This is a genomic window from Flavobacterium limi (assembly GCF_010645075.1).
Taxonomy (GTDB): Bacteria; Bacteroidota; Bacteroidia; order Flavobacteriales; family Flavobacteriaceae; genus Flavobacterium; species Flavobacterium limi.
Map to the genome: position 1 here is coordinate 403,699 of NZ_JAADZV010000001.1, position 57,671 is coordinate 461,369.

The following is a 57,671-nucleotide window of genomic DNA, read 5'->3' on the forward strand; positions in this document are numbered from 1 at the left end:
ATTTGTTTTTGGAAATTTTAATTTTCTTTGCCTTTAGTACCTTCGTGGTATTTGGTATTAAGGGTTTTTTTGAGATGTACTCTCAAAAAATATCAAATGTTATTATATTCCTCTCAGGGGTATTTTTAATATTTGTAATTTTTATTTTATGTTATCAAATATTGTTTCTGGAGTAGGTCATTGCTCTTATCATTGGATTTAAATAAAAACATCCTCAAGCAATTGAGGATGTTTTTTTTATTTTTTAATGTATGTTTCGTAGGTATAATCATAAAGATGGGTGTCATCTTTAAAGTTTTCTTCAGATTCTACCAATTGCCATTCCCTTTCATTGATTTTAGGAAAAAAAGCATCGGCTTCAAAAGTATGGTGTACTCGTGTTATTTCAATAATATCAGCATATTGTAGTCCCAGAGTGTAAATTTCCCCACCTCCTATAATATATGAATCTTCATTTTCAGGACAAATTGCAATCGCTTTTTCAATACTGTCAACCACTATACATCCCCCGGGATTATAATTTTCCTGTCGGGAAATTACAATATGTGTTCTGTTTGGTAGCGGTTTTGGAAAACTTTCAAAAGTTTTTCTTCCCATTATGATATGGTGATTGGTAGTAAGGGATTTAAATCTTTTAAAATCATTTGGGAGATGCCAGACTAATTTGTTTTTTTTCCCCAGGGCATTATTTTCGGCAACAGCCGCTATCATTATAAGCATAGTGTATTAAAACTAAATTTTATTTTCAGGATTGTCATTGATAGAGGATTCTAATTGATTGATTCTCTTTTGTTGGAGTGCGACCAGTCGGTCTATCTGTTCTCTTTCCCATTTTTTATTCATAAATCTATCCGTTATATAGATTTTTATAAAGTGCAAAATAAAGATAAAAAACCATAAAGTAATGATCCAAGTGCACCAATTTTGTTCCGTTCCAATACTAAAACCAAAAAAACGATTAGCAACAAATAAAAATAAACTTCCTAACAAAAAAAGTACAAAATGAAAATATAATGCCTTTTTCTGTCTGATTCTTTTACGAGCGTACTCATATTGTTCATGCACTTCTTTTTCCATAATTTATTCAAAATAAGATTATAAAGTTATAATTTATTTTGAAAACTCACTATTTTGAATAAATAATATTTGGTTCAAAATGGTCTCCCAATCCGAATTATTGAATTAAAAAGCGTAAAATTACTGATAGTGCAAAAATTATGTCTCTGATTGCTATAATCGTAAATCATATGGTAATGTCTTGTTTACTCAAATGAATTTGCGAACTTTGATGATATAAACCTAAAAATGAAACAGTTATGTCTTTAAAAAAGCAATTTGTAAAAACGAAACCAGTTTGTAAAGTAACATTTGCAATTGAAGCAAAAGATGCTAATTCTGCCGCTGTAGTTGGAGATTTTAATAACTGGAATATAGAAGAAGGGAGTCTGAGCAAATTAAAAAATGGAACGTTTAAAGCTACCTATGAATTAGTTAAAGATGCAATTTATGAGTTTAAGTATGTAGTTGACGGACTGTATATTAATGACCCGGAAGCAGATGCCTATAAATGGAATGATTTTGCAGGAAGTGAAAATAGTGTTTTAGTAGTATAAAAAAATCCGCTTGAAATTAAAGCGGATTTTTGTTTTTTATACAGCAACACTACCTTTTATAGCAGGATGTGGATCATAATCTACAAGTGTAAAATCATTATAATCAAAATCAAAGATATTTTTTATCTCTGGATTTAAAATCATTTTTGGTAAAGGTTTTGGCTCTCGTGTTAATTGTAGCTCTAATTGCTCAAAATGATTGTTATAAATGTGTGCATCACCAAAAGTGTGAACGAATTCGCCATATTCTAAATCACATACCTGAGCAATCATCATGGTTAATAATGCATAAGAAGCAATATTAAAAGGAACGCCTAAAAAGATATCAGCACTTCGCTGGTACAATTGACAAGATAGTTTCCCTTTTGTTTCTCCTTTTTCAGTATCGGGACTCGAAACATAAAATTGAAAAAAAGCATGGCATGGAGGTAAAGCAGCTTTGTTATTGGCTACATTCTCTTCAAATGACTTTTTAACATCCGGCAATACTGAAGGATTCCAGGCAGAAACCAGCATTCTGCGGCTATTCGGATTTGTTTTTAATTCTGTAATCAATTCAGTAATCTGATCGATTTCTTCACTATTCCAATTACGCCACTGATGTCCGTAAACGGGACCTAAATCTCCATTAGAATCAGCCCATTCGTCCCATATTTTTACTCCGTTTTCCTGAAGATATTTGATGTTAGTGTCGCCTTTTAAAAACCAAAGTAATTCGTAAATGATAGATTTTAAATGTAGCTTTTTGGTTGTAACCATTGGGAAACCTTCACTTAAATCAAAACGCATCTGATAGCCGAAGACACTTTTAGTTCCGGTTCCGGTTCGGTCACCTTTTTGATTTCCGTTTTCTAAAACGTGTTTTACTAAATCTAAGTATTGTTTCATATTTTGTAATCTGTAATAATCTGAGATCTAAAGTCTGAAATTTGCAATTGCAAAAAATTATCTTCTTGAGATTTCATCTCTAATTTTGGCTGCTTTTTCATAATCTTCCTGAGAAACTGCCTGATCTAAAAGTTCGTTTAGCTCTTGTAAACTATGTTTGGCATAAACATCTCCGGATTGGTTCGTTTCTTCTTCCCGGCCAAAAGTTTCAGGATTAGAAAGTACATCATCAAGTTCCTGAGATCCGGGGTCGGTTTCAGCAGCATTAGACTTCAGGTAAATCCCGGCTTTATCTAAAATGTTTTTATAGGTAAAAATCGGAGCACTGAATCGTAATGCTAAAGCAATTGCATCAGATGTTCTGGCATCTATAATTTCTTCGATTTTATCTCTTTCGCAAATTAGGCTCGAATAAAAAACGCCATCAACAAGTTTGTGAATAATTACTTGCTTTACAACGATATCAAATCTTTCTGCAAAATTTTTGAATAAATCATGTGTTAACGGACGGGGTGGTTTAATTTCTTTTTCTAAAGCAATAGCTATCGATTGAGCTTCAAAAGCACCAATGACAATAGGTAATTTTCTTTCACCATCAACTTCATTCAAAATTAAGGCATAAGCGCCATTTTGAGTTTGACTGTATGATATTCCCTTTATGGATAATTTTACTAGACTCATATATGTTTGTAAAAAAGGCACTTAAAGCCTCTATTTAATACTTTTTTTGACTGGAAAATAAATGTGCAATTTTAATCAAAAAATATGGAACAAAAAAGCCACCTAAACAAAGATACGATTATCTTATTTTTAGGCAGCTATATTTTTGAATAGATTTTAAATTAAGAATGTTGTGCTTTGAAAGCTTTCAGTTTTTCTGTTAATTGAGGTACAATTTCAAATGCATCTCCAACAATTCCATAATCGGCAACTTTAAAGAATGGGGCTTCAGGATCACTGTTGATAACCACTTTTACTTTTGATGAGTTGATACCTGCAATGTGTTGAATCGCTCCTGAAATTCCTACAGCAATATATAAGTTTGTTGCAACCGGCTTTCCTGTTTGGCCTACGTGTTCTCCGTGAGGTCTCCATCCTAAATCAGAAACAGGCTTAGAACATGCTGTTGCTGCTCCTAAAACTGAAGCTAAATCTTCAATTAATCCCCAGTTTTCCGGGCCTTTTAATCCTCGACCTCCGGAAACTACAATATCAGCATCGGCTATTGATACTTTTCCGCTTACTTTTTCTACAGAATCTACTTTTACTCCAAAGTCATTGTCGCCAATCGTTGGATTGAAATCTTCTTCAGTTCCGGCTCCGGCACTTTCGAAAATTCCGTAAGAGTTTTTAGCCAATCCAAGAACTTTTACATCAGTGCTAATTTCTGTAATATTGAAAGCTTTGTTTGAGAAAGCATTTCTTTTTACCTGAAAAGGTGATGTGCTTACTGGAAGTCCAACCACGTTTGAAGCGAAACCAGCTTCTAAAGCTACTGCCACAAGTGGAGAGAGGTAAATGCTGTCTGTTGTAGAAGAAAGTAAAATTACTTTTGCTCCTTCTTTTTGAGCAGCTTGTTTGATAACATCAGCGTAAGCTTTTGCTGTAAAACCTGCTAACTTATCATTGTTTACTTTTAAGACTTTGTCAACACCGTATTTTGCCAACTCGCTGACATCACTGATGTTTACAGTTACAGCTGTTACGGTTGTTCCTAATGATTCGGCTACTTTCTTAGCATATGAAGCTAATTCAAAAGCAACTTTTTTAAATTTTCCTTCTGCAGATTCTGCGTATATTAATAATGACATAATTTTATGTTTAAAAAGTTTAGAGTTTTTCAGGCTTCAGGTTCTTTAACTGAAAAAACTGCGACTAATACTAATTGCTAGATTACTTTTGCTTCGTTGTGTAATAAATTGATTAACTCATCTAAATTATCTGCAGCAACTAATTTTACTGCTGATTTAGGAGCTGGTTTTTCAAATTTTACCGCTTTTGTATTTGCAGGCGCATCAACTGGCTCAAGAATTGTTAATGCTTTTGTTCTTGCGGTCATGATTCCTCTCATGTTAGGTATACGCAAGTCTTTTTCTTCAACAAGGCCTTTTTGTCCTCCAATAATTAAAGGAAGAGTAGTGCTTACTGTTTCTTTTCCCCCATCAATTTCGCGAACAGCTTTTACATTGTTTCCTTCAACAGTAATAGCAGTACAAGAATTTAAGAAGTTAGAACCTAAAATTCCGGCAATCATTCCAGGGACCATTCCACCGTTATAATCCAAAGATTCTTTTCCGGCAATCACTAAGTCATATCCGCCATTTTTAATTACTTCAGCCAATTGTTTTGCAACAAAAAAGCCATCAGTTGGATTTGCATTTACACGAATTGCTTCGTTTGCGCCAATTGCCAAAGCTTTACGCAAAGTTGGTTCAGTATCCGGACCTCCCACGTTTACAACAGTTACATTTGCTCCTTGCTGTTCCTGAAACCAGATAGCACGGGTTAAACCAAATTCATCATTAGGGTTAATTACATATTGTACACCGTTGGTGTCAAATTCTGAATCACCATTGGAGAAGTTGATTTTTGAAGTAGTATCAGGCACATGGCTGATGCAAACTAATATTTTCATAAAGTATATATTTTGAATTTATAATATGCTTCTACAAATTTAGGATTTAATTTGGAATAATTATACTATGCATGCATAATATTTTAAAAACTATTACGATTTCGAATATTTGCTTGTTTGAAATGCTTACATCCAAAAAACTGGAATCAAAATTTGATTTATAATATTGATTGTTAGCGTTGCTGTTTTTTTTTAAACTGTATAATACTTAATGATAGTTAATTAATATTGTTTGATATTATAAACATTAAAAAGATTTTACTTATTTTAGAATAAAACAGGAAAAATGGAGTTTTTATAAAATATTTTTTAGTGAAGAAAATCGACAGTCTGTCTATTTTGTAAATATCACAATAAATTTTAAAAAGTTAAAAGTGATGGAAGAAGGGAAAGTTACTGTTATTTTAAATTCAATTTATGCTTTTAAGTTATTTAAAATATTTATTTTTGCTCATCAGAAAAAAAGAATATAACATACAACTATGAGAACAATACAATTTAGAGAGGCCATTTGCGAAGCGATGAGTGAAGAAATGCGTCGCGATGAATCCATATATTTAATGGGCGAAGAGGTTGCAGAATACAACGGAGCTTACAAAGCTTCAAAAGGAATGCTTGCTGAGTTTGGCGAAAAAAGAGTAATCGATACTCCAATTGCTGAGCTTGGGTTTACAGGAATTGCAGTAGGATCTGCGATGAACGGTAACCGACCAATTGTAGAATATATGACTTTCAACTTCTGTTTAGTTGGTATTGATCAGATTATAAACAACGCTGCTAAAATGCGTCAGATGACAGGAGGACAATTTAATGTGCCTATCGTTTTCCGCGGACCAACTGCTTCTGCAGGTCAATTAGGGGCAACTCACTCACAGGCTTTAGAAAACTGGTTTGCTAATACTCCGGGTCTTAAAGTTATCGTTCCTTCAACCCCTTATGATGCTAAAGGACTTTTAAAATCTGCAATTCGTGATAATGATCCAGTAATTTTTATGGAATCTGAGCAAATGTATGGTGATAAAGGAGAAGTGCCTGACGGAGAATATGTAATTCCAATTGGAGTAGCTGATGTGAAACGTGAAGGTACAGATGTAACAATCGTTTCTTTCGGAAAAATCATTAAAGAAGCTTTTATTGCGGCTGATGAATTAGCTAAAGAAGGGATTTCTTGTGAGATCATCGATTTAAGAACTGTTCGTCCGATGGATAATGAGGCGATTTTAAAATCGGTTAAAAAGACAAACCGTTTGGTAATTCTTGAAGAAGCGTGGCCATTCGCAAGTATTTCATCTGAAATAACCTATATTGTACAGGAACAGGCTTTTGATTTTCTTGATGCGCCAATTCAGCGTATTACAACTGCTGATGCTCCTGCACCTTATTCACCTGTTTTACTGAAAGACTGGTTGCCGAATGCTGGTGATGTAGTGAAAGCAGTAAAAAAAGTAATGTACAAATAATAATACATACATACTCATAAAAACTTCATCATTCATTAGTTAATTGATGAAGTTTTTTTTTGCCGGAATATGAAAAGAATAATTTTACTCAGCCTGTTTTTTGTATTTGCTTTAGCAAACCATGTTTTTGCGCAAACTAAAGTGAGTGGAATTGTTTTGGACAAATCCAATCAGCCTGTTCCGTTTGCAAATGTAGTTTTTAAGGGGTCAAATACAGGGATAGTTTCTAATGAAGACGGACGTTTTTATTTAGAATCACCAAATACTTATACCGCTTTGTTAGTTACTTCTGCAGGATTTTCAGATAAGGAAGTGCTTTTGGAAAAAGCAGTAAATTATGATTTCAAAATTGTTTTAAGCGAACCTGAAGCACTTAATGAAGTTGTTATATTTACTGGTAAAACATCAAAAAAGAACAATCCCGCATTAGATATTTTGAGAAAAATTTGGGAGAGGAAACGTAAAAACGGTCTTTATCAATTCAATCAATATCAGATGCAAAAGTACGAAAAGGTCGAATTCGATATGAATACGATTGACAGTGCTTTTATGAAAAATAAACTCTTCAAAGGAATGGAGTTTGTTTTCAATCATGTGGATACTTCGGATGTTACGGGTAAAACCTATCTGCCAATCTTTATTAATGAATCGGTTTATGATGTTTATGGAGATAATAAACTTAAGAAAGTAAAGGAAAACATTACGGGAAACAAAATGTCCGGATTCAATGGGAATCAGCAGATTTTATCTTTCGTAAAAGATCTTTATTCAGACTATAATATTTACGACAATCATTTAAAGTTTTTTGACAAGAGTTTTACAAGCCCGCTTTCAAAAACCGGAATTGATGTGTATAACTATGTATTAAAAGACAGTGCTTTTATAGACAAAAAATGGTGTTATAATATCGTTTTCTATCCAAGACGTAAGAACGAATTAACCTTTAAGGGAGATTTTTGGGTCAACGATTCAACTTTTGCCATCAAAAAAATTAATATGGCCGTTACCAAAAGTGCCAATATTAACTGGGTGAAAGATATTTATATTGAACAGGAATTTGAAGTAGAGAATGACTCGGTTTTCCTTTTAACCCGTGATTATATGATGTCTGATTTTGCTTTAAACAAAAAAGAAAAATCAAAAGGGGTTTATGGAAAAAGAACTACGCTTTACAGAAATCATAAATTCAACATTCAGAAACCTGATAAGTTTTATAAAGAAGAGGTCAATTTTATAGACAATGCTGTTTATCAAAGACCGGATGAATTTTGGGAAGAAAATCGTTTTGAAAAATTAAACAAAGACGAACAGGGAATTTATAAAATGCTCGACACCCTGCAGACTGTCAAGAAATTTAAGCAGCTTTATAATTTGGTTTCGATTTTAGGAAGTGGCTATGTCGAATTTAAAAATTTCGATTACGGTCCTATTTTTTCTACTTTCGGTTATAATGAAGTCGAAGGTTTACGTTTAAGAGTTGGGGGAAGAACGTATTTTGGGCCAAATGACCCATGGAGAATCCAGGCTTATACCGCATACGGTTTTGACGATAATAAATTCAAATACGGAGTCTCAGGTAAATGGATGCTGGACAAGAAAAACCGATTAATAATTTCCGGAGGTAACAGGCGCGATATTGAACAGATCGGAGCGAGTTTAACCACTACAAATGATGTTTTAGGGCGAAGTTTTGCATCTTCAGCCTTGTTTACAACCGGAAGCAATGGAAAACTTACTAATATTAATTTGAGTAACGTTTCTATTGAAATGGAAGCCAAGAAGAATTTCATAGTTTCAGCAGGTTTTTCATATAGAACGTTAGAATCGGCATCCCCTACATTTAGTTTAGACTATTATAAAACTTTGCCATCTGTTTCAAATCCGACTGGTGTGGTTGAAAGTAAAGTGACACAAACTGAGGCTAACATTCAGTTCGAGTTTATGCCAAATCGTAAGACCATTGGTTATGGAGTAGAGCGGGATCTTGTTGACAGCCCGTTTAGTCATTTCTTCGTTAACTTTAGTTATGGTTTAAAAGGAGTTCTTAACAGCGATTTTGCTTATGAAAAAATACAGTTATTTTACAGGCAGCCCATTATCATAGGGCCGTTAGGAAGAACAAATATCACGCTTGAAACAGGAAAGACTTTTGGTACAATTCCTTTAGGATTAATGAGTGTTATTCCGGGTAACCAAACATATTTTACGATTGAGAATACTTTTAGCAACCTAAATTTCTATGAATTTGTAACCGACCAATATACTACATTGCAGTGGAATCATGATTTTGGAGGAAGAATATTTGCCAGAATTCCATTTATGAGAAAACTGAATTGGAGGGAATTTATAGGTGTCAGAGCTGTTCATGGAACAATTTCTGATGAAAACAGAGCGATAAATGCTTCAGGACTTCCGTATAATGCCCCTGAAAAAGTATATTGGGAATACAATGCCGGAATTGGAAACATCTTCAAAGTTTTCAGAATTGATTTTTCATGGAGAGGAAATTATTTGAATATGCCAGATGCCGCAAAATTTGCAGTAAAAGGATCTTTCGGATTCTATTTCTAAAATATAATTTAAAATTTACAGACGCTAAATTGCAAGGAATTTAAACTTAGCAATTTGGCGTTTTTGCACATAATCAATTATTTTATTTATTTTTAGAAGCTCATCCTGCTATCCGCTATATCTTTTGCTTTTTAAAGAAAAAAGCAAAAGGATGCCGCTTCAAACGAAGTTCACTGAACTCTGATTAAAATAAAAGTTAAGTGAAGTAATCAGGGCTAAAAATCTCCGTTATGCAAGAAGCCATCGATTTTCTTTCATCCAAGAATCCAATATTTCGGGAAATCGTTGAAAAGTACGGATTACCATCAATCCCAAAACGGCCACAGGATTTCGAAACTTTGGTATTGTTAATTTTGGAGCAACAGGTTTCTATAGATTCGGCGAAAGCTACATTTTTGAAAATCAAGAATTATACAATTTGCAATCCCGAGAACATGTCGGTTCTGACGGACGAAGAATTTAGCAGCCTCGGAGTAAGCCGCCAGAAAACAAAATACATTAAAATTTTAGCAGAAGCGATTTTAAATAAAGAACTGGATATAGAAAGTCTGGCTTTAAAGTCGGCAAAACAAGTCCGTGAAGAACTCATTCGATTAAAAGGTATTGGAAACTGGACCATAGATATCTATTTGATGTTCTGTCTTCAGGAGCCTGATTTGATTCCGCTTGGCGATATTGCAGTCGTAAATACTATCAAAGAATTATTGAATATTCACGATAAGAAAGAAATGGAAATTCATGCAGAACAATGGAGTCCGTACCGGTCTTATGCCGACCTATTTGCTTTGGCATTATTACTTAAATAAGAGAAATCGTAAGATTACATATTAACTAGCTGTTATATAAAAGGAAAGTATATTAAATAATGAATAAAGGATATAGATTAATGTATTTTTTTCATTGTAAAAAAGGATTCTTTGGGTTACTTTTGCAACCGAATTATAGATATAATAAAAAAAGAAAATGACCGCAGACAAACTAACAACTTTCGATGTATTGATCGAAATACCAAGAGGAAGCAGAAATAAATATGAGTACGATTTTGAAATCAAAAGAATGCGTTTCGACAGAATGTTATTCTCTTCAATGATGTACCCTGCAGATTACGGATTTATCCCTGAAACTTTAGCTTTAGACGGTGACCCTCTTGATGTATTGGTTTTAGTAAACGAACCAACTTTCCCTGGATGTGTTATGGAAGTTAAACCAATTGGTGTTTTCCACATGGCAGATGATAAAGGACCAGATGAAAAAATTATCTGTGTACCAGTTTCAGATCCAATTTGGAATAAATTAAACGATTTAAGTGATATTAATGTTCACTTAGTAAAAGAAATTGAGCACTTCTTCCAAGTTTACAAAGACCTTGAAAACAAAAAAGTTGATGTAGAAGGATGGGGAGATGTAAACGAAGCATTCGCTATTATTAAAGAATGTACAGATCGTTTTAATCAGATTGAAAACAAACCAGAAGGATTATTTAGTATTAAATAATTTCAGGCATCATATTTTGTAAAAAAAGCAATACTCCGTTAAGAGTATTGCTTTTTTGTTTAAATTCGTTTAGTTAGTTCGTTGACTATTAACCAAAAACCAATAAAATATGAATGCATTTATGATTTACCTGCCTATTGCAATGGCAGTTTTAGGATTACTTTTCATGGGAATAAAAAGGAGTTGGGTTTTAAAACAAGATGCCGGCGATGGTAAGATGAAAGAGATCTCCGATTACATTTACGAAGGAGCTCTGGCCTTCTTAAAAGCAGAATATAAGCTACTAACCATTTTCGTAATTATTGCCAGTTTAGTTTTGGCAGGGATTACTTTTATTCCGGGAGTAAAAACACATTTATTGATCGTAATAGCATTTATTTTCGGGGCCTTATTTTCAGCTTATGCTGGAAATATCGGGATGAGGATTGCAACCAAAACAAACGTTAGAACTACTCAGGCGGCTAGGACAAGCTTACCTCAGGCATTAAAAGTTTCTTTTGGAGGCGGAACCGTAATGGGCTTAGGAGTAGCAGGTTTGGCAGTTCTGGGTTTGACGGCTTTCTTTATAATTTTCTTTAATCTGTTTTCAGACGGAGTCTGGAAAGATACCGAAACGATGACAGTTGTTCTGGAAACATTAGCAGGATTTTCTCTTGGAGCTGAATCAATCGCATTGTTTGCCAGAGTTGGCGGTGGAATTTATACAAAAGCTGCCGATGTGGGAGCTGATTTAGTTGGTAAAGTTGAAGCAGGAATCCCGGAAGATGATCCTCGTAATCCGGCAACAATTGCAGATAACGTTGGAGATAATGTGGGGGACGTGGCTGGTATGGGAGCTGATTTATTTGGCTCGTATGTAGCAACAGTATTAGCTGCCATGGTTCTCGGAAACTACGTAATAAAAGATATGGGCGGAAGTATCAATGATGCTTTTGGCGGAATAGGACCAATTTTACTTCCAATGGCAATTGCCGGTTTTGGGATCTTATTTTCAATAATAGGAACTTTTTTAGTGAAAATATCAGATGATAATGCAAAAGAAGCGCAAGTTCAGAAAGCCTTAAATATAGGTAACTGGGTTTCTATCGTTTTAACAGCTGGAGCTTGTTATTTTTTAGTAAAATATATGCTGCCTGAAGTAATGACAATGGAATTTTTTGGAGAAGGTGCTTATCAGATTTCCTCCATGCGGGTTTTTTATGCGACATTAGTTGGATTGGTGGTTGGAGGAGCAATTTCTTCGGTAACCGAATATTATACAGGATTAGGAACAAAACCAGTTTTGGCAATTGTTCAGAAATCTTCAACAGGAGCAGGAACAAACGTTATCGCTGGTTTGGCGACTGGAATGGTTTCTACTTTTCCAACCGTATTATTGTTTGCTGTTGCGATTTGGATTTCTTATGCTTTGGCAGGGTTTTACGGTGTGGCTTTAGCAGCATCTGCAATGATGGCAACAACAGCGATGCAATTAGCAATTGATGCTTTTGGACCAATCTCAGACAACGCCGGAGGAATTGCCGAGATGAGCGAATTACCTAAAGAAGTTCGTACCAGAACTGATATTTTAGATTCAGTTGGAAATACAACTGCAGCAACCGGAAAAGGTTTTGCCATTGCTTCTGCAGCCTTAACTTCATTAGCCTTATTTGCAGCTTACGTAACTTTTACCGGAATTGACGGAATCAATATTTTTAAAGCACCGGTTTTAGCGATGCTTTTTGTTGGTGGAATGATTCCGGTAGTTTTCTCTGCATTAGCTATGAATTCTGTTGGAAAAGCGGCTATGGATATGGTGTACGAAGTTCGTCGTCAGTTTAAGGAAATTCCGGGAATTATGGAAGGAACCGGAAAACCGGAATACGGAAAATGTGTGGAAATTTCGACAAAAGCCGCTTTGCGCGAAATGATGCTGCCCGGAATATTAACAATTGGTTTCCCGATTGCAATTGTACTTTTAGGAAAATTAGTTTATGCAGATAACAATCAGTTAATTGCTGAAATGCTGGGAGGATACATGGCCGGAGTTACAGTTTCAGGAGTGTTGTGGGCCGTTTTTCAAAACAATGCCGGAGGTGCCTGGGATAATGCCAAAAAATCTTTTGAAGCCGGAGTGATGATCAATGGTGAAATGACTTATAAAGGTTCTGATGCCCATAAAGCTGCAGTAACCGGAGATACGGTTGGAGATCCATTTAAGGACACTTCAGGGCCTTCGATGAATATTTTAATTAAACTAACTTGTTTAATTGGATTGGTAATCGCACCAATTTTGGGTGATGGTCATGCTCCATCAGATATTGCCGGAAAAGCTTCTTGTTGTGCAAAAACTGAAATGCATGCAGGAATCTCTAAATGTGGAGACATGTCCGGAATGACCAAAGAAGAATGTATTAAAATGTGCAAAGAAAAAGGATGCTCTGCAGAAGAAACAGCTAAATGTCTGGCTCATTTTGATACTGATAAAAACAGAGTTGAGGTTAACCTTGCAACTACAAATGGCGTTACGGTAGGAACTGTAACCAAAACCGAAAATGGCAAAACAACTACAGAAGTTTTTGAAGGTACGGAAGCAGAAGTAAAAGCTAAAGTAGAAGCTGCGAAATAAATTCTTATTAGTTACAAAAAATGCCTCCAATTTTTTGGAGGCATTTTTATATTTAAAGTTGTTCTTTAATTGCAATTAATTCCGTTTCTATATTCAGATCAATAAAATCAGATTTGAGCATACATTTCAAAAGTCTTTTCAAAAAACTATTAGGTAATTTTTCCTTTAAAATAAGATTGTTTTCATTGTATTTAAGAAAAGAAGAAAGGCTCTCTTTTCGAACATTATTTCTGAAAAATATAAAGGTGTCTTTATTAAAACTAAATTTATTTTTACCTAGCTCGATTCCCTTTTGAATAAAAAAATATGGAATATTTCCCACTACTGAACATCCAAAATTATCAGAGGGCAAATTCAATTTGTTTTGAGATGTAGTTAAGGTATGAATGATATAAGCAAATTCATTATTTCGATTTATCACAATCAAAAATTTGTCTTTACTGTCATTTCCATCCTGAAATTGATAATCTTCAATTAATACTAAATGACCTTGCTGTAAAATTTCTTCAAGCATATTTATTTAGCTTATACTTTCCTGAAAAGATAAAGCTTCAAATGAGGATTTTGCGGCCATTTGCAAAATAGGATTGTTTTCTAATAAATCATTGAATTCAATAGAATGGTTTGTGATTTTTCCTATTTGTTTGAAGTGATCTTTTAAATTATGTTCAGAAACCATTTTGTGCCAAAGGGAGCCTTCTTCATGAAGGAAATTAATTAATTCTGTAGCATTCCAATTTCCATATTTGAAAACAATAGTTTCTAATAGATTTAATTCATATCTGTTAAAGATGGTTTTGTTAAAACTGCCATTAGGTTTTAAGTAAACTTCCTCTGTGTTTCTATCAGAATTGAATTTTTTTTCCAAATGAATAGATTGTAGTAGTGATAACTCTTTGCCTTGGTAACAAAAAACCTCCTGATGTTTGATTTCATTATAGACATCTATAGCAACAGGTCCATTTTCCCAAACTTTATAGTCAAGCCAAGTAACAGGAGTACCTGTTTCCTTGATGGAAGTTTCGTCCAGAATATAAAGCAGTTTCAACGTTTTGGTCATAGATAAGTAGTCTATCTGTGATGCAAAATAGTTTAAAACATTCCCGATTTTGTCGTTATTTATTCGTCTAAACATAAGTAAATATAAAGAAATATTTCAATATTCTTTCTTAAAGGACTGCAAATGTACGGTTTATTTGCTGATTTTCATTCAAAAAAATTTTACAGCAAAAATTTTTAAAAATCATTCTAACCAGATTTGAGAATTTAAATATAAAAATGCCTCAATTACATAAAAAAGCGTAACTGAGGTATTTTCTATTTTAAATCTTATTTTACTCTATTAACTCAAAACCAGATTTTAGCTTAATATCTGCTGATGAAGCCCCAATCATAACTTCGAAATCTCCCGGTTCAGTATTCCATTCTAATTTATTATTGTAGAAAGAAAGTTTTTCTTTGTCAATTGTAAACTCAATAGTTTTAGATTCTCCGGCATTTAATTTTACTTTCTGGAAATCTCTTAATTCTAAAACGGGTCTGACCACCGAACCAAATTTGTCTTTTATATATAATTGAACGACTTCTTCTCCAGTCACTTTTCCGACATTAGATAATTGAAATGATACTTTAATGTTTTCGTTGCTTTTTATTTTTGCTGAAGATAATTTCAAACCTGAATAATCAAATTTTGTATAGCTCAACCCGTAACCGAAAGCGAATTTAGGTGAATTTTTTAAATCGATATAAGAAGAAACATATCCTTTCGCATCTTCATCCGGAGCTGGTCTTCCTGTACTGAAATGATTGTAATAAATAGGGATTTGTCCTATTTCTCTAGGGAAAGTCATAGGCAGTTTGCCAGATGGATTATAATCACCAAATAGAACATCAGCAATTGCATTTCCAGCTTCGGTTCCTAACCACCATGTATATACAATCGCAGAAACATTATCTGCTGTCCAGTTAAAAATAAGCGGTCTTCCGGCATTTACCAAAACTACAACCGGCTTTCCTGTTGCCTGAATTGCTTTTACTAAATCTTCCTGAACTCCCGGTAAATGCAAATCGCTTCTGCTTTTTGCTTCTCCGCTCATATCATGTCTTTCACCAATACTTAAAATTACGACATCTGCCTGTTTTGCTTTTGCAACTGCTTCTGCAAAACCATCTTTATTATCTCCGGTAACTTCACAACCTTTTGCATAAAGTAATTTTGTATTCCTGCCTACTTTATTTTGCATACCGTCCCATTGCGAAACCACCCATTTACTGTAATCTACGTCTGGTAATTCTACCGACCAGAATCCCATATTAGCTTTATATTCTTTTACCATTGGACCAATGAAGGCAATAGTTTTTAAGTTTTTAGAAAGTGGTAATATCTGGTTATCATTCTTTAATAATACGATACTTTTTTCAGCTACTTCAAGAGCTGCTTTTCTGTTTTCAGGATTATTAAGTACTTTTTCAGCTCTTTTTTCATCTGAATATTTGTATGGATTTTCAAATAATCCTAATTCAAATTTCTTGCGCAAAATACGTTTTACGGCGTCATCGATTACATCAACAGAAACTTTTCCTTCTTTTACCAATTCTGCTAAATTATAACGGTAGGCATTACTTTCCATATCCATATCACTTCCTGCGGTAATGGCAGAATAGGCAGCGGCTTTAAGATCTTTAGAATAACCGTGAGCAACCATTTCGCCAATAGAACCCCAGTCTGAAACTACAAAGCCCTGAAAGTTCCATTTTCCTTTTAAGATATCTCTTTGTAATTGTACATTTCCTGTTGCCGGTACTCCGTTTAGGTCATTAAATGAGTTCATGAAAGTTGCTGCACCGGCATCTAAAGCGGCTTTAAAAGGAGGAAGGTAAGTTTCCCAAAGCATTCTTTCACTCATGTCAACAGAGTTATAATCTCTTCCACCAGTAGCGGCTCCATATGCTGCAAAGTGTTTCACACAAGCCATAACCGAATTTAAATCACCTAGTTTATTTCCCTGAAATCCTTTTACTCTTGCATACGCAATTTTAGATCCCAGATAAGTATCTTCTCCAGCACCTTCCATTACTCTTCCCCAACGCGGGTCACGGCCAATGTCTACCATTGGTGCAAATGTCCAGTGAATCCCGCTTGCCGCAGCTTCTGTTGCCGCAACTCTTGCTGCTAATTCAATAGCTGCTAAATCCCAGCTTGCCGCTTCTGCCAGCGGAATTGGAAATGTGGTTTTATATCCGTGAATAACGTCCTGACCAAATAACAACGGAATTTTAAGACGTGACTGCATTGCCAGCTCCTGATATTGTCTGGTATATTTTGTCCCGATAATATTCAGCATCGAACCAATTAAACCTTGTTTAATTTCGTTTTGCTTGTTTGGATTAATTGTAATTGGTCCCGTTGCCTGATTATCTCCTGTGTATTGATTAAGCTGACCTATTTTTTCTTCCAGTGTCATTTTTTTCAATAAATCATTTACCTTTTGATCTATTGTCTGTTGCTGGGCCACCGCAAAAAACGAAACCATCAACAGGGTCATTGTTGTTATTTTTTTCATGAAATAAATTGTTTTATTCTTTGACTGTCTTTGTATATAATTATTTGTTTTAAGTTTTGAGATTAATTGTTTGTTCTAAATTTTATTCTGATAATTAAGTAAATAGCAATTTTAATTAACTTCTATATAAACTGGCAAATGATCTGAAGGATATTTTAAATCTTTTGAATCACTTAAAACGGCATGTTTTTGAATTGTTAATCCGCTATTTTTAGAAATAAATATGTAATCTATGAGCAATGTAACCGGTTCATTCTGTTTAAAACCATTGAATGTTCCGTAAGGCCCGAAAGGTTTTTCTTTTGAAACGTCTTTGGTGTCATCCATTTCTTTTTTTACTTCTGCAATCTGATTTGTATTGGGTTCTGAGTTAAAATCACCCATCAGAAATGCGGCGTAATTTTTAGAATTTATTTCTTTCATTTTAGAAAGAATTAGCTGCACTCCTTTTACTCTGGCTTCATTACCCACATGATCCAGATGTGTATTAAAAACCCAGAATAATTTCTTTGTTTTTAAGTCTTTAAAAAGGGCATACGTACAAATTCTGTTGCATGCAGCATCCCAGCCTTTTGATACTTTATTTGGTGTTTCTGAAAGCCAAAATGTATTTATCTGTTCTGCTTTAAAGCGTTCTTTTTTATAATAAATAGTACAAGCTTCTCCTGTTTCATTCTCTTCTCTTCCTATTCCAAACCTGCTGTATTCAGGCAAAGCCGAAGCAATATCAACAACCTGACCAGGGGTTGCCTCCTGAACTCCTAAGATGTCAGGACTGTAAAACTGAATTTGAGACGTAAAATAATCTTTTCGGTTTGACCATGCATTTTCTCCGTCTGAAGCAACGTCTAAACGTATATTATAGCTCATCATTTTTAAACTCTGAGTATAAAATGAAGAGCTCGCAAAAAGCATCAATAACAAAACAACGATGTTTATTTTTTTCATATTAAAAAATTTTATTCTCCAAAACTACCATTTTAAAGCTCTGTAAATAAAAGCTCATCTTTTAAAAAACGTTAATCATATGTTTTACACTTACTTTGTAGATTCTATTTTACTTTCAACCTTGTTTTGACTTTTGAATCTTGAGCGGTCTGATTTTAGAATTGGCATTAACCATAATAATTTGTGTCATTGTGTTTTATGATTAATTAAGTGAGGGCTAATTTATTAGCCCTCCTTACTAAACAAAATAATCAATAAACTAAAGTTTGTATTGCGTGTGCAGGAATTTTTACGACTGTTTTTTCAGTTGCGACAATTAAATTATAAGTGATTTCATTATCCGTGTGATTCATTACTACAGTTGTCATGTTTCCATTTTTATTTAAGAAAGAAGTACTGGACAAATAACTTCTGCTTACAGATGTGCTTACCCTAACAGCATTGGGGCGAATAAACTTAGAAAAATGACCAATATAATAATAAGATGGCGTATAAATTAATTCACCAGTTGTGGTATCGGCATGAATAGGGGCGAAGCAAAAATTGCCAACATGGTTTGGTCCTCCAAACTGATCTAAAAGAATATTCCAATCGGTCCAGGCAACAGTTCCGTTATTAAAATCATTAATCATAGAGGTTCCATATCTTTCAGCATTTGGCCAAAACTGATATTTAGCAGCATCGAATCTTTCGACACAGCCTTCTGTAAATATTAATTTTTTATCCGGATACGCTTCATGAACCCTCGCTACATTTTCAAACATAGGCTGAGCTCCGGTCCAGGTTTCATACCAGTGGAAACCCATTCCCCAAACATATTTTGATGCTTCCGGATCTGAAAAAATTACATTTGCTCTTTGTACCATCAAATCGCGGTTATGATCCCAGGCAATAATTTTTACATTTCCTAAACCTTCTTTTTTTAATGTTGGTCCAAGAAAGTTTTTCAGAAAATCTCTCTCATCTTCGGCAGTGTACAGGCAGGATTCCCACGTTTGTGTTGCCATAGGCTCATTTTGTACGGAGGTTGCCCAAATTGGAATTCCTTCTTTTTCATATGCTTTGATAAATTTGGCATACATATTAGCCCAGGGCTGGTAAAATTCAGGTAATAATTTTCCGCCTTTAAGTACACTTTTATTGGTTTTCATAAAAGCGTTTGGCGACCATGGCGTTGCATAGGTGGGTATTTTTCCTCCGGCAGCTTTTATGGCTTGTTTGATTAAAGGAATTCTAAATTCTTTATCGTGTTCAATTGAAAAAGTCTTTAATTCGGTATCGCCTTCCTGAATATAAGAATAGCTTCCACTGCTAAAATCAGAACTTTGTATCGTTGTTCTTAGCAATGAATAGCCTATACCTTTTTGAGTATCATAATAAGCATTTAGGAATTCAGTTTGTTTTTCTTTGGATAGTTTTGCAAATATTTCGGCACTTGCATCAGTAATGGCACCTCCAATTCCAATAAAAGTCTGAAATTTTTTGGAAGGTTCTACAAAAACTGAAATTTCAGTTTCTACAGGCTGTTTAGAAGGTGAGAATTTTAAATTATCTGTAGGGGTTAACCTTAATTTTGTATTATCAGCAGTGGTGTACACTGTGATCGTTTTATTATTTGTTGTAAATTCTTTTGTCTGCTTTGGTTTTTTCTGCTGTGGATAAACAGAAAAAGATAAACATAAACAAGTAATAATAAAGCCAATTTTTTTCATTGTATATGTTTTAAATAATTTAAGACTTAGGCATAAATATTTTTTTTGAATTCTTTAAAATGATTTAAAAAACAGCCCATAATCAAAAAAGAATATGGGCTATTCTAACAACCAAACTTAACTTAACTTAACCTGAAATGATTCACGATTTGAGTGAATCCATTTTCATATTTTTAAAGAAATCAGTGCTTTTAGAGCACTGATATTTCATGTTTTTAACTACCCCAACCTGGATTTGGTGTCATCTTACTATTGTTAAGAATCTCTGCAGAAGGTATTGGATATAAGCTATGCTTATCAACAAAATTACCGTTCTTCTTAAATCCTTGGTTTTTAAGGACTGTTGCTGCATCACCCCAACGAATTAAATCAAGGAATCTGAATCCTTCAAATGCTAATTCTAATCTTCTTTCAGTTTTAATTGCGTCCAGAGTAACAGTTTTGACAGGTAAATCTACCCTGTCACGAACTTTAGTAAAATACTTCTGTGCGTCTGTAGTGTTTCCTGCTAAAAGATTTGCTTCTGCTGCCATTAATAAAACATCAGCAAACCTGATCAGTCTAATGTTTGTTCCGTAGTTTAATTCAGCAACACCCGGGCTTGCAACTGTTTCAGACTTTAAAGAACCATATTTAAGTCTGAAATAACCTTCCATTCCCCAAACCGGTGGTGCTTCAGTCCAATCCAGATCCTTATCTACTATCCAGTCTCCGCCATATTTTGTTCTAAGATCGGCAACTGACAATATTGAAGCATTTTTTCTAATAACATCACCTTCTGCATCAAATGCCTGAGCCATTTTAGCGGTTGGATAGTTAAAGCCCCAACCAGGCAGAAGTCCTGAAGTTCCTGTTGTATAATAATCTCCTCTAGGTCCCATTAATTGCCAGTTTATATTGTTTTCCATGGAGCGGTTTCCTCCCCATTGAAAATTACCCCAATCATACCCAGTAATATTATAACCAACTTCAAACAAAGATTCTAAACCGTATTCAGATTCTTTTAAAAATAATTTTGAATAATCAGGAGCAAGGTCATATTCAGTTGAAGTTATTACATCATCAAATGCATCAGCAGCTTCAGGATACATTTTTTGGTATAAATAAGCTTTACCTTTTATAGCCTGAGCAGTTCCTTTTGACATTCTAAAACGCATTGCAACAGGATACTCACTTTTTTTAGGCAGATTTGGAATAGCCTCATCTAAATCTTTGTGAATTTGCGCATAGATTTGTTCCGGAGTCGATTTTTCAAGCGCAAATTCAGATGCGCCCGGAAGTGCCAGTCTTAATGGAACTCCTCCCCACATAGAAACTAATTCAAAATAAAAAAATGCTCTTAAAGCTTTGGCTTCAGCTATCATTTGAATTTTTGCAGGCGAATCCCCTTGAGCAATATTAATGATAGCATTAGCTCTCATGATACCAAAATACATGGTTTTAAAAGAATGTTCAATTGGTTTGTTTTCAGCTGTATATGAAAAATCGTCTAATTGCTGGTAAGAAGGCTGATCACCATCTGAACCACCACCTGCGTGTGTTTCGTCTGCAGGGAATGATTTTACAACATACATAGAATTCCAGTCGGTAGTATATGCCCATTGCAGCACATCATAGCATGCAAATACACCTTCCTGAAGTTCTTCTTCGGTTTTGAAATAATCATCAGCAGCCAAAACACCATAAACCGGCTTGTCTAAGAAATCGTCTGCACAGGAAACCAGCATAATAGCTAATCCTGCAAATAAGGATATTTTATATAATAATTTTTTCATCGTTATTAATTTTTTGTATTCGTCTTTGAATTAAAATGATACTGATAATCCTGTCATGATTCTGCTTGCATTTGGATACAAACCTCTGTCAATACCTTGTGAGTTATTTGAAAAACTTCCTACTTCCGGATCAATTCCTTTGTATTTTGTAAATGTGAAGAAATCATCCAATGAAACATACAGTCTCAGGTTACTCACTTTTATCTGGCTTAATAATTCTGATTTAAAGTTATATCCTAATTGAATTTGTTTAATTTTTACATAAGAAGCATCCTGAACCATTAAATCACTTGTGTAAATGATAGGATCACTATAAGATGCTTTTGGAAAGCTATTAGTACTTCCTTCCCCTGTCCATCTGTCAGTATAAAAGAATGAAGGACGGTTAGAAGCCGGGTTATCAACTCTCGCTAATGCCAGGAAGTTTTCTCCTCCAAATGCACCTTGTGCAAAAATCTTAAGATCAAATCCTTTGTATTCAAAATCTATAGTAGATGAAATTATTACATCATGATGAGGATCTCCAATATAGGTTTTATCCTGATCTGTAATATCACCATCACCATTCGTATCAACAACTACAGGCGCACCCGGAGTTGGGTTCCATGTGGTAACATTTCCTAAAGCTGTTTTATAAGCGTCAATTTGTGCCTGATTTTGGAATATACCATCTGTTTTATATCCTCTGAAATACCAAACCGGTTTTCCTAATTCGAAAGAAGTTACAGTTCCTAATACAGGAAGATTCGCTCCGTCAACTCTTGTAAGTAATGGGTTTAAATACGTAACTTCATTTTTAATTGTAGTCAGGTTTAAGTTGATCCCGTAGTTAAATTTACGTCCGGATTCTCTCCATCCGGCTTCAATTTCAAATCCTTTGTTTGTTACATCACCGGCATTGGCATATGGAGCTGCGTAACCAGTTGACAAAGGTGGGGATGAAGGAGTTAATAAATCTTTTGTGACTTTTTTATAATAGTCAAAACCAAATGTTAATTTGTTTTCGAAAGCTCTTACATCAAATCCTAAATCGGTTTGCTCGGTTGTTTCCCAGGTAATGTCTTCGTTAGGTAATGCTTTAAGTTCACCTACAGTATGATAATTGCCTAATGCATCCGGGTATTTTAAACCATCTTTGGTAATGAATGCCTGCCATTGGCCTGCAGCAATATTAGATGTAGAACCATTTTGACCCCATGATGCTCTTAATTTTAAATGATTTACAGTTTCAGTTCCCCAAAATGATTCATTAGAGATGATCCATCCCGCAGATACTGCAGGGAAATACCCGGCACGTTTATCCGGTGCAAAAAGGGAAGAGTTATCATTTCTCAAAGAAGCCTGAAATAAATATTTATTATCATATGAATAAGTAAGACGTCCAAAATAAGAATTCATAGATGATGGCGTTATGTTACCGGATATAGTTCCCGTTACAGGAGTTTCTCCAACAGGCGCCCATTGATCACCTTCCTTAATCATACCAGATGCACGCGTATTCAAATAACGATATTCAGTGTCCTGAGCAGACATACCTATCATAGCAGAGAATTCATGCTTACCGATTGTTTTGGTGTAAGTTGCGAAGTTTTCAAACAACCATGTTTTGAAAATTCCCTGATTGTAAGTTTTAGAATTTGTAGTGTTTTCTTTAGTTGAGTTCCACCAGGCTTTTTGTGACCAGTCATCATAATTGTTGAATGCCTGCTCAATACCGTAACGTGTTGTAAAAACAAATCCTTCAAAAGGCTTGATATTGGCATATACATTACCAATAATTTTAGTTTCCTGGCTTAAACCATGGTCAATTGCAATTTGTCCAATTGGATTTGCTATTTCTCCATCAATATATTCCGAGATACCATAGTACTCTCCGTTTTTATTCTTGATCAGTACTTTTCCTGACGCCAATGCATCCTGAACATGCTGTGGCAACGCTGTTCCGTTTGGATAAAAAACAGGAGTTAAGGGATCCATTAACATTGCATGGTTCATGATACCATTAAAACTGTCATCCTCAGTAAAAGCTTTACGTTTGTTTACTGAAAGTGAGAAATTCTCTCCAAGTTCTAAATATCTGCTTACCTTGTGATTGGAGTTTAATCTAACGGTTGTACGCTTAAAATTGGTTTTATCTCCTCCAAAAATACCATCCTGACTGAAAAAATTACCTGAAAGTAAAAAAGTTGAAACTTCATTTCCTCCTGCTAATTGAAGTGTGTGGTGGTGCATTGGTGCTGCATCTTCAGCTGCTTCATCAAGCCAGTCTGTTCCTTTTTTACCTTCCCAGTCTGCTACATTTGGTCTGTTGCCCGGAGGTTTTGTTTCGTCAATCCATTTAACGTACTGATCAGCACTCATCATTTCTAATTTTGTTCTCAAAGACTGAAAACCAAATTGATTGCTGTAAGTAACTTTCATAGATCCTGCTTTTCCTTTTTTAGTCGTAATCATTACTACTCCATTACCTCCATCAGCTCCATAAATAGCCGCTGACGCAGCATCTTTTAAGATTTCTATCTTTTCAATGTCATTAGAGTCAAGGAAATCGATATTCCCTGTTCGCATTCCGTCAACCACATAAATAGGGTCAGAGTTACCGTTGGATCCTGCTCCACGAATACGAACTTTAGCTCCCGCTCCGGGCGCTCCTGATTGTGCCATAACAGTTACACCGGCAGCTTGTCCTTGTAATACTTGTGTAGACAAACCAACAGACAACGTGGCGATTTGTTCTGCTTTTATTGAAGAAATTGCACCGGTTACAACACTTTTCTTTTGCGTTCCGTATCCTACTACTACAACTTCATTTAAGGTTTGTGATTCAGGTTTTAATCTGATTTCAATTTTAGTTCTTCCATTTACAGCCTCCTGTACTGTGTTATATCCGACAAAGCTTATTGTTAATGTACCGTTAGATGGAGCACTGATTTGAAATTTTCCATCGAAGTCTGAAGCTGTTGCTTTGTTAGTGCCTTTAATTAATACTGTTGCCCCAGGGACGGGCATTCCACTTTCATCATTTACTGTTCCGTTTACCGTAACATCTTGTGCTATTGCAATAATTGAAAACAATAATGATGAAAAACAAAAAAGAAGTAATTTTGTTAATTTCATTTTTCTAAAAATTTTGGTTAATTAATTAGTAATTTGATGCAATGATAAAAGTTAAATGTTAAATAACCGTAATTTCTGATCATTACAAAAACACATCAAACTTCCAATTAATACTTTACAAAAACACATCATAATTTTTTTAAATTTTTGATTTTCAAATAATTAAAAAAATAATTGTATTGTTATAATAATGTTAATTATTCTAAAAAAACACTACATTTATTATAATGCAATTAATTCTTTCACTTATAGTTTTCATTTTGATTGCCAGTTTTAAATAAATGTAAAAATCACAATTAAATATATTATTGTAAAAAACGTTGCGATAGATATGAAATTCACAAACGGCATTTTCTGTATACTTCTATTTCTATTTACCATGGGTATTTTTTGTCAGGTAAAAAGTATAGGAACACCGAATGTTAAGAATTACAAACGGACAGAATACAAGGGAGGTACTCAAAACTGGAGTATAGATCAGGATAAAAAAGGCAATATTTATTTTGCAAATAACAGTGGGTTAATTCAATTTGACGGTTCTACATGGCGTAAATATTCTTTGCCAAATAATACTGCGATAAGAAGTTTGAAAATTGATGAATCCGGAAGAATTTTTGTAGGCGGAAATAATGAATTCGGATATTTTAAAGCGGGTGAAAAAGGAGAGTTAAAATATTATTCCCTTTCAAAGTTAATTAGCATCAAAGATGGAAAGGATATAAATTTAATCTGGAGGATTCATATTTTTAAACAAGAAGTAATTTTTCAATCTTTTACAAAAGCACTATTTTATAAAAATAACAAAATTAGGGTACTGAATGCGCCAAAAAAGTTCCAGTTTTCTTTTGTAGTAAGGAATCGTCTTTACTTTCAGGATAAGGAATTGGGAATTTTAGAATATAAAGTTCAAAAATTATATCCTTTAAAAGCAACGAAGGTCCTAAATGATAAAGAAATTTGGGCCATGTTTCCATTAGCAAACGATAAGATTCTTTTGGCAACTCTTGAAAAAGGACTTTTTATATATGATTTTAATAGTGTAAAGGAATGGAATACACACGCAAATGACTTTATAAAAAAGAATACTTCTCTCGGGGGGGCGATCATAAAAAATAAGTTTATTGTTCTAAATTCGGTTTTAAATGGTATAATAATTTGTGATTTGGACGGCAAAATAATTCAGCATTTAAATCGCCAAAAGGGACTTCAAAATAATACAATACTAACTTCCTTTGTTGATAACAAAAATAATCTTTGGCTGGGCCTGGATAATGGAATAACATTTATAAATGAAAATTCCCCTTTTACGTATTTTGATTATAGTTATAATATAGGTACAGTTTACGCATCTGTTTTGCATCAGAATAATTTGTATGTGGCAACAAACCAGGGATTGTTTTATCATTCATGGAATACTTCTTTTGCGGATGAACCTTTTAACAGAGTCGAGGGTACAATTGCCCAGGCATGGAATATTCAGGTTATAAATAATGTACTGTTATGTTCAAGTAATAGCGGAGCTTTAGTTATAGAGAATAATAAAGTTTCAAAAATACTGGACACTAAAGGATATTTTGGATTCAAACCAATAACCAAACATCCTGAGTATGCAATCGGAGAAAATTATAATGGTTTCTCAATTTTTAAAATTACATCGAATAAAGCGGAGTTTGTAAATCAGGTTCAGGGTTTTGATGAAACAACCAGTACTTTCGAAGTCGAATTAGACAATGATTATGTTTGGCTAAAGAAAAATCCATATTTATATCAGATGGAACTTTCTGATGACCTGAAAAAATTTGAGTCCATAAAAAAACATACTCAAATATCGGCAGTAAATAAGGGAATTGAAAGTCTGCAATTAATCAATAATAAAATTTACTTTCAGACAAAAAATCATTTTTACAGATTTTCTACAGATCAGAATGATTTTTTTGAAGACAGAAAGATGAGCAGTCTTTTTAAAAATATCCCGGTGATTAATACTGTAATTCAGGATTCTAAAGGAAATTTGTGGTATTCATTTCATCAGTCTATAGGGGTTTTAGAAAAAAAAGATAATGAAAAATTCGTTAGAAAAGAGACAGCATTCTCTAATTTAACGGGTAATCTGGTTAATAACTATATATCGATAAACAGAATAGACTCCAAAAATATTTTTATTGGATTAACCGATGGATTAACTCACTATGATGCTACAATTCCGAATACATTTATAACAAAACCGACTGCTTTTATAGCGAGTTTTTCTTTTCCTTCGGATACTATTATAACTGGTAATCTGAAAACAATTGACAAACTGTTTAATTTATCTTACAGTGACAATCATGTTAAGTTTACATTTTCATCCCCTGTATTTGAAAATCAGGAAAATGTTACTTATTCCTATAAATTAGAACCTTTCGAAGATACCTGGCGCAGTTGGTCTCCCATTTCAATTAAGGAATATACCAATTTAAGGGAAGGTAATTATACAATGAAATTAAGAACCAGAAACAGCTTTGGTGTACTTTCAGAAATTGATCAGGTTAAATTTACCATTTCGCCTCCGTGGTACAGACATTTTTTAGCTTATCTGATCTATCTGCTGCTAATTGCTGTAGGGATATATGTAATTTCGAACAGGATTAAACTAAAAATCAGAAAAAATAAATATTACGAAACTATCGAGCAAAGACGCTTATATCTTGAAAAAGAATCTAAAATAAGACAAGAGCAGCATGAGCTAGAAAAAGAAATTGAAAAATTAAAAAACGATAAGCTTCAGATTAAGATCCTGGCGAAAGACAAAGAGCTTGTGAACAATTCTTTGCAGGTGGTAAAAAAGAACAAAACTTTGAATACCATAATAAGCAAACTGAAAGACATTGATACTAATATATTGGACGATTCAACAAAATCGGAATTTAATAAGCTCCATAAAAGCATTATAAAAGAGGTAAATACAGATAAAAGCTGGAAAGATTTAGAAAAACATATTAAAAATGTACATTTTGATTTTCTAAAAAGATTAAAAGAAAAGTACCCAACAATTTCGCCAAGGGAATTGGATTTATCGACCTATTTACTGATGAACATGTCAACTAAAGAAATTGCAGAAATTATGAATATATCCAATGGAGGAGTTGAACTGGCAAGATACCGATTAAGGAAAAAACTAGGCTTAAATAAAAAAGAAAATCTAATCGGGTTTTTAATGGGTATATAAAAAGGAATGCCTCATGACGAAAAGTGATGAGGCCTTTTTTATTCTGTTACTTCGTGGTATTTTGTAAGCAAGTCAGGCAAATTTGTTATTAAAATAACCCATTCAATTCAGCATCAATTCTGTTAATGATGTTTCCTAAATCTTCAGGATTATCAACAAAATTAATATTGTCTACATCAATAATCAGTAATTTTCCTTTAGAATAAGTCTGAATCCACGCTTCGTATCTTTCGTTCAGACGGCTCAGATAATCAATAGAAATTGAGTTTTCGTATTCGCGACCACGCTTGTGGATTTGCCCAACTAAATTCGGAATAGAGCTTCTTAAATAAATTAGTAAATCAGGTGGCTTTACCAATGATTCCATTAATTCAAATAAGGAAGTATAATTTTCAAAATCACGGGTAGTCATTAAACCCATCGAATATAAATTAGGAGCAAAAATATGGGCATCTTCATAAATTGTTCTGTCCTGAATAATCTTTTTTCCGCTTTGACGAATTTGCTGCACCTGACGAAAACGACTGTTTAAGAAATAAATCTGCAAATTAAAAGACCAGCGTTCCATCTGATGGTAAAAATCATCCAGATACGGATTATCAACAACATCTTCATAATGGGGTTCCCATTTAAAATGTTTGGCCAGTAATTTAGTCAAAGTTGTTTTTCCTGCGCCTATATTTCCTGCTATTGCTATGTGCATTACGGTATTACGATTTTATAATTGGTAATTTCTTTAGGTGTAAAAATAGATAAAATTTGGTCTTTGCAATAGAATTTATTTAATGATTTTTCCGGGAGCTCAATTTCATAAACACTTTCAGATCCATCATTATGAATGTCTTTAAAAAATAATAAATTGGCCTTGCTGTAAATATATTGTTTTGGACTTAAAATTTCTATTTTATCCAAATCAGGAACTTTTCCCAACTCCGTTGTTTTTCCGAATATATCACAAGAGAACCAATTATTTTTTTCATCGATCCAATAAAAAGTATTAAAATCGGTTTGGTAAAATTTAATATTATCTGTTAATGGTGTCGAAACCGTTTTGTATTCGTTCTTTAAATAATCAAAAAGACTGATTTGCTGGTTCAGGGAATTGTAAACCCATAATTGATTTTGAGTAGACATGCCAATAGCAGTTACCACAATAGGAACATTATTTTGAGAAAAATTAATCTCAGTAATTTTATTTAATTGATTGTCCAGTAATATAACGCTATTGAAATCTTCGTAAAACAAAACTATTTTAAGAGGATTCAGAATATCGGTTTTAGTAATTTTTCCTAATGAGACATTTTTATATTCAAAAAATTCATTTCCTTTTGTTTTTCTGAATACATTGTTTTTTATATGGTAAGAATATCCAAAAGAATCATAACCTAAAAAATCATCAGCATCAATAGTTGTATGTGAAACAAAAGTTAGAGTTTTTTTTTGATTTTGAGCAAAAACAACTGTAAAAGAACAGACAATAAAAAGTAAAAATAAAATTTTGCGTGGTGTTTGACTCATTTGAATTGGATTTTCTAAAGAGCCAAATTACAAAAAACTAAAGTTAAAATAGATTTTTAGCTGATTTTGACTTTAAACTTTCTATGGTTGTAATAGTCTAATTAATAAGCTGTTTTGTCTATGTCTTAGATGTATTGATATATTTAACTTTAAGTATTTCTAAATTAATAATACATTTGAGTATAAGTTTTATCGGATTACTCATTTTTAAAAGAAACTAATGAAAAAATTATCATATTATTTGCTTTTAGTACTTGCTTTTAGCCAGGTACAGGCACAGAAAGATTTTCAGGGAATGGCTGTTTATGAGTCAAAAACACAGGCACCTAAATTTGATGGAATGCGCGGAGGCAACCGCGATATCACACCTGAAATGCAGAAAAGCATGGAAGAAAGAATGAAGAAGATGTTAGAAAAAACATTTATTTTAAACTTCGACAAATCGGCATCTATATATAAGGAAGAAGAAAAACTGGAAGCCCCAGGGCAGCAAGGAGGAGGAGGTTTTCGTATGATGTTCGGTTCGCTTACCGGAGGCGGTGGCACTTTTTACAAAGATGTAAAAACAAAATCCTATACTATCGATAAGGAATTTATGGGCAAAGAATTTCTTGTTGTTGATTCTCTTCCAAAATTAAACTGGAAATTAGAACAGGAAACCAAACAAATTGGAGGTTATAACTGTTTCAAAGCAACAGCGGTAAAAGCACCGAGCAAAACCGATTTCAGAAACTTCGGACCTAAAAATAATGATGACAAGAAGGATGAAACTAAAAAGTCCTCAGGTGATACAAAGACCAATTTTGCTGATAATTTTGAAATGCCAAAAGAAATTATAGTAACGGCCTGGTATACGCCGGAGATTCCGGTAAATCAGGGGCCAGAAAACTATTGGGGACTTCCTGGCCTGATTTTAGAAATCAATGATGGAACAACGACTATTTTATGTTCGAAAGTTGTTTTGAATACGAAGGATAAAGTAGAAATAAAACCTTCCAAAAAAGGAAAAGTAGTTTCTCAGAAAGAATATGATGAAACGGTTATTAAGAAAATGGAAGAATTTAGGGAAATGAATCGCGGCCGTGCTGGCGGACCGCCTGCAATGGGGAGATAGACTTCTAAAAAATCTTTATATATTAAACCTTTTCTTTTGATGAAAAAAATAGTTCTGTTTTTCACTTTTTTAATGACTTCTTTTTCTTTTGCACAAAGTGTTCGCCTGGATGGATTCATTCAGGATGACCAGAAAAATCCGCTGGAAATGGCTAATATTATGGCCATTAATAATGGTACAAAAGCAATGGACTCCTACGGAATTACCAACGATAAAGGAAAGTTTCAGCTCACTTTAAAACCAAATACTGCTTATACAATTAAGGTCAGTTATCTGGGAATGAAATCTAAAGAAATTGCTTTATCTACAAAATCTGAAAACATGACCCAGAATATTGTTATGGATGGTGTTGGAATTGAACTTGAAGGAGTTGAAATCGTGCGTGAAATGCCGGTTTCTATAAAAGGTGACACCATTGTGTATAATGCAGATTCTTTTAAATCCGGAACTGAGAGAAAACTGGAAGATGTTCTTAAAAAACTACCCGGAGTTGAGGTAAATGCCGATGGAGAAATTGAAGTAGAAGGGAAGAAGGTGAGTAAATTAATGGTTGAAGGCAAAGATTTTTTTGACGGGGACACCAAATTAGGAGTGAAAAACATTCCTGCTGATGCAATTGATAAAGTTCAGGTTTTACGAAATTATAACGAAGTCAGCGCATTAAAAGGTCTAGAAAACGATCAGGATAATGTAGCTATGAATATTAAACTGAAAGAAGGAAAAAAGAACTTCTGGTTTGGTGATGTTACAGCAGGAACAGGGGTTGCAGAACTCGACAGCCGTTATGTAATCAATCCGAAATTGTTTTATTATAGTCCAAAGTATAGCATCAATTTAATTACAAATTTTAATAATATCGGAGAATTACCAATGACAGCGCAGGACTATTTTAAGTTCACAGGCGGTTTTAGAAATATGATGAAAAAGGGAGGGAGCAATTTTAATATTTCTTCTAATGATGTCGGGATTTCGCTTTTAAGAAATAATCGGGCGAAAGAAATTGAAACGAAATTCGGTGCAACAAACTTCGCTTATTCAGTAAATAAAGTCTGGAATATAAGTGGTTTCGGAATTCTTTCGACTTCAAAAACAGATTTAGAAACAAAATCTCAAACCACAATTTTAGACTCCGGAGATCAGCAGAGACGTGAAGAAAAAACACATCAAAAAAATAATTTAGGTCTTTTTAAATTAAGTTCGACTTATAAACCAAGCGATAAATTTCAATTCGACTACGATATTTTAACCAAGCTGACAAAACAGAATGAAGGTACAGATTTACTGCGTGAATCAGTTGTAAATGATATTTCTGATGTTGAAACAATTTTAACAACTAAAAAACAGGATCCAACTTCTATAAATCAAAATTTGAGTTTGTATTATACACAAAGCGACAAAAATATATTTGCTTTCGAAATGCAGCATTTATATCAGGATGAAAATCCTTTTTACAATGCAAATCTGCGCACGCAGCCTTTTGATTTATTAGGTTATACTTCAGGCCAGCAAAGAAATGATTTGAATCAGGACCGTTTTGTAAAAACAAATAAAATAGATGCAAAACTGGATTACTATTATATGGTAACGCCAAAAAGCAACATCAATATAACGTTAGGAAATACATATTCTTACCAAAATTTTAACTCTCATATTTTTCAGATTCTGGATAACGGAAATAAAAATGATTTAAATGATCCATCAAATAATAATGATGTAAATTATAATTTTAATGATACGTTTTTAGGTTTTCATTATAAGATTTTAGCCGGAAAATTTACGTTGACGCCCGGTGTTAGCCTGCATTCATACACAATGACAAACACACAATCAGGAACAGATCATTCACAGAATTTCACAAAAGTGTTACCTGATTTTTTTGCTCTTTATCAAATAAAAAAATCAGAAACGCTGACTTATAATTTCTCTTTGACTAATGATTTTACAGACATCAATCAATTAGCAGAAGGTTATATTCTGTCAGATTACAGCAGTTTATTTAGAGGAAATCGTACTCTGGAAAATGCTACTTCACAAGTACATTCATTGCGCTATTTTAAATATAATATGTTTAATTTTGAGAATATTTTTGCTAACGCAACTTATACCAGAAAGGTAGATGCTATTAAAACAGAAGCCAATTTTGACGGAATAAACCAGTCATCAGTACCATATAATTCTAATTTGGCAGACGAAACACTTTCCGGAATGGGAAGTTATGGTCGTTCATTTTTAAAAAATTATAAAGCTTCTGCCAGTGCAAGTCTTAATTGGTCAAAATTCAATAATAGACAAAATGGACAGCCTGCAACAACTGAGAGTTTTACACAAAGTTATACTGTAAAAGTTTCAACAAATTATAAAAATTTGCCTAATATTGAGTTTGGTTATAACATGTTAATTAATCAGTATAGTGGCTCAACATTCTACACAGATAAACCTTTTGCAAGATTAGATTATTATTTTCTGGATAGTTTTTCTTTTGTTTCAGAATACGAATTCTATCATTACTATAAAGGAAACAAATCGGTAGATAACGAATATGATTTTTTAAGTGCCAGTTTAATTTATCAAAAGAAAAATAGTAAATGGGAGTATAAAATTGCCGCTACCAACTTGTTAAATACTACGTATCTTAATGATGACAGCTTTTCGCAGTTCTCAACAAGAGTTTCTCAATACACAGTTCAGCCAAGATACATTATTTTTTCAATGAAATATAATTTGTAGAAGTAATATTCAGGCTTAGTAGAATCGAAGCCTCATACTCATAAAAAGCCTTTGAATTTCTAATTTTCAAAGGCTTTTTTTATCTTATTTTTTGATTTTTATCATCACTTTAATCTGATAATGCCCCAGAATCATTTTGTTTTTTTCGTATGTTCCGCTGACGTTTAAATAGGTTAATAATACCAAGTATTTTTTTGCATCAATTACTTGAGTGATTCTTCTGTTATCATCTTTAAAGTCGCTGTTTGTTTTCACAAAATCAACAATTTTTAAAGGAATAATATCCTGATTGATTTGCAAATCGGTTCCGTAATTTTTTTCTACAGACTTAATGGAATAATTTATATTGTCAATTTTTATACAGTTTTTGCAATTGAAAGAGTCCGATTTGGATAATATGAAGGACATATCGAATCCATGAATGTTTTCAACAGTTTGGCCGTTTTTTTCGTAAAAATAATAACCAAAGTAGTTTTTGGTATCTTCTTTTGTATCGTAAGACGATCTGTATTGATACCCTAAAGCTTCCATTATTTCATTGTCAAATGGTTTGTTTTTCTTTTTAAGAAGCGTCGTTAATTTATTTTCCGAATACGGAACCATAATTTCAGCACCATAATTTTTTTTCAGGAATGAAACAATACTGCTTAAATCTTTTTCTTCTTCAAAGGTTAATTTTTTATTTTCTGGATTTTGCATATAGGTTTCAAATCTTGACAACTGACTATATTTTGAAACAGAATCAGCACTTTGCGGTCCCACAATAGAAAACAATCCTGCAAGGCACAGGCTGATAGGGATGAATTTTATTTTTGGATGTTTCTGAATCAAAAAATAAGCAACAACAATTGTCAGCCAAACTGATAAAAGCAACACATAATAGCGTTCATGTGTAAAACCGTAAAGATTGATTCGGTACAAAATTGCCCAAAATAATAAGCCCAATAACGGAATCAATAAAAAGTAAAACCATCGATTGAAAGTTCGCATCCAGAGGTTCCCGGTTTCATTCGCAATTGGATGTACAAGTAAAAAAGAAAGTATTCCGCAAATAGCAAATACAAGAACGAGATAAGAAACCCAGCCAACAGGCAGTGAAAGCGTAATAATAATCTTGGTTTCGTAGCAAATTAAAATACCCAGATAAAGACTGATCAAAGGCAATAGTACATATTTAGTGAAATTTTTAAGTCCTTTAGGGTAATTAAGAACTAATGAGACTTCGTCGTTTTTGATGTCCGGAACCCCATTTAAGAAAAAAATCGTGTTAAAAATTCCCGCAATTACAAAAAATACATGAGCATATATATTATTGTAAAAGTCAACATTAAAAAGTTCCGTAATTGCCAAAATTGCCAAAGCCAATCCGCAATATAAAACACCGCTGTATAAAATAGAGGTTAAAATTCTAAGGAAGAGCTGTTTGTTAAACTCCCAAAACTCTTCCTGATTGTAAGCTTTTGGGATAAATCCGGCAAATGAAACTAATAAATGCAAGGCTATATTTAGAACAAAAAATTGCTGTATTTCTACTTCAGTAAAGCGTTCATGAAAATTAAAGACAAACACGGCAATAAAGCCTCCTAATATAACACTGATTACATATCGCAAAAGAGCATTTTTTTTTGAGGAAATAAAATATAAACTAACAGAAAGAAATAGTACAAGGCATAAAGAACTGCTCATTAAAGCTTTTACATAATATTTCTGGTTGTGATCGTCATATTCTAATTCATTTAGAATAATAGCAACAACAGTTCCTGTAATAGAGATTACAATTTCTAATGGAAATCGAAGAACTGTTTTTTTTGTTGCTTTTAAAACGTTTTGTATTGAAGGTAATTTGCTCATTTTTTTAATCAGTTATCTTGTACTAAGAAAAGAAAATAGGAAGAAAAAAACAAATTGTACATCATAAATGAAAATACCATTTCTCTTTTTATTGTTGCGGTTTTATCAATTTTTAGATTAAATCACACTATTTTTGTTTTAAAATTGCTAAATTCGACGTGTTAAATTAAAAGATATGAAAAATAAGTTATTATTATTTTTAATTATTTCAGGGAGTGTGATGTCACAGGGAATTAAAAAGCCATTAGTTTCTGCAATTACACATCAAGATCTGAAAAATGATATGTACCAGATGGCCGGTGATCATTTTAATGGTCGGGAGGCTGGTACTTTAGACGAATTAAAAGTGTCCATGTGGCTGGCAAATAAGGCAAAAGAAGCAGGAATGGCTCCGGCTGGTGATGATGGAACTTATTTTCAGTTTTTTGATTTGTACAGACATCAGGTTACAAACAATACAAAATTTAAAATCGGACAGAAAACATATAAATTATGGAGTGAAGTTTTGATAGCTGAAACAACTAACATGAAGGTAGAAGCTCCTTTACTTTATTTGGGAACAGCCACTAAAGCTGAAATCGAAAAAACTGATGTTAAGGGAAAAGCGGTTGTAATTTTAGCTTCGAAAGAAGGAATTTCAGATGAAATTTCTCTTTTCGACAGACGCTATCCCGGTTTGGTGAAGCAAAAATATTACGATTTATTGCTTTCAAAAGGGGCCGCGGCACTTATACTTGTTGCAGATGATTTAGGAGAAAAAAGCTGGTCGCAGGTTGAACCTCAAATGACGAGAGGCGTTTACGGGATAGAAGGTTTTCGTGATAAAATACCAGTTCCTCCAAGAATGCCTGCTTTTTGGGTTCATAATGATCAGTTAGAATATTTAAAAAATACCAAAGATTTATTGTCTGCAGAAGTTGTTTCTGAAACTTATAAATACCCATCTGTAAATGTGGTTGGAAAAATTGAAGGAACAGATGCAAAGCTTAAAAAGGAGTATGTGCTTTTTAGCGGTCATCAGGATCATGACGGTGTACGTCAAAAGTACGGTCAGGATTCCATTTACAATGGTGCCGATGATAATGCTAGTACCTGTGTAGCAATGCTGGCAATTGCAAGAGCTTACAAGAAGCAACCTGGAAAAAGAACAGCTTTGTTTGTTTTTCATGGTGCCGAAGAAAGAGGGCTATTAGGTTCAAGTTGGTATGCATCACATCCAACGGTTCCTGAAAAAGATATTATTGCAGTTTTAAATGGTGATATGATTGGTAGAAATAATGTAAATCAGGCAGCGTTGTTGGGCTCAAGTTCACCTCATGAAAATTCATCCGATTTGGTAGCAATCGCTAAAAAAGCAAATGACGAAGGACCAAAATTTGATCTTGACAAACTTTGGGACAGACCGGAACACCCTGAGTATTTTTATTTCCGTTCAGATCATCTGCCATATGCAAGAAAAGGAATTCCCGCTGTTTTTTTTACAAGTGTTTTGCATAGTGAATACCATACTCCAATGGATGAATCTGAAAATATTGATTATGTAAAACTGCATAAAATGACCGAATGGATATACAGAACGGGATGGATTTTATCAAATGATTCCAATCGTCCTAAAACACTTCCAAATGTGCAACTTGAAAGATAAGCTGATTTTATAAAAAAACCGATTTCTTTTTAGAAATCGGTTTTTTTATATTTAAGAATAAGTAAGATGTCAGAGAATCTAAACAATCTATGCTATTCTAATAATTTAGAATTACAATCCAAATGCAGCTTTTACTTTATCTACAAAATCAAGTTTTTCCCATGTAAACAATTCGACAGTAACTGTTTTGGCATTTCCTCCAGGAGCTGCAAAAGTTTTAGTTACAACTTCCGGTTTACGTCCCATGTGCCCGTAAGCAGCAGTTTCACTGTATATAGGATTTCTTAATTTTAAACGTTGCTCAATAAAATAAGGACGCATATCAAAAATAGCTTCTACTTTTTTAGCAATTTCACCGTTAGTTAAGTTTACTTTAGAAGTTCCGTAAGTTTCAATGAAAATTCCCATTGGTTCAGCCACTCCAATTGCATAAGAAACCTGAACTAAGATTTCGTCAGCAACACCCGCAGCCACTAAGTTTTTAGCAATATGACGGGTTGCATAAGCAGCACTTCTGTCTACTTTACTAGGATCTTTACCAGAGAATGCACCACCACCATGAGCACCTTTTCCACCGTAAGTATCAACAATGATTTTTCTTCCTGTTAAACCAGTATCTCCGTGAGGTCCCCCAATAACGAATTTTCCTGTTGGGTTAATATGGTAATTGATTTTATCATTGAATAAATGAGCGTGTTCCGGGTTTTTAGCAATAATCCTTGGAATCAAAATTTCAACAATATCTTTTTTGATTTTCGCCAGCATAGTCGCTTCTTCATCAAAATCATCATGCTGAGTAGAGATAACAATCGCATCAATACGGGTTGGTTTGTTATCGTCACTGTATTCTAAAGTAACCTGGGATTTAGCATCCGGGCGTAAATAAGTGATTTCTTTGCTTTCACGTCTTAAAATGGCTAATTCCTGTAATAATTTATGTGACAAATCAAGCGCCAATGGCATATAGTTTTCAGTTTCATTTGTAGCGTAACCAAACATCATTCCCTGATCACCTGCACCTTGTTCCTCTGGCTTAGCTCTGTCAACCCCCTGATTAATATCAGCAGACTGTTCGTGAATTGCAGAAAGAATTCCACAAGAATTTGCCTCAAACATATACTCGCTTTTTGTATATCCAATTTTACGGATTACTTCACGGGCGATTTGCTGTACATCAAGATAGGTATTCGATTTTACTTCCCCGGCCAAAATTACCTGACCAGTTGTAACTAAAGTTTCACACGCAACTTTTGAGTCAGCATCAAATGCTAAGAAGTTATCAATTAATGCATCCGAAATTTGATCTGCAACTTTGTCCGGATGCCCTTCACTAACAGATTCTGACGTAAATAAATAAGCCATAATAATGTATTAAATTAAAATTAAGCGAGGAAAATAATTGCTGAAATAACTAAAGAAGAGTTTCTGCTTTAGCATTTTTTACTACCGAAATCAATCTTTCAGCATCCATAACGAACCATTTCATTATGAAGAGGTTGCAATCAGTTCAAATTTTTCCTCTATATTCGGGTGCAAAAGTACAAAACCATTTTGATTTGCAAATTAAAGTTCAACTTTTTTTATTTTCCTGAAGAGAAATTTAACAGTAGTATATTAAATTGATAGGGTAATTGAAATTAATTTGCTTTTTGTTTGGTAGTTTGAAAAAAAGTCCTCAAATTTGCTAAACAAAAGAAAACAAAATGAATTTAATCGCTAAAAATATGTGCTGTATGATGTCGGAAACTTCCGCAGAGTTCGCTATTGTTTAGTGTTAAATCTAAAATAACAATGGGCCTCTGCAATCGCAGAGGTTTTTTTTTTGAATACAATTTAACATAACGAAAAAATAAACAATTAAGATGTTTTAGGTATTAAGATTTTGGAATTAATTTTTAAATGTACATTGCTTAAATTGTTTTAAAATAAAAATAAAAATAAAAATGAATAATACAGTAGTAAATAAAATGATGATGTGTTGTAAGATGCCAATGTGTATCCCGATTTACTGTTGCCGAAAGTGAAAGATAAAATCTTTGTTATAGTTCCTAACTATAAGCCCTTTTGGTAGCCATCCGAAAGGGCTTTTTTTATTTCATTAATTAAAATTAAAAATCATGAAAATCATATATAGAATCTTAAAGTCAATTAACCCGAAAAGTATTTTCGGAATAATTCAAAATCAAAAACCAAATTTCAGTTTGCAAAAAGGAAAGTTATATTCAGACGAAACAAATTCATTGCTTTCACATATGTATTCTGCCGAAAATGAGAACCTTTTTATTTGAATGAAACCAATTTCAAAAAACCAATTTCAATAAATAATAATAAAAAAATAAGAATAGTAATAATCTAAAACTAAAGAAATCATGAGCACACAAAAATTTGCAACAAACGCTTTACACGCAGGACACGACGTAACTAAAAATGGTGGAACCAGAGCAGTGCCAATTTATCAGTCGTCATCGTATGTTTTTAATAATTCAGATCATGCCGCCAATTTATTTGGTTTGGTTGAAGCCGGATTTATTTACACAAGATTAAATAACCCTACTAATGATGTTTTAGAGCAAAGGCTGGCTTCGCTTGAAGGCGGGATCGCAGCAGTAGTCACAGCTTCAGGGGCGGCAGCCATTTCTACAACTTTACTGACTCTGCTAAAATCCGGAGATCATATTGTAGCGTCAAATAGTTTGTACGGAGGGACATATAATCTTTTGAAAGTGACTCTGCCTCGCTTAGGGATTACAACCACTTTTGTAGATCCTTCAAAAGCAGAGAATTTTACGAAAGCGGCAAAAGAAAATACCAGAGCGTTTTTTGTAGAATCGCTTGGAAATCCAAAATTAGATGTATTGGATTTGAAAGCTATTTCTGCAGAAGCTAAAAACTTTAAAGTGCCTTTTATTGTAGATAACACTGTTGCAACTCCATATTTACTAAATCCAATCGAGCATGGAGCTGATATCGTAATTCACTCATTGACTAAATATCTTTCCGGCAACGGAACTTCATTAGGAGGTGTTATTATCGATGCCGGAAGTTTTGACTGGTCTAACGGAAAATTCCCTGAATTTACAGAACCTTCTCTGGGTTATCACGGACTGGTATATCACGAAGCGCTGGGAAATGCAGCCTTTATCGCAAAAGCAAGAATTGAAGGATTACGCGACTTCGGATCAGCTTTGAGTCCGTTTAATGCTTTTCAGATTATTCAGGGACTTGAAACTTTGCCAATCCGAATTAAAAAACACAGCGAAAATGCGCTGGCTTTGGCTGAATGGTTAGAGAAGCAGGATCAGGTTGTCTGGGTAAATTATCCGGGATTAAAATCGAATAAGTATTATGATTTAGCTCAGGAATATCTGCCTGAAGGCCAAAGTGGGATCATTACTTTTGGTCTGCAGGGAGGTTATGAAGCAGCGAAACAAGTTGTTGACGAAACTAAACTGTTCTCCCTTCTGGCAAATATTGGTGACACGAAATCACTTATTATTCATCCTGCGAGTACTACTCATCAACAATTAACAGATGAAGAGCAGCTGGAAACAGGAGTTTCGAAAGATTTAATCCGCCTTTCAGTAGGTATTGAAGATATAGAAGATTTAATTGGAGATTTGAAAACTGTTTTTGAAAGTGTTGCTAAATCGCACAATACAGTCTTTAATAAAAATTAAAGTTTTTTGTTTTTTGTTTGAAAAATTGCCTCTGGTATTCATTTATCAAAGGTGATTTTTTTTTGAATTACATTTTTAAGTATAATTTAGAAAGATATTCATGTAAAAATGTTCTTTGAAAGACTGATTTATGGAGAAAGCTAATGAGCGAATGAAGTAATTTGTAAGTTTTAACGTGGATTTCAAACGATGTAATTTTTGTAAGATGATTTTAAAGTTAAAAAATTGTTTTTCTGTTGAATTTGTGCGTAAATATTTGGTAAATAAAAAAAACTTTCGCATATTTGTTAAACCCAAAAACTACTGAAGATATGTTTAATTCCTATAAAATGTTTTGCGCCATTTCGAAAGAAACCGTTGGGGTGTCTATTGCTTGAAAATTGTAAGAACAAGATCAATATAGCAAAGCCTCCCAAAATATTTTGAGAGGCTTTTTTAATTATACGACAAATGCCAGAAATTTTTAAAATAACAAATAAATCACAGATGAATAAGTCCCTACAGATGAACAAGATGTTCAATGTCGCATCTATTCGCGTATGCGTCTGTTGATTCCAAAAGTATAGTAAGTTAAAACAACTTAAACCCTTTTGGCATCTGAATCCAAAAGGGTTTTTTGTTTTAAGGGACTTAAATAAAAAGAGAGAAAAAATAATTCAATACAAATAAACAAACTAAACACTAAATATCATGAGCACTTTGAACTACTTGACAAAAACATTTTCTACATTAAAAAACATAAGGACCAAAAGAAACAGTCCGCCGCCAAAAAATGAATTAATACATCCAAGATTCGGAATTACTGAAACTGATACTAAAACAGAAAAGAAAAATCCTGACTCTTTATTGTTTTTAATGTATTCTAAAGAAAATGAAACGCTTTTTATCTAAATCAAAAAGCACTTCAAATAGGTAATTTACCTGCTTAATTTTACTGGGCATTTTTGTTCGGTAATTTTTTGCGTATAATAGTTTTTGATTGTGATATATTGAATAAGCGAAAGAATCTGTTCAGATAAATTTGTTTGTTTAAGAAATTAGTAGTTAATTTGCACCGTTAAGTTCAGAAATGTATTGAAATGTTATAAAGAAAGGACGAGGGATTAGACCCGATGAATCCTTAGCAACCCTTCGGTAAAGCGAAGAAGGTGCTGCATTCTACCACGCCCAAAGTGGAAAGATAACAAAAAGAGTTTCCAGTCGTTCCAGACTTTCTTTCTAATATTTCCATATACAAATCAAAAAATAAAAGATTTGAAATTGGAAAGTATACCAAACCCCATCATATTACAAAATTTCACTACCGAAAGTGGTGTCTTATATAATTTATTGCCCTTAAGTTTTGCACTTTTTGGCTTACCGCTCCATAGTGCCCCAATTGTTTTGGTTAATCATGCCTTAACAGGAAATGCTCAGGTTACCGGAGAAAATGGCTGGTGGAATGATTTAATTGGTGAAGGAAAAACAGTTGATACCAATAAATACTCTGTTCTGGCATTTAATGTTCCGGGCAACGGAAGTGATTCTTTTAGTATCGAAAATTATCAGGATTTCGTTGCAAGGGATGTCGCACGAATCTTTTTGAAGGGAATTGAAACTTTGCAAATCAAGGAGTTGTACGCTATTATCGGAGGTTCAGTTGGTGGCGGAATTGCCTGGGAAATGCTGGCATTGGCTCCGAATATCACCAAAAATTTAATTCCGATTGCGACAGACTGGAAATCGACAGACTGGATGATTGCGAATTGTTTTTTGCAGGAACAAATCCTGAACAATTCGTCAAAGCCAATTGAAGATGCCCGAATTCATGCTATGCTGTGTTATCGCTCCCCGGAATCATTCAAAGAAAAATTTCAGCGAACCATTAATCAGGATCTATTGATCTTTAATATAGAAAGCTGGCTGGCACATCACGGTAAAAAATTACAGAAACGTTATCAGCTATCTTCTTATAAATTGATGAACCAATTGCTGAAAACCATAGATATTACCAGAAATAGTGAAGATTTTGAAACACTGCTCTCTAAAACAACTGCAACGATTCATATCATCGCAATCGATTCGGATTTGTTTTTTACACCAAAAGAAAATCTGGAAACTTATAATGAATTAAAAAAGTTCAAAGAAAATGTTTTTTACAGTGAAATAAATTCAGTTCACGGACATGACGCTTTTTTAATCGAGTACAAACAATTAGATAATTTACTTGCTGCTATTTTTTAGCAGAAAATAATAAAAACATACAATGAAAATATTAAAATTTGGAGGTAAATCATTATCAAACGGAGAAGGACTTAATAAAGTAGTCTCAATTATTGAGGAAAAAGTAAATCAGGGCGAAAAAATTGCGGTAGTAGTTTCTGCAAGAGGAAACGCTACAGATGAATTAGAATATATTTTAAAAATTGCCGCCAAAAATGGGGATTACAAACGATTATTAGAAAATTTCAAAATTTATCAAATTTCAGATTATCCTCAGGTTGATTTGTCTGAAGAGTTTACTATTCTGGATAAACTTTACGAAGGAGTAAGCTTAATTGGTGATTACAGCAATAAAATTAAAGACCAGATTTTGTCTAAAGGAGAATTGCTTTCGGCGAAATTATTAACCGCTATTTTGATAGAGAAAGGCATTCCGGCTAATTTTACTGATTCAAGAGAGCTGCTTAAAACGGATTCTAAATTTGGCGATGCACAGCCTTTAGAGCAGCTTTCTAAGAAAAATGTTGTGAATTATTTTAAAGAGCATAATGGTTCGACTGTTAATATCATAACTGGTTTCATCGGTTCAAATAACAACAATGACACCACGACTTTAGGGAGAAACGGAAGTAATTATACAGCTTCGTTAATTGCTAATTATTTAAATGCCGAAGAATTACAAAACTTTACACACGTTGACGGAATCTACACGGCGAATCCGGATTTAGTTGCTGATGCCAAAAAAATCGAATACTTATCATTCAACGAAGCAAATGAATTAGCGAATTTTGGAGCTACGATTTTACATGCCAAAACGATTATTCCTTTGTTGGAAAAAAATATTCCGCTTCGAATTCTAAATACATTCAATCATGAAAATCGCGGAACCTTAATCACTTCAGATTCTTCAAAAGAAGGGATTAAAACACTTTCTGTTCTTGAAAATGTTTCCCTTTTAAATCTTGAAGGCCGTGGACTCCTTGGAAAAGCAGGTGTTGATGCCCGAATTTTTAAAGTAATGGGTGATAACAACATTAGTGTGAGTATTATTTCGCAGGGATCTTCAGAAAGAGGAATCGGACTGGTTGTGGCGACAGATAAAGCGACCACAGCAATGGTTGAATTAGAAAAAGAATTCGAAAATGATTTTTATTCGAAAGATGTCAACCAGATTACAGTTACAGATAATGTTTCGGTAATTTCGATCATTGGTCAGGATTTGAGCACTTTTCATAAGCCTTACACAGCTTTAATCAAAAATAAGATTGTTCCGATTTTGTTTAACAACACAGTTACGGGTAAAAACGTGAGTTTGGTGGTGAAAAAATCTGAGCTGAATAAAGCCTTAAACGTAATTCATGGTGAAATTTTTGGGGTTTCAAAGAAAATCAATATCGCAGTTTTTGGTCATGGATTAGTAGGAGGAACTTTGATTAATCAAATTTTAGAATCGGCAGATGCTATCGAAAAACGCAAAGGCATCAAGCTAAATGTTTTTGCTATTGCGAATTCTAAAAAACTGGTTTTAAATAAAAACGGTGTAGCTTCTGACTGGAAAAATGAAATTGAGAAAAAAGGACTTGACTATACCATTCAGGATATTATCGATTACGCAGATAAATACCATTTAGAGAATTTAATTGCTATTGACAATACGGCAAGTGCTGCGTTTGTTGAGAACTATATAAAACTCGCTGAAAGCAGTTTCGATTTGATTTCTTCTAATAAAGTTGCCAATACACTGAGTTATGGTTTTTATAAAGAACTAAGAAAAGTTCTGGCGGAAAACCAAAAGAATTATTTATATGAAACCAATGTTGGTGCAGGTTTACCGTTAATTGATACGATAAAATTACTGCATCTTTCCGGTGAAAATATTACCAAAATAAAAGGGGTATTCTCAGGAACATTAAGCTATCTGTTCAATAATTTCTCTGCTAAAGACGCTCCGTTTAGTGAAATTTTAAAAGAAGCAATCGACAATGGTTATACAGAACCTGACCCGCGTGAGGATTTATGCGGAAATGATGTGGGAAGAAAATTATTGATTCTGGCAAGAGAATTAGATTTGCAAAATGAATTTGAAGAAATCTCTATTCAGAATTTGATTCCGGAACATTTACGCGAAGGAAATGTTGCCGATTTCTTAACCAAATTAAAAGAATTTGACCCAATTTACGACAAAATAAAAGCCGACCAAAAACCAAATCATGTTTTGAGATACATTGGTGAATTGTCCGGAGATTTGCAGAATGACAAAGGAAATCTGGAAGTAAAACTAGTTTCAGTCCCATCAGATACGGCTCTTGGAGGATTAAAAGGCTCTGATTCTTTCTTCGAAATTTATACAGAATCTTATGGAGACCGACCAATTGTAATTCAGGGAGCCGGTGCAGGTTCTGCAGTTACAGCAAGAGGCGTTTTTGGAGATATTTTGAGATTATCGGATAAAGGATAAGAATTTTTTATAAGTAAGTCAGAATTCAAGCAAAAAACAAAAAACAACAACACAATGAAAATAACATTAGACAGAGTAAACGAAAACTTCCATTTTCAATTAAAAAATGAACGTGGACATATAGTAAATGTTGATGCCAGACCAGAATTTGGTGGTAATGATATGGGACCAAGTCCAATGGAATTGGTTTTAATGGGAGTAGCAGGCTGTAGTGGAATCGACATGATCTCAATCCTTAAAAAACAACGTCAGGAAATTACTTCTTTTAAAGCAGAGGTTGAAGGCGAGCGTGTACAGGTTGGGGAAGCCAAGCCATTTAAAGATATTTATGTAGTTTTTTCTTTGGAGGGAAACATTAAAGAAGATAAGGCCGCAAAAGCAGCACAATTATCTTTCGAAAAATACTGCTCGGTTTCTAAAACAGTTGAACCAACAGCAACAATACATTACAAAGTTGTTTTGAACGGAGTAGAATTAGCAAAATAGAATAATTAGAAGATTAGTCAATTAGAGAATGAGATAATTTCTCAGACTGATTATTTAAAAATAAAAAATTCGCAACATATTTCTTAGTGAATCTCTGAGTCTTTTTGCGAGTCTTTGTGAAATTATAAAAAAACGAATTAGTGCAATTCGTGTTAAACAAAAAACAAAATGAGCGAACAAGAATTTGGTTTTGAAACTCAAGCCATTAGAACACATTTAGAGAAATCACAATTTCAGGAACATTCTACACCTTTATATTTATCTTCAAGTTTTGTATTTGAAGATGCAGAGGATATGAGAGCGTCTTTCACTGAAGAAAAAGTGCGTAATATTTATTCCCGTTTCAGTAATCCAAACACAACAGAGTTTGTAGATAAGGTTTGCGCTATGGAAGGTGCTGAGGCTGGTTATGCTTTTGCAACCGGTATGGCAGCTATTTATTCGACTTTTGCGGCTTTGCTGGATGCTGGGGATCATATTGTTTCTGCTGGAAGCGTTTTTGGTTCAACTCATGCGTTGTTCATGACATATTTTCCAAAATGGAATATTGAAACGACTTATTTTGATATTAATAAACCGGAAACTATTGAAGGCTTTATTAAACCAAACACTAAAATTTTATACGCTGAAACGCCTACAAATCCGGGTGTCGATGTAATTGATTTGGAGTTGTTAGGACAAATAGCCAAAAAACACAATTTGATTTTAATAATTGACAATTGTTTTGCTACGCCATATATTCAACAGCCAATTAAATACGGAGCGCATATAGTTGTTCATTCTGCTACAAAATTAATGGATGGTCAGGGACGTGTTTTAGGTGGAGTTGCAGTTGGGGATGCGGAGTTAATTCGTAAAATATACTTGTTTTCAAGAAATACAGGACCGGCAATGTCGCCGTTTAACGCATGGGTTTTGTCAAAAAGTTTAGAGACTTTGGCTGTTCGTGTAGACAGACATTGCGAAAATGCCTTGAAAGTTGCTGAATTTTTAGAAAGTCACCCTAATGTAAACAGTGTGAAATATCCTTTCTTAAAATCACATCCGAAATATGAAATTGCTAAAAAACAAATGCTTTCAGGCGGTAACATTATTGCATTTGAAATCAAGGGCGGAATCGAAGCGGGACGTAAATTCTTAGACAAGATAAAATTATGTTCCCTTTCAGCTAATATCGGCGACGTTAAAACGATTGTAACGCATCCGGCATCAACAACGCACAGTAAATTATCTGTTGAAGAAAAATTAGCGGTTGGAATTACGGAAGGTTTAGTACGTGTTTCTGTTGGTTTGGAAACAGTAAAAGATGTAATTGCTGATTTGGAGCAGGCGCTCTCGTAATTTTGAATTTCTGATATTGATTTAATTTTCAATATTTTTATTTGTATTAATGACGTTTTTAATAGTAACTTTTACTGTTAAAAACGTCATTTGCTTTTATTGTTTGTTTCCCCAAAAAGTATATTTTTGTTTTAGACTAACAAATTAATAAACAGCCAATTTTATGAGTAACTCTACTTACATTCTAGATGATAAATTATTAGCTTCCACCGGAAGCCGTTTTCTAAACTATATTTTAGATATTGTTGCCATCATTGCACTAATCTTCGCCTTGTCTTTTGTTACTGCTGTAGTGGCAAGTTTTTTAGATTTCAATGAATTGTTATACTGGATGGGAAATTTAAGTGATTGGGAAGGACAATTGATTTTCGGAGTAACTTCTATTTTTTATTATTCATTTACAGAGAGTATTTTTGGGAGATCCTTGGGAAAATTAATTACGGGAACCATTGTGGTGGATGAAAATGGAGAAAAACCTTCCTTTGGAGTTATTTTAAAAAGAACATTATGCCGATTAATACCTTTTGACGGTTTTTCTTTTTTAGGAAGCAGGGGCTGGCATGACTCAATTTCTCATACCTATGTTGTAAATAAAAAAGATTTAGAAAATGAAGTAAAATTATTTCATGAATTCAATTTAATTGGAAGTAATGAAGTAATTTGATAGGGATAGTAGTATTTAACAGTTAAGCTCCTTTTTTCTCATTTAAAAAGCTTATTTTTGCAGCATAAAACAGTAAACATGTTTTTTTAGTAATCACTAAAATTAATAAGCAGTTTACAACATAAACCATAAAAATGCTTTCAAAGAAAACAAAATACGGAATTAAAGCTTTGACTTATTTGGCCAGACGTGAAAACAATGAACCTGTTCAAATTGCTGAGATTGCTAAAAATGAACATATTTCGATAAAATTCCTGGAAAGTATTTTATTACTGTTAAGAAATTCTGGTTTTCTTGGAGCCAAAAAAGGAAAAGGCGGAGGGTATTACCTAATTAAGGAGCCAAAAGATATCAGCATGGCAAAAGTCTATCGTATTCTGGAAGGGCCGATAGCGCTACTGCCTTGTGCAAGCCATAATTTTTATGAAAAATGTGATGATTGTGATGATGAATCAACTTGTGCAGCGAGACGTTTAATGACAGAAGTTCGTGATAACACGCTTAAAATACTGGAAAGTAATTCTTTGGCTGATATAGCTTTTTAATTGAATTCTATCCATCAAAAATAAAAAAAAAGGCCGTTTCGTGATTTGAAACGGTCTTTTTTATGAGTTTTTTTATCTAAAAAATTAATTTATATCCCGCTAAGAAAAGCATTATTGCGATTGCATTTCTAAGAAACTGATCGGGAACTTTTCCGCTCAGCATACTTCCTATGAAAATTCCCGGAAGGGATCCTAATAATAATTGTCCCAATAATATCAAATCCAGATTTCCCATTGAGGCATGTCCAACTCCTGCAACTAATGTTAAGGGAACAGCATGTGCGATTTCAGTTCCCACTAGACGTGGCGTTGGTAATAAAGGATACAGAAAGAATAACGTAACTGTTCCCAATGCACCTGCTCCAATAGAGGTCAAAGTTACCGTGGCACCTAATAAAACGCCAATTCCTATAGTTAGCATATTTTGAGTTGTACTTTCGCTGTGAAATTTATCCCCGGCGTGTTTCTGGGAAAATTTTAATATCTTTTGTTTAAATATAATTGCTACAGAGGTAAAAAGTAATGCCCAGCCTAAGCTTTGCTTGATAACCTGATTTACCGTTTCAATATCTGTTTTGATACTGTTCAGTATCCATAAAGTTGCCATAGCTGCCGGAACACTGCCCAAGGTTAACCAGCCTGTAATAGACCAGTTTACATTACTTTTTTTATGGTGTACAAACACACCTCCCATCTTGGTAAAAGCGGCATATAATAAATCCGTACCTACGGCTTTTGTTGGCGGAATACCAAAATATAATAAAATGGGGGTCATTAATGAACCGCCACCAACTCCTGTCAGTCCTACTATAAAACCAACAACTAAACCCGCAATAACTAAGCCTATTTGAAAATCCATAAATAAAAGTTTGGCGCAAAAATAGAAACAATTTTATAATTATCCTATGGAAATGGTAGGCTTTAAAAGTGTATCTTTGAAATTAAAATAATTTTAAGTGTATGTATCTTAAATACAGTGGAATATGATTTTAGGTTTATTGAATTTATTTATAAATCTTTTAAAGTTTTCTTAAAAATTGATTTTTAGAAGTTTAGAAGTATAAAAAGTTAAAAAATTGTTTTGATATTTAGAAATAAGTAGTAATTTTGCTTTTCAATCTACTAACCCGATAGGGTAATGGATTTTAGCAAGAAACCCCAGTAATTATGGAGAAAGAGTTAAAGATTAATAATGTTGATGCTACATTTTATGCGTCAATAAAAAGTAAATTATGGATAGGGATACCGGTTGTTTTGCTGGTAGGTTTGCTAAGTACACTGATTTATAATCATCATGCAGAGTTTTCGTGGGAAGGATTTATAGGAGGTTTTAATCAGGAGTTTTTGGTTTTTTTTGGTATTGGTGTTTTTGCACAATTGGTAGACGGTACTTTAGGAATGGGGTATGGAGCGACTTCAACTTCATTTTTACTGGCATATGGAGTTCCTCCGGTAGTTAGTAGTACGGGAGTTCACGTAGCTGAAATGTTTACAACGGGAGCATCTGCAATATCACATCATAAGTTTGGAAACATTAACAAAAAACTGGTAAAACATCTATTGATTCCGGGAGTATTAGGTTCCATTACAGGAGCTTATTTATTATCTGATGTTATTGACGGTGATATTATTAAACCGTTTATAGCGGTTTATATGATTGTTTTGGCGATTATTATTATCAGAAAGGCATTAAAAAAGAATATTGTAAAAAAGAAAACTAAAAAATTAAGCGCTTTAGCTGTTTTTGGAGGTTTTATGGATTCTGTTGGAGGAGGAGGCTGGGGACCAATTGTAACTTCTACATTATTAGGAAGAGGAAGAAATCCGAGATACACGATTGGTTCTGTAAACGCAGCGGAGTTTGCGATTTCATTTGCAAGTGGTATCACCTTTATGCTTTTTGGAGGAATCCACGGCTGGCAGGTAATCATTGGGTTGATTTTAGGAGGCGTTCTTTCAGCACCACTAGCAGCTTATCTGGTAAATAAAATCAAAAGAAAACCAATGATGGTTGCGGTTGGGGTTCTAATTATATTATTGAGTTTAAAAACATTATCTAAATTATTGTAAAGATAATTTTAGGAGGGAGAGATTATGAGTGCGAGTATTGTACAAGAATTATTAGAAAAAACTAAAGATTTTTCACTTGATGAAACCTTAGTTTTTTTAGCAAACGAGTTTCCGGGAAAAGTGATTTTCTCCACTTCTTTCGGTCAGGAAGATCAGGTAATTACTGATTTTATTGCAAAAAGTAACACAGATATTACGGTGTTTACTTTAGACACCGGAAGATTGTTTCAGGAAACTTACGATGTTTTTCATAAAACATTAAAGAAATACAAAAGACCGATTGAAGTGTTTTTTCCAGAGGCTGCATCGGTTGAGAATTTGCTAAAAACAAAAGGTCCAAACAGCTTTTACGATTCGGTTGAAAACAGAAAAGAATGCTGTTTTATTCGAAAAGTAGTTCCGTTGCGAAAAGCTTTGGCGGGAAATGCAGTCTGGATTACAGGTTTAAGAGCAGAACAATCAGAGAACAGACAAGATTTAAGTTTGTTTGAATATGACGGAGGTTTTAACATCATCAAATTCAATCCGTTATTAAAATGGACCTTACAGGAAGTTGAAGATTATTTGAAGGAGAACAATGTACCTCAAAATGCATTACACAAAAAAGGTTTTGTAAGTATTGGTTGTGCACCTTGTACAAGAGCCATTTTTCCCGGAGAAGATATCAGAGCCGGAAGGTGGTATTGGGAGTCAAGCCATAAAGAATGTGGTTTGCATAGTGCGAAAAAAGAATAAAGTACTTAGTTCAAAGTCCTTGGCATTAAAACAATAGTTTTCAAGTTCCGTAGGTTTTAACCCGATGAAAGAGAAACGATTTGTATTGTAGCAATGGATTTCAGTCAAAAAATTAAAGTTACCCTGTTTTTACAGGTTTTAAAATATCAAATAAAATATCAAAAATGAGTTCAGTGTTAAAAACAAACGCTTTAGAGAGCGAAGCGATATACATTTTCAGAGAAGTTGTTTCTCAGTTTGACAAACCGGTTTTACTTTTCTCAGGTGGAAAAGATTCTATTACATTAGTGCGTTTGGCGCAAAAAGCATTTTTTCCTGCTAAGATTCCGTTTCCTTTATTACACGTTGATACGGGACACAATTTCCCTGAAACCATTGCTTTCAGAGATAAATTGGTAGAAGAATTAGGTTTAGAGTTGATCGTTCGTAATGTTCAGGATGCTATTGATGAAGGAAAAGTGGTTGAAGAAACCGGAAAATATTCTAGTAGAAATAGTTTGCAAACGACTACGCTTTTGGATGCAATTGAAGAATTCAAATTTGATGCCTGTATTGGTGGTGCACGTCGTGATGAAGAAAAAGCAAGGGCTAAAGAGCGTATTTTCTCAGTTCGTGATGATTTCGGACAATGGGATGAAAAAAATCAAAGACCTGAGTTATTTGATATTTTGAATGGAAAAATTGAAAACGGTCAAAATGTTCGTGTTTTCCCAATTTCAAACTGGACAGAATTAGACGTTTGGAGCTATATCGAAAAAGAGCATATCGAAATCCCGTCAATCTATTTTTCACATAAAAGAAAAGTTTTTTTGAGAGACGGTTTAATCTGGTCACATTCTCCTTTTGTATATCAGGAAGAAGACGAGCAAATTGAAGAAAGAATCGTTCGTTTCAGAACCGTTGGGGATATGAGCTGTACAGCAGCTGTTGAGTCTTATGCAGCAACTATTGCAGAAGTAGTAGGTGAAATCAGAGAGTCTACTATTTCAGAAAGAGGAGCCAGAATCGATGACAAACGTTCTGAAGCAGCAATGGAGAAAAGAAAACAACAAGGATATTTTTAATTTTTTGGTAAGAAGTTAGATGTTAGAAGTTAACAGCAAAAAGTAAAATTCAAAGATTCAAAAAACAAAAGATTTAGAAGTAAGGTCAAAAACTTGAAACCTGAAACTTTTAAAACTTGAAACAAAATAATACAGAATGGACGTTTTAAAAATAGCAACAGCAGGAAGTGTAGATGACGGAAAAAGTACTTTGATAGGAAGATTATTGTACGATACAAAATCATTGACTACAGATAAAATCGAAGCAATCGAAAAAAGCAGTAAACAAAAAGGATACGATTATTTAGATTTTTCTTTGGCAACTGACGGATTAGTAGCAGAAAGAGAGCAGGGAATCACAATTGATGTTGCTCACATTTATTTTTCGACTGCAAAGAAAAGTTACATCATTGCCGATACTCCGGGTCACGTAGAATATACAAGAAACATGGTTACAGGAGCTTCAACTTCTCAGGTTTCAATCATTTTAATTGATGCCAGAAAAGGAGTTATCGAGCAAACATACCGCCACTTTTTCATCAATAATTTATTGAGAGTAAAGGAAGTAATTGTAGCGATTAATAAAATGGATTTAGTTGATTATTCAGAAGAAGTTTTCAATAAAATCAAAGCTGATTTCCAGGCATTAAATGCAAAAAGTACTTTCAAAGAACAAAATGTAAGCTACATTCCGTTAAGTGCTTTGACAGGAGATAATGTTGTGGACAAATTAGACGGAATGCCTTGGTACCAAGGACAGACTATTTTAGAGCATTTAGAAGGATTACACTCTTCAGATGTTTTTGAAAGTGGAAAAGCACGTTTTCCGGTTCAGACTGTGATCCGTCCTAAAACAGAAGAATACCATGATTTCAGAGGATACGCAGGAAAATTATACGGAAACTCAATTAAAGTAGGAGATGCCGTTACGGTTTTGCCTTCTTTAACAGAATCAAAAGTGACTAATATTCACTTTTTCGACAAACAATTTGATGAGGCTGTTGCAGGTTCTTCAATTACAATCGAATTAGAAAATGATATCAATGTAACAAGAGGGGATATGATTGTAAAATCATCTGAACTTCCAAAAATTGAAAAAGATATTGAAACGACTATTTGTTGGATGGACAGCAAAAAATTGGTTCCCGGAACTAAATATTTTGTACAACACAATACAAACAGAGTTTTAGCAAAAATTGAAAGTGTTAAAAATACTATTGCTACTGATTATTCAGGAACTACTCCGGCTTCACAATTGGCAATCAATGAAATTGGAGAAGTCAATATCAAATTAAGTAAAGCATTGTATTTTGATTCTTATAATGAGAATAAGTCAAACGGAGCTTTTATTTTAATTGATGCCGTAACCAATACAACAGCAGGAGTAGGGTTTATAAAATAGTTGATAGTTTATGGTTGATGGTTATTCTTCGATCAACCTCCATAAAATAAATATGAAATAGTTGATTGTTGATGGTTTTTAGTTTGGTATTTATTGCCAACAACCAACAACCGACAACCAAAAACTAAAAATAAAATGGAAAGTTTTAGAACAGAAATAGAAAATCCGATAGTTCAGAAAGAGATTATCGATTTAGAGAAAAAGATTCACTTATTCCGTGGAGGAAAAATTGATGATGAACGCTTTCGTAGTCTTCGTCTCGCACGTGGAATCTACGGTCAGCGTCAGGAAGGTGTACAGATGATCCGTATTAAATTGCCATATGGTAAAGTAACCAGCGAGCAGTTAAAAAGGATAACTAATGTTTCTGAAGAATATTCTACAGGACGTTTGCATATTACTACGCGTCAGGATATTCAGATTCACTATGTAAGCTTGGACAGAACTCCGGAACTTTGGGCTGATTTAGCTAAAGACGATATTACTTTAAGAGAAGCCTGTGGAAATACAGTTCGTAATATTACAGGAAGTGAATTAGCAGGAATAGATGTAAACGAACCGTTTGATGTTACGCCTTATGCACACGGGATGTTTCAATATTTATTAAGAAATCCTATCTGTCAGGAAATGGGACGTAAATTCAAAATTTCGTTCTCATCATCTGATGAAGATACTGCGTTAAGTTATTTACACGATTTAGGATTTATTCCAAAAATCAAAGATGGCCAACGTGGATTTAAAGTAGTTTTTGGAGGAGGCTTAGGATCTCAGCCTTCTCACGCCGAATTACTTTCAGAATTTATTCCGGTTAACCAAATCATTCCAACGGCAGAAGGAATCATCAGAATTTTTGACCGGTACGGTGAACGTGCAAAAAGAATGAAAGCACGTATGAAATTCTTAATCAAAGAAATAGGGAAAGATGTTTTCCTGGATTTAGTTGAAAAAGAGAAAAAAGCAATCGCTTTCGAAACTTATGAAATTGATACTACTGCATTTGACGGACCAATTCCGGAGCCATTATTAGCAGTACCGCAAGTTACTATTGATGACACAGCAGCTTATGAAGCATGGAAAGCATCAAATGTAATTGCTCAGAAACAAGCAGGTTATTACGCAATCGGAATCAAAGTTTTATTAGGAGATTTTTATATTGATAAAGCGAGATTGTTAGCAGACTTAATTAAGAATTACGGAGCGAATGAATTACGTTTTTCATTGCGTCAGAATATTGTAATCCGTCATATAAAAGAAGAGAATTTACCTTTCTTTTATCAGGAATTAGCCAAATTAGATATGGTAGCTTTAGGTTACAATACGATTGGTGATATTACTGCGTGCCCTGGTACTGATACTTGTAATTTGGGGATTGCAAGCAGTACCGGAATTGCAGATGAATTAGAAAAAGTAATCAAAGCAGAATATCCTCAATATAGCAACAACCAGGAAATTGAAATTAAAATTTCAGGTTGTATGAATGCCTGCGGACAGCATAATATGTCGGCAATTGGTTTTCAGGGAATGTCTATCAATTCAGGTAAATTGGTAGCTCCGGCATTGCAGGTATTATTAGGCGGAGGAAGATTAGGAAACGGAGAAGGTCGTTTTGCTGATAAAGTAATTAAAATTCCAAGCCGTAGAGGACCGGATGCATTGCGTACCATCTTAAATGATTTTGATGCTAACGGAAACGGCGAAAAATTCCTTAATTATTATGACGCTAAGGGAGAGAAATATTTCTACGAAATTTTAAAACCTTTCGCAGATGTAACAAATCTTACGGAAGCTGATTTTATTGACTGGGGTAATGCAGACAATTATGTAAAAGCAGTTGGAGTTGGAGAATGTGCAGGTGTGGTAATTGATTTGGTGGCAACTTTGTTGTTAGAAGCAAAAGACAAATTGACTTTCGCACAGGAATCTTTCGACGAAGGAAAATGGGCTGATGCAATCTATCACGCTTATGCAGGATTTGTAAACGGTGCAAAAGCATTATTGCTTTCAGAAAACCAAAAAACAAACAACCATGCAGGAATTGTAGACTTATTTGATACCGTTTTTGTTGAAAGCGCAAAAATTGGATTGCCAACAACATTTAATGAATTGGTTTACCAAATCAATAAAAATGAGCCAACTGAAGCTTTTGCAAAACAATATATTGAAGAAGGAATTGCATTTTTCGCGATCATTGAAAAATACAGGGCACAAGAATTAGAAAATGCTTAATACAGTAAAACCCAAAGTAACTTTAGTAGGTGCAGGTCCCGGAGATCCGGATTTGCTTACGCTAAAAGCGGTAAAAGCACTTGCTGAAGCAAATGTGGTTTTGTACGATGCACTGGCTAATGACGAAATATTAGATTACGCACCCGAAAATGCGATTCGGATTTTTGTTGGAAAACGAAAAGGAAACCACAGTTACACGCAGGATCAGATCAATCAGCTGATTGTTGATAATGCGTTAACGTACGGAAATGTAGTAAGATTAAAAGGCGGAGATCCATTTGTTTTCGGAAGAGGAAGCGAAGAAATAGAATTTGCAGAAAGTTTCGGAATCGAGACAGTTGTAATTCCCGGGATTTCATCAGTAGTAGCGGTTCCCGCAAGTCAGGGAATTTCGATTACAAAAAGACGAGTTTCAGAAAGTTTTTGGGCGATTACAGGCACAACATCTAACAGGGAATTATCAGCAGATGTAGCTTTGGCGGCACAATCATCGGCAACAGTTGTGATTTTAATGGGAATGCACAAGTTGAAAGAAATTGTAGAATTATTTCAACAGGAAAACAAAGGCAATTTACCCGTAGCAATTATTCAAAACGGAACAACAGCGGAAGAAAAAGCGGGCGTAGGAACAGTAGATTCAATTGTTGAAATAGTAAAACAACAAAGTTTAAGTTCGCCGGCAATTATCGTTTTGGGAGAAGTTGTAAAAGAAAGTCACAAGCTAAAAGTATTTTACGAAGAATTTCTGTCAAATGAAATCGTTCAGTAAAGTTCAGTATGAACGAAACATATTGTAGCGTAGGGTTTCAACCTGATAAAATAATGAATAAAAAGAACATTGGGTTTTAATCCAATGATTAAATAAAAATTGTAACGTCAGATTTTAGTATTTTCGACGAAACAAAAAATTGAAATGGAACAAAACGAATTATATCCGGTATTCTTAAAACTTCACAATCTAAATGTGCTGATTGTAGGTGGAGGAAATGTTGGATTAGAAAAGCTTTCTTTTTTATTAAAGTCAAGTCCGAATGCCAATGTTGAGGTAGTTGCAAAAGACTTTCATCTTGAAATTAAACTTTTGGCAGAAAAACATCCTTCGATTACGTTAACGCAGTCGAAGTTTAAGAAAAAAATGCTCAAAAAGCGCCATATGGTTATTGCGTGTACCGATGATTTAGAAGTAAATAAAAAAGTATACGATTTGTCCAGAAAGCGTTATTTAATTTGCAATATTGCTGATACGCCTGATTTATGTGATTATTATCTTGGTGGAATCGTAACAAAAGGGAATGTAAAAATTGCCATTTCGACTAACGGAAAATCTCCAACAACAGCCAAAAGGCTAAGAGAATTTTTTGAAGAAGTAATTCCGGAAGATATCAATCACATGGTCGAGAATCTCAATGAATACAGAAAAACTTTAAAAGGTGATTTTGAAGATAAAGTGAAGAAGATGAATGAAATAACAGCTTCTTTGAAAAAGAAAGAATAGTATACAAGTTACGGAGAAACGGATCATATTTTAGCGTCGTGTTTTAACACGATGTAAAAAAATGGACGAAATTACAGCTTCGTTAAAAAAATAAAGAGTAAAAGTTTCACAAAGAAATGAATGATAAAAATCATTGAAATTAGAATAAATTATTCGTTTCTTTGCATTATTAAGAATGATTATAAACAACACCATAATGATTAAAACAGATATACTTATAATTGGAGCAGGACCAACAGGTTTATTTGCCGTTTTCGAGGCAGGATTATTAAAATTAAAATGCCATATTTTAGATGCTTTGCCTCAGCCTGGAGGACAGCTTTCAGAGTTGTATCCAAAGAAGCCTATTTATGATATTCCTGGTTTTCCGGAAGTTTTGGCAGGCGATTTAGTAGATGGTTTAATGGAGCAGATTAAGCAGTTTGAGCCAGGTTTCACTTTAGGTGAGCGTGCAGAAACCATCGAAAAACAAGAAGACGGAAGTTTTATTGTAACGTCAAACAAGGGGAAAAAATTCCACGCACCGGTTATCGCCATTGCGGGAGGTTTGGGAAGTTTCGAACCAAGAAAACCTCTTATTGAAGATATCGAGTTTTATGAAGATAAAGGAGTAAAATATTTCATTAAAAATCCTGAGAAATTCAGAGATAAAAGAGTTGTTATTGCAGGAGGGGGAGATTCAGCATTAGACTGGAGTATTTTCCTTGCTAATGTAGCTTCAGAAGTAACTTTAATTCACCGTAGAAATGAATTTAGAGGAGCTTTAGATTCTGTGGAAAAAGTACAGGAATTAAAATCAGCCGGTAAAATCAAATTAATTACTCCTGCTGAAGTAGTTGGAATCAATGGTGCCGAGCATGTTGAATCTTTGGATATCGAA

45 protein-coding genes and 1 riboswitch (1 of these 46 running past the window's edge) are annotated in these 57,671 nt (G+C 33.9%); of the genes, 27 read left to right on the forward strand and 18 right to left on the reverse strand.

What is annotated here, in order from left to right; all coding sequences use genetic code 11:
• Positions 1–237 precede the first annotated feature (237 nt).
• On the reverse strand, positions 238–720 hold the full coding sequence (locus GXM16_RS01770) for a dihydrofolate reductase (RefSeq protein ID WP_163392126.1): 483 nt from the start codon (positions 718–720) through the stop codon (positions 238–240).
• A 12-nt stretch (positions 721–732) separates the two neighbouring features.
• Entirely contained in the window at positions 733–1,077 is a 345-nt protein-coding gene (locus GXM16_RS01775) for a 2TM domain-containing protein (RefSeq protein WP_025571575.1), read from the reverse strand.
• A gap of 239 nt (positions 1,078–1,316) precedes the next feature.
• Between GXM16_RS01775 and GXM16_RS01780 the strand changes: the two genes are divergently transcribed.
• On the forward strand, positions 1,317–1,613 hold the full coding sequence (locus GXM16_RS01780) for an isoamylase early set domain-containing protein (RefSeq protein ID WP_163392128.1): 297 nt from the start codon (positions 1,317–1,319) through the stop codon (positions 1,611–1,613).
• A 36-nt stretch (positions 1,614–1,649) separates the two neighbouring features.
• Here GXM16_RS01780 and GXM16_RS01785 read toward each other — a convergent pair whose 3' ends face one another.
• The 4 genes from GXM16_RS01785 to GXM16_RS01800 all read right to left on the reverse strand — a co-directional run bounded on the left by GXM16_RS01785 (position 1,650) and on the right by GXM16_RS01800 (position 5,136).
• Entirely contained in the window at positions 1,650–2,501 is an 852-nt protein-coding gene (locus tag GXM16_RS01785; RefSeq protein WP_163392129.1) for a thymidylate synthase, read from the reverse strand.
• Between the two features lie 57 nt (positions 2,502–2,558).
• Entirely contained in the window at positions 2,559–3,182 is a 624-nt protein-coding gene (locus GXM16_RS01790; RefSeq protein ID WP_163392131.1) for a bifunctional nuclease family protein, read from the reverse strand.
• A 161-nt stretch (positions 3,183–3,343) separates the two neighbouring features.
• A complete protein-coding gene (locus GXM16_RS01795; protein ID WP_163392133.1) occupies positions 3,344–4,312 on the reverse strand; it encodes an electron transfer flavoprotein subunit alpha/FixB family protein in 969 nt (322 codons plus the stop codon).
• 77 nt (positions 4,313–4,389) lie between these two features.
• Positions 4,390–5,136, reverse strand: a complete 747-nt coding sequence (locus tag GXM16_RS01800) for an electron transfer flavoprotein subunit beta/FixA family protein (protein ID WP_163392135.1) — start codon at positions 5,134–5,136, stop codon at positions 4,390–4,392.
• A 482-nt stretch (positions 5,137–5,618) separates the two neighbouring features.
• Between GXM16_RS01800 and GXM16_RS01805 the strand changes: the two genes are divergently transcribed.
• The 5 genes from GXM16_RS01805 to GXM16_RS01825 all read left to right on the forward strand — a co-directional run bounded on the left by GXM16_RS01805 (position 5,619) and on the right by GXM16_RS01825 (position 13,269).
• Positions 5,619–6,596, forward strand: coding sequence for a pyruvate dehydrogenase complex E1 component subunit beta (locus tag GXM16_RS01805; protein ID WP_163392137.1), 978 nt, complete (start codon positions 5,619–5,621; stop codon positions 6,594–6,596).
• A gap of 69 nt (positions 6,597–6,665) precedes the next feature.
• Entirely contained in the window at positions 6,666–9,167 is a 2,502-nt protein-coding gene (locus GXM16_RS01810; RefSeq protein ID WP_163392139.1) for a DUF5686 and carboxypeptidase-like regulatory domain-containing protein, read from the forward strand.
• 230 nt (positions 9,168–9,397) lie between these two features.
• Positions 9,398–9,973 carry a DNA-3-methyladenine glycosylase family protein gene (locus GXM16_RS01815; protein ID WP_229684154.1) on the forward strand — a complete coding sequence of 192 codons (576 nt, stop codon included), beginning with the start codon at positions 9,398–9,400 and terminating at the stop codon, positions 9,971–9,973.
• 157 nt (positions 9,974–10,130) lie between these two features.
• Complete coding sequence (locus GXM16_RS01820) at positions 10,131–10,661, forward strand: inorganic diphosphatase (protein ID WP_163392141.1); 531 nt, start codon at positions 10,131–10,133, stop codon at positions 10,659–10,661.
• Between the two features lie 109 nt (positions 10,662–10,770).
• Positions 10,771–13,269: a sodium-translocating pyrophosphatase gene (locus GXM16_RS01825; protein ID WP_163392143.1), complete on the forward strand. Its 2,499-nt coding sequence runs from the start codon at positions 10,771–10,773 to the stop codon at positions 13,267–13,269.
• A gap of 52 nt (positions 13,270–13,321) precedes the next feature.
• On the opposite strand, the gene GXM16_RS01830 is transcribed toward GXM16_RS01825, so the two are convergent.
• The 7 genes from GXM16_RS01830 to GXM16_RS01860 form a co-directional block, all read right to left on the reverse strand.
• Entirely contained in the window at positions 13,322–13,783 is a 462-nt protein-coding gene (locus tag GXM16_RS01830; protein ID WP_163392145.1) for a hypothetical protein, read from the reverse strand.
• 6 nt (positions 13,784–13,789) lie between these two features.
• The gene (locus tag GXM16_RS01835; RefSeq protein ID WP_163392147.1) at positions 13,790–14,404 is read right to left on the reverse strand and encodes a Panacea domain-containing protein; all 615 of its coding nucleotides are present in this window, start codon (positions 14,402–14,404) and stop codon (positions 13,790–13,792) included.
• 199 nt (positions 14,405–14,603) lie between these two features.
• Positions 14,604–16,832 (reverse strand): glycoside hydrolase family 3 N-terminal domain-containing protein, encoded by a 2,229-nt coding sequence (locus tag GXM16_RS01840; RefSeq protein ID WP_163392149.1) that lies wholly within the window; start codon positions 16,830–16,832, stop codon positions 14,604–14,606.
• Between the two features lie 111 nt (positions 16,833–16,943).
• On the reverse strand, positions 16,944–17,780 hold the full coding sequence (locus GXM16_RS01845; protein WP_163392151.1) for an endonuclease/exonuclease/phosphatase family protein: 837 nt from the start codon (positions 17,778–17,780) through the stop codon (positions 16,944–16,946).
• A gap of 251 nt (positions 17,781–18,031) precedes the next feature.
• Positions 18,032–19,492: a glycoside hydrolase family 30 protein gene (locus GXM16_RS01850; protein WP_163392153.1), complete on the reverse strand. Its 1,461-nt coding sequence runs from the start codon at positions 19,490–19,492 to the stop codon at positions 18,032–18,034.
• 215 nt (positions 19,493–19,707) lie between these two features.
• Positions 19,708–21,267 carry a RagB/SusD family nutrient uptake outer membrane protein gene (locus GXM16_RS01855; protein ID WP_163392155.1) on the reverse strand — a complete coding sequence of 520 codons (1,560 nt, stop codon included), beginning with the start codon at positions 21,265–21,267 and terminating at the stop codon, positions 19,708–19,710.
• 30 nt (positions 21,268–21,297) lie between these two features.
• The gene (locus tag GXM16_RS01860) at positions 21,298–24,384 is read right to left on the reverse strand and encodes a SusC/RagA family TonB-linked outer membrane protein (RefSeq protein ID WP_163392157.1); all 3,087 of its coding nucleotides are present in this window, start codon (positions 24,382–24,384) and stop codon (positions 21,298–21,300) included.
• A gap of 331 nt (positions 24,385–24,715) precedes the next feature.
• On the opposite strand from GXM16_RS01860, the gene GXM16_RS01865 reads away from it, so the two are divergent.
• Complete coding sequence (locus GXM16_RS01865; RefSeq protein WP_163392159.1) at positions 24,716–27,592, forward strand: triple tyrosine motif-containing protein; 2,877 nt, start codon at positions 24,716–24,718, stop codon at positions 27,590–27,592.
• 88 nt (positions 27,593–27,680) lie between these two features.
• Here GXM16_RS01865 and GXM16_RS01870 read toward each other — a convergent pair whose 3' ends face one another.
• Positions 27,681–28,295: a deoxynucleoside kinase gene (locus GXM16_RS01870; RefSeq protein ID WP_163392161.1), complete on the reverse strand. Its 615-nt coding sequence runs from the start codon at positions 28,293–28,295 to the stop codon at positions 27,681–27,683.
• Complete coding sequence (locus GXM16_RS01875; protein ID WP_163392163.1) at positions 28,295–29,110, reverse strand: hypothetical protein; 816 nt, start codon at positions 29,108–29,110, stop codon at positions 28,295–28,297. Before GXM16_RS01875 ends, GXM16_RS01870 begins: the two co-directional genes overlap by 1 nt.
• Before the next feature lie 220 nt (positions 29,111–29,330).
• Here GXM16_RS01875 and GXM16_RS01880 point away from each other — a divergent pair, with 220 nt between their 5' ends.
• The gene (locus GXM16_RS01880; protein WP_163392165.1) at positions 29,331–30,224 is read left to right on the forward strand and encodes a GLPGLI family protein; all 894 of its coding nucleotides are present in this window, start codon (positions 29,331–29,333) and stop codon (positions 30,222–30,224) included.
• A 39-nt stretch (positions 30,225–30,263) separates the two neighbouring features.
• Positions 30,264–32,951: a carboxypeptidase-like regulatory domain-containing protein gene (locus tag GXM16_RS01885; protein WP_163392167.1), complete on the forward strand. Its 2,688-nt coding sequence runs from the start codon at positions 30,264–30,266 to the stop codon at positions 32,949–32,951.
• Between the two features lie 84 nt (positions 32,952–33,035).
• Here the strand turns inward: GXM16_RS01885 and GXM16_RS01890 are convergent, their stop codons facing one another.
• Positions 33,036–34,802 carry a DUF4153 domain-containing protein gene (locus GXM16_RS01890; protein WP_163392169.1) on the reverse strand — a complete coding sequence of 589 codons (1,767 nt, stop codon included), beginning with the start codon at positions 34,800–34,802 and terminating at the stop codon, positions 33,036–33,038.
• Positions 34,803–34,977: 175 nt separating this feature from the next.
• Between GXM16_RS01890 and GXM16_RS01895 the strand changes: the two genes are divergently transcribed.
• Positions 34,978–36,447, forward strand: a complete 1,470-nt coding sequence (locus GXM16_RS01895) for a M28 family metallopeptidase (protein WP_163392171.1) — start codon at positions 34,978–34,980, stop codon at positions 36,445–36,447.
• 111 nt (positions 36,448–36,558) lie between these two features.
• On the opposite strand, the gene metK is transcribed toward GXM16_RS01895, so the two are convergent.
• On the reverse strand, positions 36,559–37,809 hold the full coding sequence (gene metK, locus GXM16_RS01900) for a methionine adenosyltransferase (protein WP_163392173.1): 1,251 nt from the start codon (positions 37,807–37,809) through the stop codon (positions 36,559–36,561).
• A 755-nt stretch (positions 37,810–38,564) separates the two neighbouring features.
• On the opposite strand from metK, the gene GXM16_RS01905 reads away from it, so the two are divergent.
• From GXM16_RS01905 to GXM16_RS01945, 9 genes are all read left to right on the forward strand, one after another.
• A complete protein-coding gene (locus GXM16_RS01905) occupies positions 38,565–38,735 on the forward strand; it encodes a hypothetical protein (protein ID WP_163392175.1) in 171 nt (56 codons plus the stop codon).
• 81 nt (positions 38,736–38,816) lie between these two features.
• Complete coding sequence (locus GXM16_RS01910; RefSeq protein WP_163392177.1) at positions 38,817–40,124, forward strand: O-acetylhomoserine aminocarboxypropyltransferase/cysteine synthase family protein; 1,308 nt, start codon at positions 38,817–38,819, stop codon at positions 40,122–40,124.
• Between the two features lie 690 nt (positions 40,125–40,814).
• Positions 40,815–41,015 (forward strand): hypothetical protein, encoded by a 201-nt coding sequence (locus tag GXM16_RS01915; protein ID WP_163392179.1) that lies wholly within the window; start codon positions 40,815–40,817, stop codon positions 41,013–41,015.
• Positions 41,016–41,203: 188 nt separating this feature from the next.
• Positions 41,204–41,311, forward strand: a riboswitch (SAM riboswitch).
• A 73-nt stretch (positions 41,312–41,384) separates the two neighbouring features.
• On the forward strand, positions 41,385–42,347 hold the full coding sequence (locus GXM16_RS01920) for an alpha/beta fold hydrolase (RefSeq protein WP_229684153.1): 963 nt from the start codon (positions 41,385–41,387) through the stop codon (positions 42,345–42,347).
• A gap of 22 nt (positions 42,348–42,369) precedes the next feature.
• Positions 42,370–44,784 (forward strand): bifunctional aspartate kinase/homoserine dehydrogenase I, encoded by a 2,415-nt coding sequence (gene thrA, locus GXM16_RS01925; protein ID WP_163392183.1) that lies wholly within the window; start codon positions 42,370–42,372, stop codon positions 44,782–44,784.
• Positions 44,785–44,838: 54 nt separating this feature from the next.
• Positions 44,839–45,270: an OsmC family protein gene (locus GXM16_RS01930; RefSeq protein ID WP_163392185.1), complete on the forward strand. Its 432-nt coding sequence runs from the start codon at positions 44,839–44,841 to the stop codon at positions 45,268–45,270.
• Positions 45,271–45,438: 168 nt separating this feature from the next.
• Positions 45,439–46,611 (forward strand): trans-sulfuration enzyme family protein, encoded by a 1,173-nt coding sequence (locus GXM16_RS01935; protein ID WP_163392199.1) that lies wholly within the window; start codon positions 45,439–45,441, stop codon positions 46,609–46,611.
• Between the two features lie 163 nt (positions 46,612–46,774).
• On the forward strand, positions 46,775–47,275 hold the full coding sequence (locus GXM16_RS01940; RefSeq protein ID WP_163392201.1) for an RDD family protein: 501 nt from the start codon (positions 46,775–46,777) through the stop codon (positions 47,273–47,275).
• Between the two features lie 134 nt (positions 47,276–47,409).
• Positions 47,410–47,820, forward strand: coding sequence for an RrF2 family transcriptional regulator (locus GXM16_RS01945; RefSeq protein ID WP_163392203.1), 411 nt, complete (start codon positions 47,410–47,412; stop codon positions 47,818–47,820).
• A 76-nt stretch (positions 47,821–47,896) separates the two neighbouring features.
• Here the strand turns inward: GXM16_RS01945 and GXM16_RS01950 are convergent, their stop codons facing one another.
• A complete protein-coding gene (locus GXM16_RS01950) occupies positions 47,897–48,679 on the reverse strand; it encodes a sulfite exporter TauE/SafE family protein (protein ID WP_163392205.1) in 783 nt (260 codons plus the stop codon).
• 308 nt (positions 48,680–48,987) lie between these two features.
• Here GXM16_RS01950 and GXM16_RS01955 point away from each other — a divergent pair, with 308 nt between their 5' ends.
• The 8 genes from GXM16_RS01955 to GXM16_RS01990 all read left to right on the forward strand — a co-directional run.
• Complete coding sequence (locus tag GXM16_RS01955; RefSeq protein WP_163392207.1) at positions 48,988–49,890, forward strand: sulfite exporter TauE/SafE family protein; 903 nt, start codon at positions 48,988–48,990, stop codon at positions 49,888–49,890.
• A gap of 24 nt (positions 49,891–49,914) precedes the next feature.
• A complete protein-coding gene (locus tag GXM16_RS01960) occupies positions 49,915–50,625 on the forward strand; it encodes a phosphoadenylyl-sulfate reductase (protein WP_163392209.1) in 711 nt (236 codons plus the stop codon).
• Between the two features lie 164 nt (positions 50,626–50,789).
• On the forward strand, positions 50,790–51,689 hold the full coding sequence (gene cysD, locus GXM16_RS01965; RefSeq protein WP_078227138.1) for a sulfate adenylyltransferase subunit CysD: 900 nt from the start codon (positions 50,790–50,792) through the stop codon (positions 51,687–51,689).
• A 136-nt stretch (positions 51,690–51,825) separates the two neighbouring features.
• On the forward strand, positions 51,826–53,070 hold the full coding sequence (locus GXM16_RS01970; RefSeq protein ID WP_163392211.1) for a sulfate adenylyltransferase subunit 1: 1,245 nt from the start codon (positions 51,826–51,828) through the stop codon (positions 53,068–53,070).
• A 135-nt stretch (positions 53,071–53,205) separates the two neighbouring features.
• Positions 53,206–55,296 (forward strand): HEPN domain-containing protein, encoded by a 2,091-nt coding sequence (locus GXM16_RS01975; protein WP_163392213.1) that lies wholly within the window; start codon positions 53,206–53,208, stop codon positions 55,294–55,296.
• Entirely contained in the window at positions 55,289–56,065 is a 777-nt protein-coding gene (gene cobA / locus GXM16_RS01980; RefSeq protein ID WP_163392215.1) for a uroporphyrinogen-III C-methyltransferase, read from the forward strand. Before GXM16_RS01975 ends, cobA begins: the two co-directional genes overlap by 8 nt.
• Positions 56,066–56,209: 144 nt before the next feature.
• Positions 56,210–56,791 (forward strand): precorrin-2 dehydrogenase/sirohydrochlorin ferrochelatase family protein, encoded by a 582-nt coding sequence (locus tag GXM16_RS01985; protein WP_163392217.1) that lies wholly within the window; start codon positions 56,210–56,212, stop codon positions 56,789–56,791.
• Between the two features lie 196 nt (positions 56,792–56,987).
• A protein-coding gene (locus GXM16_RS01990; RefSeq protein ID WP_163392219.1) for an NAD(P)/FAD-dependent oxidoreductase crosses the window boundary here: on the forward strand, positions 56,988–57,671 show its 5' portion. Its footprint extends 369 nt past the window's final position; only the first 684 of its 1,053 coding nucleotides appear in the window; the start codon lies at positions 56,988–56,990; its stop codon lies beyond the right edge, outside the window.

Bases quoted from the DNA above. Each gene is read 5' to 3' on its own strand.
- GXM16_RS01770 (WP_163392126.1), bottom strand. From the start codon at position 720: ATGCTTATAATGATAGCGGCTGTTGCCGAAAATAATGCCCTGGGGAAA.
- GXM16_RS01775 (WP_025571575.1), bottom strand. From the start codon at position 1,077: ATGGAAAAAGAAGTGCATGAACAATATGAGTACGCTCGTAAAAGAATC.
- GXM16_RS01780 (WP_163392128.1), top strand. From the start codon at position 1,317: ATGTCTTTAAAAAAGCAATTTGTAAAAACGAAACCAGTTTGTAAAGTA.
- GXM16_RS01785 (WP_163392129.1), bottom strand. From the start codon at position 2,501: ATGAAACAATACTTAGATTTAGTAAAACACGTTTTAGAAAACGGAAAT.
- GXM16_RS01790 (WP_163392131.1), bottom strand. From the start codon at position 3,182: ATGAGTCTAGTAAAATTATCCATAAAGGGAATATCATACAGTCAAACT.
- GXM16_RS01795 (WP_163392133.1), bottom strand. From the start codon at position 4,312: ATGTCATTATTAATATACGCAGAATCTGCAGAAGGAAAATTTAAAAAA.
- GXM16_RS01800 (WP_163392135.1), bottom strand. From the start codon at position 5,136: ATGAAAATATTAGTTTGCATCAGCCATGTGCCTGATACTACTTCAAAA.
- GXM16_RS01805 (WP_163392137.1), top strand. From the start codon at position 5,619: ATGAGAACAATACAATTTAGAGAGGCCATTTGCGAAGCGATGAGTGAA.
- GXM16_RS01810 (WP_163392139.1), top strand. From the start codon at position 6,666: ATGAAAAGAATAATTTTACTCAGCCTGTTTTTTGTATTTGCTTTAGCA.
- GXM16_RS01815 (WP_229684154.1), top strand. From the start codon at position 9,398: ATGCAAGAAGCCATCGATTTTCTTTCATCCAAGAATCCAATATTTCGG.
- GXM16_RS01820 (WP_163392141.1), top strand. From the start codon at position 10,131: ATGACCGCAGACAAACTAACAACTTTCGATGTATTGATCGAAATACCA.
- GXM16_RS01825 (WP_163392143.1), top strand. From the start codon at position 10,771: ATGAATGCATTTATGATTTACCTGCCTATTGCAATGGCAGTTTTAGGA.
- GXM16_RS01830 (WP_163392145.1), bottom strand. From the start codon at position 13,783: ATGCTTGAAGAAATTTTACAGCAAGGTCATTTAGTATTAATTGAAGAT.
- GXM16_RS01835 (WP_163392147.1), bottom strand. From the start codon at position 14,404: ATGTTTAGACGAATAAATAACGACAAAATCGGGAATGTTTTAAACTAT.
- GXM16_RS01840 (WP_163392149.1), bottom strand. From the start codon at position 16,832: ATGAAAAAAATAACAACAATGACCCTGTTGATGGTTTCGTTTTTTGCG.
- GXM16_RS01845 (WP_163392151.1), bottom strand. From the start codon at position 17,780: ATGAAAAAAATAAACATCGTTGTTTTGTTATTGATGCTTTTTGCGAGC.
- GXM16_RS01850 (WP_163392153.1), bottom strand. From the start codon at position 19,492: ATGAAAAAAATTGGCTTTATTATTACTTGTTTATGTTTATCTTTTTCT.
- GXM16_RS01855 (WP_163392155.1), bottom strand. From the start codon at position 21,267: ATGAAAAAATTATTATATAAAATATCCTTATTTGCAGGATTAGCTATT.
- GXM16_RS01860 (WP_163392157.1), bottom strand. From the start codon at position 24,384: ATGAAATTAACAAAATTACTTCTTTTTTGTTTTTCATCATTATTGTTT.
- GXM16_RS01865 (WP_163392159.1), top strand. From the start codon at position 24,716: ATGAAATTCACAAACGGCATTTTCTGTATACTTCTATTTCTATTTACC.
- GXM16_RS01870 (WP_163392161.1), bottom strand. From the start codon at position 28,295: ATGCACATAGCAATAGCAGGAAATATAGGCGCAGGAAAAACAACTTTG.
- GXM16_RS01875 (WP_163392163.1), bottom strand. From the start codon at position 29,110: ATGAGTCAAACACCACGCAAAATTTTATTTTTACTTTTTATTGTCTGT.
- GXM16_RS01880 (WP_163392165.1), top strand. From the start codon at position 29,331: ATGAAAAAATTATCATATTATTTGCTTTTAGTACTTGCTTTTAGCCAG.
- GXM16_RS01885 (WP_163392167.1), top strand. From the start codon at position 30,264: ATGAAAAAAATAGTTCTGTTTTTCACTTTTTTAATGACTTCTTTTTCT.
- GXM16_RS01890 (WP_163392169.1), bottom strand. From the start codon at position 34,802: ATGAGCAAATTACCTTCAATACAAAACGTTTTAAAAGCAACAAAAAAA.
- GXM16_RS01895 (WP_163392171.1), top strand. From the start codon at position 34,978: ATGAAAAATAAGTTATTATTATTTTTAATTATTTCAGGGAGTGTGATG.
- metK (WP_163392173.1), bottom strand. From the start codon at position 37,809: ATGGCTTATTTATTTACGTCAGAATCTGTTAGTGAAGGGCATCCGGAC.
- GXM16_RS01905 (WP_163392175.1), top strand. From the start codon at position 38,565: ATGAAAATCATATATAGAATCTTAAAGTCAATTAACCCGAAAAGTATT.
- GXM16_RS01910 (WP_163392177.1), top strand. From the start codon at position 38,817: ATGAGCACACAAAAATTTGCAACAAACGCTTTACACGCAGGACACGAC.
- GXM16_RS01915 (WP_163392179.1), top strand. From the start codon at position 40,815: ATGAGCACTTTGAACTACTTGACAAAAACATTTTCTACATTAAAAAAC.
- thrA (WP_163392183.1), top strand. From the start codon at position 42,370: ATGAAAATATTAAAATTTGGAGGTAAATCATTATCAAACGGAGAAGGA.
- GXM16_RS01930 (WP_163392185.1), top strand. From the start codon at position 44,839: ATGAAAATAACATTAGACAGAGTAAACGAAAACTTCCATTTTCAATTA.
- GXM16_RS01935 (WP_163392199.1), top strand. From the start codon at position 45,439: ATGAGCGAACAAGAATTTGGTTTTGAAACTCAAGCCATTAGAACACAT.
- GXM16_RS01940 (WP_163392201.1), top strand. From the start codon at position 46,775: ATGAGTAACTCTACTTACATTCTAGATGATAAATTATTAGCTTCCACC.
- GXM16_RS01945 (WP_163392203.1), top strand. From the start codon at position 47,410: ATGCTTTCAAAGAAAACAAAATACGGAATTAAAGCTTTGACTTATTTG.
- GXM16_RS01950 (WP_163392205.1), bottom strand. From the start codon at position 48,679: ATGGATTTTCAAATAGGCTTAGTTATTGCGGGTTTAGTTGTTGGTTTT.
- GXM16_RS01955 (WP_163392207.1), top strand. From the start codon at position 48,988: ATGGAGAAAGAGTTAAAGATTAATAATGTTGATGCTACATTTTATGCG.
- GXM16_RS01960 (WP_163392209.1), top strand. From the start codon at position 49,915: ATGAGTGCGAGTATTGTACAAGAATTATTAGAAAAAACTAAAGATTTT.
- cysD (WP_078227138.1), top strand. From the start codon at position 50,790: ATGAGTTCAGTGTTAAAAACAAACGCTTTAGAGAGCGAAGCGATATAC.
- GXM16_RS01970 (WP_163392211.1), top strand. From the start codon at position 51,826: ATGGACGTTTTAAAAATAGCAACAGCAGGAAGTGTAGATGACGGAAAA.
- GXM16_RS01975 (WP_163392213.1), top strand. From the start codon at position 53,206: ATGGAAAGTTTTAGAACAGAAATAGAAAATCCGATAGTTCAGAAAGAG.
- cobA (WP_163392215.1), top strand. From the start codon at position 55,289: ATGCTTAATACAGTAAAACCCAAAGTAACTTTAGTAGGTGCAGGTCCC.
- GXM16_RS01985 (WP_163392217.1), top strand. From the start codon at position 56,210: ATGGAACAAAACGAATTATATCCGGTATTCTTAAAACTTCACAATCTA.